Raw genomic sequence first — 57,671 nt, forward strand, 5'->3', positions numbered from 1 at the left:
GCGGTTGACCGGCATGTCCGGTCAACCGCGCTTTTGTGTGTCTCCTCGGCCGTCGCGGCTACCGCGATACGCTAGCTTCCGCGTTTCCGCGAGCCACTCCGGAAGCATGCGCATGTGTGCCGGCCTGTTCAGGATCGGATCGAAGGACGGCTGGAGGCAATCCGGGTGGTCCTCGACTTCGTCGAGACAGAGATGTCCGATCGGTATCAACTGAAGTTGAATTCTCGCGAGGTACACGGAGAAGTGCAGCGGGGAATGATCGACCGCAGCTTTTAATGCAGACAAAGAAGTGCCGGCCGGGTGGACGCCGCGCGGTGTCACGATCAGCCACGCCGCGGCCCCGCCCGCGCGTGAGTAAGGAACCAGTGTGCTGTATCTCGCGCCGTTCCACGAGAAAGCCGGAGCTGGAAACATTTTCGAGAAGGTAGAAAGTCCTGATGTTGCGAGAAGAATGTCCCACGGGTTTTCATCTGCGGCGACATCGTGCAACCGAAGCGCCAGGCCAAGTATGTCGGGTAGGTCTCCCGGAATTCCGAGTGCTTTCGACATTCGAGCGGTGACGGTAATCGTCGACGACTCCGTTACCGGCCACCACGGGGTGGCCGGCTTCAATGTTCCCTTCAGTTCGATCCCGTGCGGGTGAAAAACCCTGGCCATGCGCAGCGATGATGCGAAGTGGAACGGTGCGCCGACCAGCTTTCCGATCGCGCTCTTGCCGGCGGGGATGATCGAATTGAGCGTCACAGCTTCCTTATCTGAGAATTCTCCGCCCCCCGAAGCGCCCAGACTGGACGGACGTTCAGGCGTGTTGACGGGCTTGCGGACGGTTTCTTTCGGCTTCCCAGCGGCAGCGATTGCTAATCATGTGACGCGCCGTAACAAAAGTCTCGCCGGTCGGGATAATTAGCCAAACGCACAAATTGGTCGTTATGGTTCGTTTGTCCGTAACGGTGCGATCGGACCTGCGACCGTCGCGAACTGGCGAGATTGCTACTCGTGATTTGTGTTTGGTGATTGCGCGGAAACAAGAAATGTCGAGGAGACACGCTGATGGGCCACTCTCGAACCTGGCTGACGCGCGCGCTGGCAATGCCGGTGGCTGTCGCGGTGACTTTGTTGCTTCCTCTCGGCAGTGTCGCCTCGGCCCAGGATTTCGAGGACGACGCAGATACTTCGGTGGTTGCCGCAGCCACAACTCCGATCTCCTTCACCGAACTCGGCCGAGGAACGGACATCGTGTTCTCTTCCGATGACGCACCAGTGTTGGTGACCGTGCCGGTGCCGGACGGACTCACCGCAACAGCCGTGACCGGAATCCTGACCGCCCCGACCGACTTCAGTAGGGGCTGGCTCGAAGTGACTTCGGACGGCAGATTGGTGAGCCGCGTCGACTTCGACGCCGGGCAGGCCGGGACCGGGTTACCGATTTCGGTTCCCTTGCAAGGTCTCGAAGTGGTCGACCGTAGCGTCACCGTGTCGATGATCGCTCACCTCGTTCCCGTCGACGACCGCTGCTACGACCGAACGAGATACCAGCCCCTCGCGCTCCGGGATGCCTTTGTCGCCTACGACGGTGCAGAGCGGCAGCCCACAACTGTTGCAACCTTCTTCCCGCCGATTTTGAGGAAGGCAACCATCTACGTCACGGATGGTTCGTCAGGGGCGCAGCAGAGTGCGGCTTTGCAACTGAGTGCAGCGATTGTCAACAAGTACGGAAGTCAGCCTGACGCCGTGGTGGTGGAGCAGCTGCCGAACGGTCAGAGTCTGCCCTCCGCTGAGCCGGGACTGTTCGAGAGAGCTGTAGTGCTCGGTAACAGTGGGGACGCCGGCATCGATCTCGCGACGGCGCCGAATGGTTCACCCGTGCTGCGGATTTCAGGGGATGACAAGACTCTCGTTCCTCAGGTCAGTCTCTTGGCGGCGAACTTCGACGGCTACTGGGCGGCGAGCAGAGCGCTGGCGTCACCGGACAACACGGTTGCCCAGATTTCCCAGGACGCCATCACCGTCGGTGAGCTCAAGCTCGGAACGCTGACGACTTCCGGTCTCAATCACATCGAGGTCGACGTCCCGTTCAGTCAGTCGCAACTGGGGCGCCCGATGAAGGATGTCTCGGTTCGAATGATTGGTTCCTATGTCCCGCTACCGAATTCGCGTAACGGAGAACTGTCGATCTCACTCGGGGATAGACGACTCGCCTCGCAGACGGTTAACGAGACAGGGCGCTTCGACATCGGCGTCGATGTTCCGAACGAACTCCTGCGTCGCGACTTGACGTTCGAGGTCTCGATGGATGTGACCGGCGACTTCCAGTGCGGCACCAGTAGCCCTTCTTCGCTCACTGTCGATCCGGCCAGCACCATCACGTCCACTACCGGATTCCCGCCGACGCCTGGAGGATTCCAGTCATTGCCTCAGTCGATGCTGCCCACACTCGATGTCGGTTTGAGTCACGGTGATTTCGCAGATCTCGTTCGAGCCCAGCGCCTCGTTGTCGCGATGCAGCGGTTGAGCTATCTGCCGCTGCAACCGCGCGTGCTCCCGTTCGGCGACGCGGCGACCAGTTCGCTGCCGGCGTTGTTGATCGCAGCGGACGGGACGCTGCCCACTCCGGTGGCTCTACCCATGGACACGGCAGATCAAGGACTCCTGCGCTTGCAGGGTCTGGAATTCGGTGGACAATACGGTGCCTTGCAGGTGGTTTCGGGTTCGCACAACGAAGTAGTGGCGCTGACGTCTGAGGGTGATGCGGCCAATGCCGACGGTCTGCTCAACTGGTTGGAAGGTGGGAAAGACCGGTTCGCAGAACTGACCGGCGATCTACTGGTCGCACCTCGCGGAGGTGAGCCGTTCGACGTCGGAGTCGACGTCGCCCCGTTGGGCACTGCGACCTCGGCCGAAGGAGAGACCGGACTGAGCGCGGTCACGATCGGCTGGATCGGATTCGGGACCGTGGTTCTGATCGCTGTTGCCGTCGGTGGTGTGCTCGTGGCTCGGCGTCGCGGACAGTGACCGTCACCGATCGCCCGGCCCAGTCCGTCGCGGTCCACGACCTACCGGGCCGGAAGCCATGGCGGATGTTCGTCGTGCTCTTCGCGATCTACACCGCGTTGGGCGTATGGATGAACGCGGGTATCGGGTTCATCTTCACCGATTCGCTCAGTCGTGTCGCCGCGGTGTCGGCGATGCTGCTCAGCCGTGATCCGCACTTCGCGGCGATCGGATTCGTATTCACCCCGTTGACGGCGGCAGTCCAGATTCCGATGGGCCTGATGGGTCATTGGTGGCCGGATCTGCTGCGGTGGAACATCACTGCGGTCGTGATGTCCGCGGCCTTCATGGCTGGCGCTGTGATTCAGATACGCGGGATCAGCCGCGACCGTGGGTGTCCGCGATGGGTCACCGTCGTCCTTACCGTGCTGTTCGCTGTCAATCCGATGATCGTCATGTACGCGGCGAGCGGAATGAGCGAAGCTCCGTTCCTCTTCTTCGTTCTGTGGGCGACACGTCGACTGATTCGGTGGATGCGCAGCGACGACGTACACGACCTCATCGGTGCGGGCCTCGCGTTCGCTCTGGCGTACCTCACTCGATACGACGCATTGGCACCCCTGTTTGTCGCGGTGGTGCTGGTGACCGTGGTGAGTTGGCTTCGTTTTCAACCGACAGCGGAGGAGCGGGGCGAGGGCGCGGGACCTGGCTTGCGGCTCTGGGCAGCAGCGCTCGACGGTGCCGTCGTGCTGATGCCGGGATTCCTGGCCTTCGCGTTGTGGTCGTTTGCCAGTTGGCTCATCACGGGTCAAGCGTTCCAACAGTTCTCGTCGGTGTACGGGAACAGTTCCATCCTGGAACAGGCTGGTGCCGGAACCGACTCACCGGTTGCCCGCCTTGCGTTCTCGATTACCGAAATGGCCGTACTCGGGCCGGCGCTCCCGGTGTTCGTGGTTCTGGCAGTCATCTACGCACTTCAGCGGCGCGACACCGAAGTGGTGGTGCCTCTTGTGCTGTTCGGCGCCATCCTCGGAGCGCAGACGTTGCTCTACCTGATGGGATCGACGTTTCCTCTTCTGCGCTTCTACATTTCGATCATTCCGCTGTGTTTCGTATTGGTCGTCCTGATCGCTCCTCGCGGAGCGCCGGTCATCACGCGTCGACCAGGGGCTGCTGCGTCGCGCTCGGTGTCGACGTACCCCGAGCAGGCGGGACCGTCTCTACCTCTTGTGATCTCCCTGTGCTTGCTGGTCGGTTCGACGCTGGTCACGTTTGTCGCGATGGGTAGTGCGCGGATCGCAGTGCTCGAGCATTCCATTGCCAGCGCGATCATTCCGGGCCGCCAGAACCTGGAGGAGCAGACGAATCTACGCACGTTTGCGGCCGAGCGTCGCATCGCCAGGTACCTGGACGACTTGGCTTTGCCGGAGGGGTCGGTTCTGCTCGACACCGTGCAGAGCTATGCCGTCGTGGCGTCGTCGAACAACCCTCGGCAATTCGTCGTGCCTTCCGATGCGGACTTCGTGCGCGTACTGAACAACCCGGCCGAACATCACGTCGAGTACATCCTGTCGGTTCCGAACACCGGTCGCGGTGTGTCGGACGCGGTCAATCGGCGTTATCCGACGATGTACGACACTGGTGCCGGCGGTGTGGGAGCACTGGTGCTCGAGGTGCCCAACGACGGCGGCATGGACCCTTCGGCCTGGCGTTTGTATCGCGTGACCGGTGAACGTCAAACGGGTCGATGAGGGAATTCGTGTGGGAGGATTGTCCGTATGACGTGGATGGTTGTAGATGTCTTCTGAAGAAGCGCGTCCGCGTGTGCGTGGCACAGTGCGTCGCCGTATCGCTGCCGCTGTAGTCAGCTTTGCAACCGTCGCGGTCGTGACAGGAATGTTCACGACGCCGGTGGTTGCCGATTCGCCCAAGACGGTTCGGGTCGGAGCGTCGTCGAGCGGAATGACACTCGACGGACAGCCGTGGTGGCCTACCGGGCTCAATGCTTATCAACTGGCCACTGATTGGTCGGTGAACTTCGGCTGTGGCGCGATGGTCGATCTCGATGCCTACTTCGGTTCTCTGCCACCGAATTCCGTCACGCGTTTCAACGCCTTCCAAGCGCTCGCGGTGAACAAGGTGTCCGGGGAGATGGATTTTGGACCGATGGACGCGGTGTTCGACGCTGCGGCGCGACACAACCAGTTCACGATTCCGGTGCTCTCACCACAGGACAGCGGGTGTGATGACGGGCTGTTCAAATCCAGGGACTGGTACACCGACGACTGGAAGGTTGCGAACCTGATCCCAGGTCGAGCCACCATGAGCTTTCAGGACTGGATGCACACCGCCGTCGACCGTTGGAAGAACGAGCCTTCCGTCGCGGCGTGGGAATTGGTGGGGGAGCCGGAACCGAGCCTGTGTACCGACGCCGCCTGCAATTGGTGGACAAGAACGTGCCCGTCTGATTCCGCGCAGGTGTTGCGGGAGTTCTTCGACACGGCAGGCGCCGAACTTCGGGCGATCGATCCGAACACCCTGATCACGGCCGGATACGTCGGGGGCGGTCAGTGCGGCACTGCTGGTGACGACTACCAATACGTGAGCGAGTCCGACTTCGTCGACATTCTGCAGTATCACGACTACGGAGCAGACGGGGTTCCGCTTCCGGGCGACCAGTGGAACGGACTGGCGCGTCGCATCGAACAGGCCACGAACGTCTCGAAGCCGTTGTTGGTCGCTGAGACAGGCGAATTGGCGGGCAGTTGTGAATCACTGGCGACCCGAGCCACGAATATCGAGACGAAGCTGACGGGGCAGAAGGCAGCCGGCACGGCCGGAGCTCTCCTGTGGGCCTTCGTACCGGATCCGCGGCCGAACGAGTGCACAATGGACATCGGGCCCGATGATCCACTCTTCGACGTGATCGCTTCACTGGCAAGTTAGGACACTGCTGGTAGTCCACTAGGAGTTCCGCCCAGTGGGAGTATGGTCACGATCTGATAACAACCTGAACCTGGCGTTGTGACGTGATGACCCTATTTCGTTTGCATCCAATGGTATTCAGTGGCATTCACCTGCGGATAACCGAACTTGAAGGCTTGTGGAGTCGCTCGGGACCATCGATGCGACGCCTCCAGGACCTACGTCCGGGTCGGCTGGGGACGGTCCGGTTGAGGCGCTGAGTTCGGAAGTTGTGTCGTACCTGTCTCTTTGGCCAGTTACTACGTCCCGCCGTGGTCAACGTCGAAAAAGGATCTCAACCGTTCGCTGCGGTAACGGGCAGTGCGCGGAGTGCCGTGTGCCCTTCGTGGAAGTGACATCGAGGGGTGCTGTGTAGCTCTCGCGCGCAACGAATTCCGAGTTCGGGTCAACTTGCGACGGCATCGGTCGCCCGGTAGACCTTGTGCGCAGGCTGTACATGCGGTGTGAGCTTCGGTCGTCGGAATGAGGGGACGATCGCTGCATGCGCGTAACGGTAATTGTGTAAAACATCGCGTGAGCGGAGAGGTGAACGATGACTGGGTGCGCTGAACGGGCTTTCAAGACTGCTGTGGTGCCGGCTGCCGGGATGGGGACTCGCTTCCTCCCGGCCACCAAGACGGTTCCGAAAGAGCTGCTCCCCGTGGTCGATACACCCGGGATCGAGCTGGTCGCAAGCGAAGCGGCGCAAGCAGGCGCGGAACGTCTGGTGATCGTCACTGCGCCGGGCAAGGCATCGGTCGTCGGGCATTTCGTCGAGGATCTGGTGCTCGAGGGCAAGCTCGCCGCCAGCGGGAAGCATCATCTACTCGAGCGTGTGCGTCGGGCTCCAGGCCTGATCTCGGTGGAGCCGGTTGTGCAGGAGTCTCCGCTGGGATTGGGACACGCTGTCGGTCTTGTCGAATCGGTGCTGGATGCGGACGAGGACTCGTTCGCGGTGCTGCTTCCGGACGATCTGGTCCACCCCTGCGGTGTTCTCGACGCGATGGCGAAGGTGCGTGCCGAGCGAGGCGGTTCCGTGTTGTGCGCGTTCGACGTCGCGCCGGATCGTGTTGGTGCTTACGGGGTATTCGACGTCCAAGCGCCTGTGGAGGGCGGTGATCCCGATGTGCTTGCCGTCGTCGGCATGGTCGAGAAGCCCGCACCAGCGGATGCTCCATCCACTCTCGCTGCGGCCGGACGCTACCTTCTCGATCGCGCCGTGTTCGACGCGCTCAGACGAATCTCGCCAGGGCAGGGTGGCGAGCTGCAACTGACGGATGCGATAGCGCTGCTGATTGCAGAGGGGCATCCGGTTCATGTCGTCGTCCATCACGGAACGCGTCACGATCTGGGAAACCCGGGCGGATTTTTGCGGGCCTCTCTCGACCATGCGCTCAGTCGCACCGAGTACGGACCGGAATTGAGAGTCTGGCTCAAGGAACGACTGGATCAGCCGGATCCGCAGCTGACCTACTGACTTGCGAGGCTATGCGACGCGGAGCGTCTCGCCAGTTCATCGAGGAGATCTCGGGTGCTGAGTGACGACAGTGAAATCGGCTTGTCGTCCAGACCCGACTCGTCGGGTGTCATGTAGCCCGCCGCGACAAGAATTTCCTGTACGTGGACGTCGAAGACGCGGCAAGCAGTTCTGATCGTGTCCTGCGTGGGAGGGCGTTTCGCGGACAGCCACCGACCGAGCTCGGAGGGGCGTATTCCCAGCGCACGCGCAGCATCGGCTACGTCTGTTTCTTGGCGAAGTTCCAGTTGATGCTTCACCCATTCCGAAAAACCGCTCATACCGGTCATAGTGCCTGAGTGCTGCGCGGTAAGCCAGTGCCGTCTCGGCACTTAAGGCGCTCGACGGCCGATCTGTGATCATTCGGCAACCAATCACCGCGGTTCTCGCGTACCGGTAGTTAAGTTTTGTGACTGGATTGTGTGTTTACCGCGACCATCTAGCTGTGTGTTTTCCGTTGAAACCCGAAATCGGGTGAAATTGTGGGTGAGGCGGACCAGTAGACATAACTCACACCTGTGTAGAACGTGAAGGATTGCGTTGTCACGTGTTCAGACCGTGGAAGGTTTTTTCCCAGTAGGACGGGTTGCGAATCAATTGGTAGGTCCCCTTGATCGCCGCGATGCTCATCAGCACCCAGTACAACGGAGCAGTCAGGCAGGCGAGGAGGAGCATCGCGTTTCGCGTTTCTCGGCACGCCACGAGGTTCATGTAGAGAACAGCGGCGTTACCGAATGCCAGAGAGATCAACGCGGGGAAATAGACGTAGTTGGGGAAGACCTGGTGGATCACTTCAGGTTGTCCGAGAATCCAGTCCAGACTGATGAGCCAGAACACCATGTTCAAAGTGGCGACCAAAGGTGTGCCGGCCATCAGAATCGTGAAGCGGAGAAATCCGATTGGGCCCAATCCTCGCCATAATTTCACGGGTTGGCGCATATGGACGAGCCACGTCTGCAAATAGCCCTTGTACCAACGCGAGCGCTGTCTGATCCAGTTGATCGTGTCACTGTTGGCTTCTTCGAGCGTGGTGGAATTCAACACCGCGGTGCGGTAGCCGCTCTCGGCAATCCGTACCCCGAGGTCCGCATCCTCCGTGACATTGAAGGGATCCCACGCACCGATCTCGTCGAGGACGCTACGTCGTAGGTGATTCGAGGTACCGCCGAGAGGAATCGGTGAATTGCTCCGCATCAATCCAGGGAGGATGAAGTTGAACCACAGCGCGTAATCGGCGGTGAACCACGCGGTCAACAGGTTCTGAGTTCCGTTGTGGAATGCAAGTTTGGCCTGAACACAAGCAGTGTTCTCCGGAAGTTTCGCGAAAGTTGCAACTACTCGCCGTAATTGGAGTGGGTCGGGGGAATCCTCGGCGTCGTAGATCGTGACGATCTCGCCCGTCGAGAAATGCAGACCGTAGTTGCATGCTTTCGGTTTGGTTCGTGGATCGGCCGCGGGCACCTTCAGAATGCTGACGACCTCGTCCACGCCGGCGGCAAGAGCGGCTTCGATAGTGACGGCGTCATCTTCCTCCAATAGGAGAAGGACTTGCATCTTGTCTTCCGGATAATCGATCGCTCGCATGGCTGCGATGAGGTCGCCGACGACTTCAGGCTCGTTGTATGCGGGGACCAGAATGGTGTACGTGGGAAGGTCGTCGTATGAAAGAGCCAGTGCCTCTTCGTCACTGATCGTCATGATCGAGGACGCATCGAGACCCCTCGTGAACAAGATCAGACGGTCGACCATCGCCCATATGTATCCAATGGTGCAGATCAGTGTCAGCGCGATGAGAGTTGGGACGAGGAAGAACACGAGGCTGACGACGACTAGTGCGAAGCCTGCCAACAACGTATTTCGCTGCCACGGATAGAAGGCCACGGAGGCGGACGAGATCGGATGGCGCTCGCGTAGACCGTTCACTGCATCGTGCAGGGCGGCCTCGCGGTACTCCGCTGTATCCGGGTCGCCGCTGACCACAACACTGTTGGACTGGCTTCGGTTTTCGTTCACCACGTCTGAGCCTCCACGAGTAGTCGAGCGAGTGCTTCGAGCATGTCCAGGTCCTTGTACTCGGATTCGGTGTCTTCGGTCGAGGTTTCACCACGCAGTAGAACGGCGAGAGTATTGCTACCGTTGGACGCCATCGACGGCTTCGGTTCGGGGAAGTAGGCGTCGGGATCGTGATTGTCGACGCTGATCAGGCTGACTCGCTGCGCGGCTCCGTCGCCCCGCGTCCAGACGAAATTGAGATTGCTCCATGTGAGAAGGAGAGCGTCGTCGACGATCGTGTACATCTCGGCGACGATCCCGTGCGGCAACTCCACCGTGACCGTCGGGCTGACTCTCGCGTTCTCCAGGTCGTAGGTGGTCTTGCTGGGGTACACGGCGAGCGTGGAGGGCCGCCGGACCTGGACGACGTCAAGCTGTACCGTGCGAGGCCGCATCTGCGCGTCCCAAGCGGGATTCGGAGTGTCGGCCCGAATTGTCTGACGGCTCAGTTCGGAGGTGCTGCCGAAGTACCGACGGGGCCAGTCGTATTCGGATGCTGCAATCTGATGCCAGCCCAGTGGAACGACCAGTCGAGGATCGGCCGTAGCCGGAGGCGGACCGACGTTGACGGTCAAACTTGTCGGTGGCAGCGGTGTGAAGAACATCAGCACTGCGGCGGCAAACACCGCAAGGATGGTCCAGTTGCTCGTGGCTGTCGAAGGCTTTCGGAGTGGTCGATCGAACGGTTTGAGCGACTTTCCCCGGCGTTCGTACAGATAGAAGGCGCCACCGACGACGATTGCGGTTCCGAGCGCCGGAAACAACTGCACGGCGAAAAGCGGAGCAGTGGGATACTTCTGAATCGTGACGTAGAGAACCACCACACCGAGCACCGTTGCGGCGACAAAGGCGATCGCCCCTCGCCTCCACGTTCTACTGACGGCGATCGTGGTCGCGGCAGACGCGACCAGCACCATGAGGACGCTGTAGTCGAAACGGGTCCCGCCCATTTCGGTCGCGATGGCGCGGTAATGTAGCGGCGCCAAGATGACCGGGACCACCCAGATTGCCCAATACCGATTGACCGGACGGAGGCCGAACATCAGAACCGCTGCGCTCCAGACGAATACCCACGCCGCGATCACGTCGATATGCATCAATTCGTAGGTCTCGGCAAAACGCGGCAGCAGGAGCGCTTGGAGTCCCAATGCGACGAAGAGGCCGATGCAGCCGACTATCTTGTCGGTCTCGCGATCGTGAATAGGAAGCTCCGGGCCGCGCCTCAAGTCTGTTCCGACGGAGGCAACCAAACACAAGAGCGGTAGAGCGAAGACGTAGCCGATGGCAGTTCCGCTGGCCGTGCTCTGCCAAAGCTTGGTCCAGGTGGGCCAGAATGCAAAGATCGTGGCGAGCGCGATCATCAACCACCGCACTGCGAGTCGAGGAATGATCCCGGACTCGGAGCGGATCTCACGAATCTTCAACATTTCCAGTTCCATTCGCTTGCTACCCGACATCTGCGTGCGATTCGAGGCTGCGCACCGCTAGGGACTGCCGACCATCGCCGTCGGTCCGGCGCCACATGCAGACATTACTTGATCAAGACATATCGCCCTCGCCACGTCGAGGCGCCGGTCTCTGAGCAGTCCGGCCGGACGCCTCACGTGCTCGCATCTCACATAGTGGGAAGTTTGAAATCTTTTTTTCGCTTCCCAGTGCGGGCCTTGGCCGGCCGGATGGCATGACGAGATTTTCGGTCTGCCGAATTACTCCGTATCGAAGGGTAATTCACTTTCGGATTGCAGAAAGTTCAATCAAGTTCCGCGGATTCGACCTACGGGGACATAGGTCCCCAACGTGCAGGGACGGTTCTCGGTTGCGTGGATGCGGGTCCAGTTACCCATGCGAAAGAACTGTGGTCAGCAGTGAGAGGCAATGTCCGCTTTGTGAGCTATTGCGGTCGTCGGGACCTAAGCCCTGGAGGTTTCCGTGCATTTGCTGAATAGCTGAATTATAGCTACCAACTGGTAACTGCATCGCAAATGGCACCGTGGCTTTACGGCGATCGAACGTGAACGATCGTCCAACATTCTTCGGGTGTCTGCTGGGAAGAAGAATTGCCGGTTAGAGTCTTGACCTGCAACATTATTCGAATTGAACTCCGGCCTTCGAGATGTTCTCATAGTACTCACGCGGCACGTGCAATGCCTCCAGATTATCGAGTTGCAACGTTGCCGACACCTAAGCGGAACATTTGCTCTTCTCCATCTTTTAGTTGTGCCTGAAGCTTTCGGGCGCAAACCGGAAATTCCGAAGAACGGTCGGGGCCTGGCGGCTCGCAAACGGGAAGGTTGGTCAGATGTCGGCATTGGACATGTCCATGGCGCCGTCGCTCGGGTATCGGCGTCCGCGCATCGTGCCGGACTCCCGTGCGGAGTTTTCCTCGCGTGCTGCGTGGCAGCATCGATACATACGTGCTCTGACAGTGACGGATTCGCTGATTGTCGTTGGTGCGGTTTCGGCCGCTCAGTGGCTTCGATTCGGCGCCGCGCCGACCGCCGTCGACGCTCGTGAGCTCGGGCAGTTCAGCTACACCGGTTTGTCCATCGGTGTGGTGGTCGCGTGGCTGGCGACGTTGCAGATATTCAGGACGAGATCTGCGAGTGTGATCGGAAGCGGTCCCGAGGAGTATCGACGAATCCTGGTGTCCGCGATGAGATTGTTCGGCGTCATTGCGATCGTAAGCCTTTTGCTCCGTCTCGATATTGCCCGGCTCTACCTCGCATTCGCGTTTCCTGTCGGCCTTCTCGCGCTGCTGTTGAGCCGTTGGCTCTGGCGTGGGGTGATCGTGCGACGGCGTACTCGCGGTGAGTGCCTCACATCTGTACTGGTGGTGGGCAGCAAGGATGCCGGCGCTGAACTCGCACGAAATTTCGAGCGAGGTAGCGCAGACGGTTTCCGCGTGGTCGGAGTATGTGTGCCGGGGTTCCTTCGGCACGCGGACGAGTCCATCACGGTCGACGGGCGTGACATACCGCTCCTCGGCGGTGAGACATCGGTAGTCGAAGCGTTGGAACTGGTCGGCGCAGACACCGTTGCGGTAACGGCAACGGAGCATCTCGGCTCGGATGGCATACGTGCGCTCGCCTGGGATCTGGAATCGCGGGACGTAGATCTCGTCGTTGCGCCCAGCATCGTCGATGTGTCGGGGCCACGCCTGTCGATGCGGCCGGTGGCCGGTCAGCCTTTGATACGCGTCGAGCGTCCGAAATATCATGGTGCGCAACGCTTTGCGAAATCCTCGTTCGACGTGATCTTCGCGTCACTGATACTGGCGGCAATTGCACCTGTTCTCCTGGCCGCTGCTCTGGCGGTCAAGCTCTCGAGCCCGGGCCCGGTGTTGTATCGAGCGGAACGAATGGGGCTGGACGGGAAACCGTTCCCGATGCTCAAGTTCCGTTCGATGGTCCAGAACGCAGACTCGCAGGTGGCATCGTTGATGGCCCAGAACGACGGCGCGGGTGTGCTCTTCAAGATGCGCGACGACCCGCGCGTTACACCGGTCGGGCGCTTCTTGCGCCGTTACTCGATTGACGAGCTGCCCCAGTTCGTCAATGTTCTTCGGCGCGAGATGAGCGTTGTCGGCCCCAGGCCGCCGCTGCGTCGCGAGGTCGAGGCCTACGACGGAACTGTCAGTCGCCGACTTCTTGTCAAGCCGGGGATCACAGGGCTGTGGCAGGTCAGTGGGCGCTCGGACCTTTCTTGGGAAGAGACTGTACGACTGGATCTTTCGTACGTCGACAACTGGTCGCTCATGGGTGATGTCTTGATCGTCGGCAAAACGTTGAAAGCGGTATTGGCCAGTGACGGCGCCTACTAGTTTCCCGCTTACCGATGCCCGCAACGAAATGACTGGCGCGTCGGCGCTTCGCGCTCCGAGCGAATCGACGAACGATCACAGCCGGAAGATGTCGAGCGCCTCCTGGGTAGGCATCGTTGCCGGTGCTGCCGCGGCTCTTACCGGAGTTTCTCTGCCTGGCCTGCCCTCGACGGTCAATGCATCACTGCCAGTCGCAGCGCTGGCTCTGGTCATTGCATGCCTGGCATCGCCGCGGGGAAGCATGGTTCGGTTTCGCTTGCGGGCGTTGGATGCATTCCTCCTGCTGTACGTGACGGCCATCGCGTTGGTCGAGTATTTCGACGTAACCTATTCGGACGCCGCCTTTTCGCTGTCGACGATCCTGAACCTGGTCGGTGTGCTTGCTGTGTACTTCGCGTGCCGACTGGTCGTGACGAGCGCAAACGACGGTCTCCGTGTGCTCCAGGGCGTGTTCATTGCAGCGATTCCGGTTGCAGTGCTGGGAATCTCCCAGATGCTCGGCGGCCGTCAGGTCAGCGAACTTCTGGTGAGATTCACCATTGCACCGGGATTGCAGGGCAGGCTTGATCTCGGATGGCCATTGCGCGCCACGAGCACCCTTGGCCACTGGACGGCGCTGGGTGGATACCTGGCCATCGCAATCGCCATCGGCTGTTATCTGATTGTAGAGAAATCGGGTTCGCAGCTGATCCCCAAGCCTTTGGTTCTCGGCGTTGGCATCCTCTTCGTCGCTCAAGTGTCGACATTCACGTTTGCGCCGATCTTGGTCGCGATCGTGACGATGCTCTACACGGCAGTGCAGGTCAAGATTCGATTCATCGGCCTTCTCTCTCTGGTCAGTATCGGGGGCGCGGCATATTTGCTGTTCGACGAGCAAGTTGGCGATCGACTGACCTCGCAACTGAGCAGCCCGTCCAAAGATGGTCTCCCTCCCTGGATTCCAGAGACCATCAGATACCGCGTCGGGATCTGGAATAACGAGACCGTCCCGGCCATCCTGGACAGTCCGCTGTTCGGGCACGGGGCGAATGTCTACAACCGCATTTCCACAGGGACGGCACCTTCGACGTTGCGATGGCCGTCTCCTGAATCCGAGTGGATGAGAACGGCTGTTGCCAGTGGTGTTGTGTTGGCTGTGCTGGAGGTGGCACTTCTCGTCTACGCCGTCCGTAAGGTATGGACGGCCTCGGACCTACCGGGCGTCACCAGTTTTCGCACAATCGGAATCGCACTCGTCGGGATTCTCGTCATTTCTTCCTTTCATTCGCATTTCAGTAGCGGGTCGGTGGCGATGATGTTCTGGATGGTCGTCGCCGTTGTTCTGAGTACGCAGGATTCTTTGACTATGTCGGGCAAGAACAACTATGGGCGGGTCAGTTGAATGGATACCATCGATCTGTGGGGAATACGCGTGAAACCCTGTGCGCCCGATGATGTCATCGAATGGATCAGGAACAATCAGGGTGAAAAGAAGGTCTTGCTGAACCATAATCTGCACAGCACGTATCTCCACCTCACGAATGAAAAGTTTCGCAGTCTCTATTCCAGTTCGGATCTGACTCTGATCGACGGGATGCCGATACTGGCGGCCTTGGCAATTCGCAGATTTCGGAGACAACAACCGTCGCTGAGCGTGTCGCAACGCTGTGGTTCGACGGACTGGATTCCGCTGGTCGGTGACATCGACGATGGGATTCGTATCGCGGTCATCGGTGCCAGCCCGAGTTCCAATTCATCTGCTGTGGATGCGATTTCAAGAATGGCGGAGCATGGCGAAGTTCGAGGGTGGAGCGGATACGCGGGCAAGGAAGCGCTGATTTCCGAAGGCTTCGAGTCCCTGCGCACATTTCGACCAGATCTCGTATTGATCGGATTGGGTATGCCGATCCAAGAAGAGTTCTTGCTCGATCACTGGGATGCATTGCCCACCGCCGTTTTTGCAACTGTAGGCGGGGCCATAGATCAACTGTCCGGACAGCAGCGCCTGGCTCCTCGGTGGACAGGCAAGTTGGGTATCGAATGGCTGTGGAGGCTGGCTTCGGACCCGAAGAGGCTTGCGTCGAGGTATCTGGTGGAGCCTTTCAAGCTGATGCGTGTGACTGTCGAGTTTCAGTTCGAGAGACGAGGAATTCTGTGACCGATGGAGTAAACGACCAACTGGTCACCGTCGTAATTCCGTCGCTGGGGCGGAGTGAACTGGTTCGCACGATCGAGAGTGTTCGGAACCAGACGCACCGCGATATCGAAATCATCGTCGTGCTGGATACCGCCATGGACGAGGGTGGCACTGCAACCGGTGCGGACATCGTGCTGACCACCGGGGGCGGTCGAGGTGCAGCAGTGGGAAGAAACATGGGAGTCGCAGCGGCTTCCGGACGCTTCGTCGCGTTTCTCGACGACGACGACTGGTGGGAAGCAACCAAGATCGAGAAGCAGATCGCCAGTATGACTCGACAATCAACCGAGTTCTCCTACACCGCAACCTACTTCCACTCAGGAAACACAGTGCGTACTCTTCCGATCACTCGGTACGGTGCGGGCTCGTCGATGGGCGACTACCTGGTCTTGCGGCCTGGGTTGCGGCACGGGCACGGATACGTGCAGTCGAGTTCGATCATGCTGACTCGTCGACTCGCCCAGCACGTCGCCTGGGACGAATCACTTTCCAAGCATCAGGATTGGGACCTGGTGGTTCGGCTCGAGGAAGAAGTAGGCGAGAAGGTGTCGTATGTGGACGAGCCTCTCGTTCACGTCCAGCAGGCCAGCAAGAGTTCAATTTCGACTGTGCGGAATTGGAGGCGAAGCGTCCCGTTCTACGACAAGCACGCATCGTCGTTGGGGAAGACGGCGAGGGGCGACTTCATCGCCACGCAAATACTGAGATCTGCACTGGCTGCCGGCGACGGACAGGGAATCGTGTACGCAGCATCCGGGCTTTCGAAGGCCCGTGTTCATCCGGCGGCACTGATCGTCTCGCTCTACGGTGCGGTCGAGTTCGGGAAGCGACTTCGTCAGCGGGTGGCGTCGTGAGTCGGAAAATCGTGGTGTGGGATCCCAATCCCTTCAATCCCTACGGGGTGGAAGTCGCCCGAGTGATTGCGGATACGCATGAGTCGGTGCTTCGCTTCGGCCGGCGCGGTCAGGGGATCACTCACGATCTGGTCAGATCCGTCGGTCTGCTCCCTCCGCCTGCAGCAGGCTCTCGCAACATCTGGGTGCTGGTGCAGTACCTGGCGGGGCTTGCGGCATTTGTCGTATACGGAATCGTTCGACGGCCACTCGTTGTGGTCTGTTGGATGAATTCCGAATTGGAACGACGAATCATTCGTGGGCTTCAGTTTTCGGGATGCCGGACGCTCGTAGTAGTGCACAATCCCGTCAAGAGTCGGGACGATGCGGACGATCACCCGATCATCCGTTCCATTCGTTCGGGCGCGAGCGGCTTGTTGGTTCACGACTCTTCGCTCCGTGCGGGAGTCGGAGAGTATGCGAACGTCCTGGTCGCCGCGCACCCCGCCTACCTTGCGTGGTCGGAGTCCACGGAAGGAGCGATGCGCCTTCCTCGAGATAGTTCGTCGGCAGCCCTCTATCTCGGAAGTGCTCGCGCAGACAAGGGATTCGACGTGTTGCCGAAGCTGGCGGAGGATCTGGCGCATCTGAACATCAGGCTGCAGTGTGCAATCGGAAGGCTGACATCTGGGGAGAACGACCTTCTCCGTCGATCCGAGAACATCGATGTTCTGGCCGAACCGTCTACACATATGTCGGATGTGGACGTACGCCGATACATGGAGTCCTCATCCGTGTTGGTGGCGCCATACCGGGATGTCACTGCATCCGGAACCATCTTGATGGCACTCACAGTGGGATTGCCCGTGGCCGCCTTCACATCGGACGTTCTCCTGGAAACTCTTTCCACCGACAGCCTCGCAGATACCGGAGACACGAAGATGCTCGCTGATTGTGCTGTCCGCGCAAGCGAGGCGGACCGCGCTGTTGTTGCAGAAAGCGCTCGCAATCATGACATCCGCGCGACGAGGGAGTGGGCGCTTGCCGTCCGCACGGTGCTCGACGAGACGATTCCTCATGTTCCCTCGACTAGGGTCGCGAATGTCTGAGGTCGAGGTTGTCAACTGGAATCCCAGGAACCAAGTCGTGATCCCAGGTATTTCGCGAAAGCTGCGAATCGGGCGACGAATCAACAACTTCGGCGACCTTCTAGGTCCGGTCGTGGTCGCATGGATGTCGAAGCAGAGTGCCAGACGGGCGCGCAGCAAACGCGACCAGCGGCTGCTGGCGGTCGGGTCCATCATGCACATGGCGAGAACTGGAGACTGCATCTGGGGAACGGGGGTCAACGGCAAGATAACTCCGGACGAGTATCGCTTCGATGCGCTCGACGTCCGGGCAGTTCGTGGACCGCTTTCGCGTGAGTTCCTGGAAATGCGGGGAATTCACACTCCGCCTACGTACGGCGACCCGGGATTGCTCATTCCTTCCGTCTTTCCTGATCTTGTCGAACTCACGAAGAACCCTTCGCGCGACGTCGTAGTCGTTCCGAATCTGAACGACCTGCCGCGGTGGTTCGACACACCGTCGGTTCTCGACCCAACCGAGGATTTGCAGACTTGCCTCCGAACTATTGCGAGCAGTCGACTCGTCGTCGGCAGTTCGCTTCACGCCGTGATCGTTGCCGACGCGCTGGGCGTTCCAGCGCGATTGATTCCCTCAGGTTCGGAAGCGGAATTCAAGTATGCGGACTACTACCTCGGCACCGGCCGCGAATTGTCCACCGCACCAACTGTGAAAGCTGCTATTTCAATGGGTGGCGCGCCGGGCCTGGCGTGGAATGACGGACCGCTTCGCGAAGCGTTTCCCCACGATCTCTTCGGAAAGTAGGCGCACGCGGTGGGATTGGGTACAACCGCTGCACGCGGCTCCGCAATCACGTTGGGGGGACAATGGGTCAAGTTTCTCATTCAGTTCACCTCGATCGCCGTACTTGCGAGGGTCCTGAGCCCGGACGACTTCGGCAAGATGGCGATGGTCATGGCGGTGGTCGGAGCTGCAACGGTGATCGGCGATTTCGGGCTTTCCCTTGCCTCCGTACAAGCGTCGGAGATATCGGAGAGTCAGCGTTCGAATCTCTTCTGGATCAACACGGCAATAGGATTGCTGCTGACGCTCCTGGTCTTCGCCGCAGCGCCATTGTTCGACCGGTTCTACGACGTCGACGGGCTTTCCGACATTGTCAGGGCGGTATCGGTGATCTTCGTGCTGAACGGGCTCACCGTACAGTTGCGAGCGGATCTGACCCGGAATTTGAAGTTCGTGAAACTGACGGTGACCGAAATTGCCGCGCAGGGGATCGCGTTGGCCGTAACGATTCCGCTTGCCCTGTTGCACTACGGAGTTTGGTCACTCGTTGCTCAGCAAATCATCGTTTCGACGGTACTCCTGGGCAGTTCCGCGTTGCTGCTGCGCTGGATTCCGAATCGCCCGACACGCAATGCAGACATGCGGTCCTTGCTGTCGTTCGGGACCAACACCATGCTGACGCAATTGGTCACCTACTCGAGTGCGAACGCGGATTCCGTTGCACTCGGAAAACTGCACGGCAGCACCGAAGTCGGTGTTTACGATCGGGCATATCAGCTCTTCAAGATACCGATTGCGCAATTGGCCACGCCGATGACACGTGTTGCGTTGCCGGTGCTTTCGCGAATTACCGATCCTGCTGTCTATATGGCATATCTGGTCCGAGCTCAGACCGTACTGTGTTACGTCATGCTCGGTGCGTTTGCCTACGCGGCAGCCGTGGCGTACCCGTTGATGGATCTCGTGCTCGGAAGTGGTTGGGATGCTGCGGCACCGATCTTCCGGATCCTCGCTGTAGGTGGTGCATTTCAAGCTTTGTCATACATCTATTACTGGGTGTTCCTTTCCACTGGCCGAGTCGATGTGCACCTTCGGTACAGCCTTGTGGGGCGCGGATTGATGATCGTTGCAGTCTGTGTCGGTGCGATCTTCGGAAGCTTGGGCACGGCGATCGGGAGCAGCGTCGGCTTTGTTGCAGTCTGGCTGATCTACTCGTTTGTCGCCATTCCACGGATCGGAATCGGGACAGGGCCCTTGGTCCGAAGCGCTGTGCGGCCGATGATGCTCTTCGGTGCGATGTTCGGCGTCGCCTCACTTTCTCTCACCCTTTTTCAACAGGTTCCGAGTTTCGTAGCGCTCGCACTTGCGGGAATGGTCTGTGTCGTCTTCGTGGGAGTTGTTGCCCTGACTTCCAAGTCGGTGCGTTCGGACTTGAATGCACTGGTGGACACGTGCAGAAAGGTGGTCGGTTGACAGTGCCGTTCAACGACCTCCGAAAACGGAGTACTCGGCCACACGGGAGTGGATGCCCCGACGACCTCGTCCACATGAACTTCGACCGAAAGGTTTTCAATGACTGAGCTCCGCCCGACTGAATCGATTTCGCGCCGGATGACTGTATTCGGTACCGGTTATCTCGGGGCGACCCATGCGGCGTGCATGGCCGAGTTGGGCCACGAAGTCCTTGGCGTCGACGTCGACCCGAGCAAGCTTGCCATGCTCGAAGCCGGAGAAGTTCCCTTCTACGAACCAGGCCTCGAGGAGGTGCTGCGGCGCAATATCGCGGCAGGTCGTCTCCGATTCACATCGTCGTACGAAGAGGCCGCAGAATTTGCCGACATTCACTTTCTCGGTGTGGGTACTCCTCAGAAGAAGGGGGAATTCGCGGCGGACATGCGGTTCGTCGATTCTGTCGTCGACAGTCTCGCACCGCTACTGACGCGGCCTGCCGTGATTTTCGGAAAATCCACCGTACCGGTCGGCACCGCGGAGAGGCTTGGTGTCCGAGCACGAGAATTGTCACCGGCTGGTCAGGACGTCGAGGTGGCTTGGAACCCGGAATTTCTCCGAGAAGGATTTGCAGTCAAGGACACCCTGCACCCGGACCGATTGGTACTGGGCGTGGACCGCAACCGCCCGGGGCGTGCCGAATCCGTCGCTCGCGAGGTCTACGGGAAGATCCTGGACGAGGGTACGCCCTTTGTCGTCACGGATCTTGCAACGTCGGAGTTGGTGAAAGCGTCAGCCAATGCATTTCTGGCAACCAAGATCTCGTTCATCAATGCGATTTCGGAAGTATGCGAAGCATCGGGTGCCGACGTGACGGTACTGGCGGACGCAATCGGGCACGACGAGAGAATCGGTCGAAAATTCCTCAACGCCGGAATCGGTTTCGGCGGCGGTTGCCTACCCAAGGACATTCGCGCATTCATGGCGCGTGCAGGCGAATTGGGTGCAGATCAAGCTCTCACATTCTTGCGCGAGGTAGACAACATCAACATGCGTCGTCGGACACGGATGGTCGAGTTGGCGCGCGAGGCTTGTGGATCGTTGTTGGGAGCCCGAGTAGCTGTGCTGGGAGCTGCGTTCAAGCCGGACTCCGACGATGTTCGAGACTCACCGGCCTTGAATGTCGCCGGCCAGATTCAACTTCAAGGTGCGGCTGTCAGCGTGTACGACCCGAAGGCGATGGGAAATTCTCGATCGTTATTTCCGACGTTGACCTATTCGGCGAACACGGAGGAAGCCTGCGCGGGTGCAGATGTCGTCCTGATCTTGACGGAATGGGCGGAGTTTCGTAAGTTGCTGCCATCGGATCTCGACGACATTGTTCGAAAGAAGGTTGTCATCGACGGGCGGAATTGTCTCGAACCGGCAATCTGGCGAGATGCCGGGTGGACCTACCGAGGGCTCGGACGACCCTAGGGCTCAGTTCAATCGGCTCGAACCTCAACTCTGTTTGGAAAGTCGGGACCAAGGTCTGTTGGTTGATTGTCCAGTCGTCACCGGAGATTCCGATCGGATATCCAGTAACGCATCGGCATTCGTGTGGTGTCGAACGGCAACTGCCGGCGAGTGCACCGTTTGCAACCCACCGCACCGCGGTGGTCGACGATTCCCTCGCTGATTGTCGATTCGACGCACTGATCGGATGAGATAAGCGTCATGTCTCGGACGTTCCCTTCGGGTGTTGTGGATTCATCGTTGACATTCGTTGTCGGACTTAGGTCCCGAGCGCAGCGCGTGATGAGTGGCCTACGTTGATCATCGGTGCGACGAGATGCGAAGCCGCGGGGTGTATACGGTGGTTGGAGTGGTGAAAAGTGTGATGAGACAGTAAGGTTCAGTTCGGCCCTTCGTGGTGTTCGCTCCCTTGGATTCACGGGATCAGCCGCAGTTCAAGACCTGACAGACCGGGCCGGTGAGGGCGAGGAGTGAGTTGTTCTCACCCTGCATTGTCTTCCGTTCAATGGGATCGTCGTGTCTTTACTCCGCCAGCTTGTTGCCGCGATACGTGGAAGAACGTCAATACGGATGGCTGTCCTGTTCAGACAAGAGCGGGGGTAGTGGCTCGACCGACGGCCGGTGATTACTGCTCGGATGCGCGATACGTATTCGAGCCGAAGGAGATTCGACGATGGATGTACGGGACTACCTGAAGACTTTGCAGGCACGGTGGAAGATAGTCGCTGTCGTTACTGTGGTCGTGATCTTGGGTGCATTAGGTGCCTCGTTGATTGCCACGCCGGTGTACAAGGCGTCTACTCGCCTGTTCGTGTCTACTTCGACCGGAACGACTGTGAACGAGGCATTCCAAGGCAATCAGCTCTCGCAACAGTTGGTCACTTCGTACGCGAGACTCCTCACCGGGGAGACGCTCGCCCAGCGAACAATCGATTCAGTGGGACCAGATCGCCTCGGAGGCCTTTCTGCCGCGGAGCTTTCATCGAAGGTGACGGCCACATCGGCACCGGATACGGTACTTCTCGACCTGAGCGTGCAAGATACGTCGCCAGAGTTGGCCCGCGATATCGCCAATGCGCTCTCGGACGAATTTGTCTTCATGGTCAAGGATCTGAGCACGCCCGTTAACGGCGGCACTGCGCCTGCGCGCGTAGTTGTCGAGCAGCGAGCCCAAACCCCGGTAGAACCGGTATCTCCGAAAACCACGAGGAACGTCGCTCTCGGAGCAGTGATCGGTCTACTGCTGGGGATCGGTCTGGCCGTGTTGCGTGACCGCTTGGACAACACTGTCAAAGAACGCAAGACAGTCGAAGACATCGTTGGTGCTGCGATGGTGGGAACCATTCCGTTCGACAAGGAACGTGAAGTTCATCAAGCGATCAACTTCCACGAGGGCAACTCCGCCAGTGCCGAGGCATACCGTGAACTACGAACCAATCTGCAGTTCTTGGCCGTGGATCGCCCCCCGAGCGTCATCGTCGTCACGAGTTCTCTTCCCTCGGAGGGCAAGACTACGACCGCCGTCAACATTGCACTCGTGCTGGCCGAGGCGGGCAAGAAGGTATGTCTCGTTGAAGGCGACCTTCGCAAGCCGCGTGTTTCGAAGTACCTCGGACTAATCGGAAGTGTCGGCCTGAGTTCGGTCCTGGCCGGGCAAGCAGACCTGGACGATGTGCTTCAAGTGACGAGCAATGCGGACCTGACGGTTCTTGCCTCGGGCCCGATTCCTCCGAACCCGAGCGAATTGCTGGGGACCGACACGGCTCATGCGGTCTTTGCCGATCTGCGCCGAAGGTTCGACTACGTCATCATCGACGCCTCGCCGCTGCTTCCGGTTACGGATGCTGCAGTTCTGTCTGCTCTGGCTGACGGCGCTCTCGTTATTGCTCGTCATGGTTCGACGAAGAGGGAACAGTTGAGCAGGGCGGTGGGCAACCTCCACAGCGTAGGTGCAACGATTCTCGGCACTGTCATCACGATGACTCCGCTGAACGGTCGCGGCGTTTACGAGTACAAGTACTACTACGACTCCGATCCTGTTGTGGCTGATGTAGCTGCGGAAAGTTCAGTCGGTGCCAGGGCACTCAGCGAAGTGCGGGCGCCGTCGACAGTCAACTGAACGGGTCAAGTACTGACCTTTGTTACACCAGCGTCCGCGCTGACGGGCCCCCGAGCAATGCTCGGGGGCCCGTTTTCGTTACAGCGCATCCGCTGGTCTCGGCGGAATTGCGCCGAGCCGAGTTACATCCAACCGATTCGATGTTTCGGAACCTGCCCATGGATGCGGTGAGTGCCCGGCCTGTCAACGTCTGATTCGGTCTGGGTGAGCTGGATCGATTGGGATTCAGCAGTTTACGAACTCAGTCGACGTGCTCTCCTTCCCATAAGTGCCGATGATCATCGGGCCAGTGACATTCGGCAGCAGTCTCCGCGCACTACAGCTTCGGGCCGGCGCTCGGCTCAATTTACGAATAATCCGGTACTGCAATCATTTTCGACTTGCAGATCAACCTATGGTGGGTCTGGCCCAATTCGCTGAATAGTTCGTCTTCAACTATCGCATGACGCTCTCAACGGCGAAGCATCGGACGATTGTCCAGAATTGCCAATCGGCCGGAATGGTGTTGGTTCTATTTGCAGAGCGATTACCAACTGCGTGCTGGTTTCCGTCCAAACGTGGAGTCCAATTGATCAAGGCGATGAAAACTATAGGTACGCAATGGTAATGGTGAGGAATGTTCGCACCCTCCTGCTTAGAGGGTGAATAACTGACCTCAATGCTGGCGTTCGGAAGAAGTTCGGAAAGCGCTATTGCCACACTGTCCGGAATGTGGCAAACTCCTCACTGGTACTGACCAGCTAGCCGAAAAATTGCCAAGACGTGAGTCCTGACAATATCGAGGCTGGCGACGTCAGCGGGCGAGGAGAAATCGCCGATCGTCCTGTGTTTGGGTCGTTAGTGGACTCTGCTTCAATCATGGGGTGTGAGCTGCGGCAATGCCGCATAAATCGACAGTTGGGCCGAGGCCTGACAACAGTCGCCGGGTTAACTGCAAGGCGCACGTAATGCGACCATTCGCACTGAACGCAGCAATGCGGAGCAGTTGCTTCGCTGTCGAAGTTTCGGGATTCGGCAAGGCGGTCCGATGGACCTCGGCCGGCGAACAGCTTCAGGCCGAATTTTGTGCATGGGGAAAGGTTTCTGAACACATGACGGTTCTCGAGATGGCCGCGCCCACGAAAGAACGGCCACAACAACACCGACGAGTAGCGCCCGAGAGGGCTGGTGGAGTTTCCGCACGCAGGAAATGGCAATCTGCGTATCTTCGTCGTCTGGCGATCACCGACACGATCATTGTTGCGGCAGTTGTGTTTCTGGCTCAATGGTGGCGATTCGGTAGCGACGCGGACGTCGTCGACGGCGAAGCGTTCGGCCATTTCAGCTACACCGCACTGTCTTTCGCCCTGATTATCGGCTGGTTCGCCGTATTGAGAGTATTTCGCACCAGATCTCCTCGCGTGATCGGAAGCGGCCCTGAAGAGTACCGATTGATCGCTGTCGGAACGCTCCGCCTGTTCGGACTGATTGCGATCGCCAGCCTTCTCCTTCACCTGGAGATCGCGCGCCTGTACCTCGCCGTGGCGTTTCCGATGGGATTGACCGCCTTGATCGCGAGTCGTTGGATCTGGCGACGGGTGATTGCTCGTGAGCGAGCCCGAGGTGAATTTCGAACTGCCGTACTTGTGGTCGGTGTGCGAGGGGCAGTTGTCGATCTTGCACGCAACCTCGAGCGAGACGATGCCCATGGATACCGAGTCGTCGGAGTCTGCGTACCTGGCTACGGAGGAGACGTGGGCGAAGTTGTCACAGTGAACGGTCGGGACATTCCGGTGCTCGGAGATGAGCACAGTGTCACGGACGCAATCGAACAGGTCGGTGCCGACACGGTGGCAGTGACGGCGTCGGAGCGATTCGGACCGGAAAGGCTGCGCACGTTGGCCTGGGATCTCGAGCGCGATCATGTGGACCTTGTTGTTGCACCAGGGATTCTGGATGTGTCCGGACCGAGACTGTCGATGCGCCCGGTCGCTGGATTTCCGCTGATCCATGTCGAGCGTCCGCGCTATCACGGCGCGCAGAAGTTCACGAAGACGACCTTCGACATCGTCTTCTCGACCGTGGTACTCGCCGTGATCAGTCCGGTGCTTCTGGCGGCTGCGATCGCAGTCAAGCTCACGAGCAAGGGGCCGGTTCTGTACAAGTCCGAGCGGATGGGGTTGGACGGGCAGCCGTTCCCCATGCTCAAGTTCCGCTCGATGGTCCAGAATGCGGATTCTCAAGTCACGGCGCTGATGAAGGAGAACGAAGGCGCCGGAGTGCTTTTCAAGATGCGAGATGATCCGCGTGTGACGACGGTCGGTCGCTTCATGCGTCGGTACTCGATCGACGAGTTGCCCCAGTTCGTCAATGTTCTTCGGCGCGAGATGAGCGTCGTCGGACCGCGGCCACCGCTTCGGCGCGAGGTCGAGATGTACGACGGTGCGGTCAGTCGCCGGCTACTGGTCAAGCCCGGTGTCACCGGTCTGTGGCAAGTCAGCGGACGTTCTGATCTGTCGTGGGAAGACACTGTCCGCCTTGATCTTTCCTACGTCGACAACTGGTCGATGATGGGTGACGTCATGATCGTCGCGAAGACGCTCAAGGCGGTGGTGGGAAGTGATGGCGCCTACTGACAAGAATGCGGCACCGGCGCCTTGCGAAAATGAGGCACCGAACAATCCGCTGATCTTGCGAACGGCATTGGTGATCGCGGTCATCGGCGCGAGCGGAGCCTTTCAGGCCTACACGCAGAAGACAGCGCTCGGATCGTTGCTCGTACACGGTTCGGCTGTTCTCTCGGCGACACTCGCGTTGGTCTACTTCCTCGACCGGCGATACTCACGCAACGCGTCCTGGCCTGTCTTCACGCTTCTGATCGCGGCCGGCGTTCCGGCAACCAGCTGGTACTGGTCGACGTTGCCCCGGAACTCCGTCGTCGCCGGCATCGTCATCGTGTGCCTGGCGATCACGGGAATCATGGTCGCCCGCGAGTTGACCTTCCCGGTGCGAGTGCGGACTGTGGCCGTCACCTTGCTGGTACTACTCGTGCTGTCGCTGATGGTCGTGGTCCTCGATCCTTCGACCGGCATCGATGTGGACACCCGCACTGTTGCCTATCGCGGAATCTTCACGCACAAGAATACTTTGGGCCGAATGGCTGCGATCGAAGTTGTCCTTGTTGCTGTCATGCTCATGCTTCCCGACGTCAAGCGTATTCCGTGGGTGGCGGCGTTGGCTGTTGCCGGCATCGTGTTGTTCGAAGCCCGGAGCCAGACCAGTCTCGTCGCTGCAGGGATTGCGCTGGCGACAGTGCTTGCTCTGAAGTGCCTTCGACGGACACCTAACGTTCGCCTCGCCTCGACGGTGATCATCGGGCTGTACATCGGGGTGTCCGGCGCGATGAAGGTGCTCGGACCCGATGTCGCAGCGCTACTCTCGCGAGATGTCACGTTGACCGGCCGGCTGCATCTCTGGACGGTATCCGAGTACTACGCCGAACAGCGGCCCCTGCTCGGATGGGGCTTCGGCTCGGTCTGGGCACCTGACAGCGTTGTCGGACAGATGATCCGGTCCAAGCTGTCCTTTCCGGCGACCAGCGCGCACAACGGAATGCTCGACATTCGTCTCCAGATCGGTTGGATCGGATTCCTGCTGCTGTTGGCCGGCTATTACCTGCTTCTGAACACGGCGCTCGGGCGAGCTCGCAGCAGAACGGAGTACATCGCCGTCGTCGCGATCATGGTTCTCGTCTTCTCGATGGACTTGACGGAGTCGACGCTCTTCTTCGGCGCCATGTGGCTGATCGCATGGGTCTTCCTGGCGCCGTACGGACCCTCGACGCACCGCTCTCACAGTGCAGGCAACGCCGAATTGTCGATCCGTAGGGGTCGTGCGTACGGGTTCGCTCCGGAGCGAAGAGGAGGTCAGTGAGATGTACAAGTCGTTCGATGTGGCGCGTTCGAAGCCTGAAGTGAACCCGACGTCCGCCGGTGGATCCACGCCGCCGAAAGCCTTGATGTTCCATGCGATCTATCGGAATCCGGGTGGTGAGGAGCAGAGCTTCGCGAACGAATCCAAGCTCCTCGAGTCGATCGGATACGAGACGGTTCAGTGCACCACCGAGAATTCCAAGATCTCCCGGGGACCGTGGGCGGCAGTCACCGCAGTGTTCAGTCCTCGAGTACTCGTCGATGCGTTGCGCATCATTCGTTCGGAGCGACCGGACATCGTCTACGTGAACAATCTCTGGCCGGCGTTCTCGGCTTCGTTGCTCGTGGCCGCACGAACCGCCGCAATTCCTACGTTGCAGGCGGTTCGGAACTATCGCCTGGCCACACCGTCAGCCAAGTTGCGCGCAGATGGCACGTGCACCGAATGCGGTTCCACCAATTACTTCACGAGTTGTGTCCGCAACGGATGCTACGGAAACAGCCGACTGCAGAGCCTTGTCTGCTACCTGAGCGCTGCGGCGGTCAAGCTGAGCGTCTTGGGGTGGAAGCAGCACAGGTTCGTCGCAACGAGCGCAATGACAGCACGTCTGGTCGAGGGACGACTGATCGATTCTGGTCGCGTCGTGGTTCGTCCGAACTTCGGATTCGAAGAAAATGAACCCGAGTTCCGGAGCGCTGATACGGTCGTGTGCGTCAGCCGACTGACACCGGAGAAGGGCGTCCTGGACTTGGTGCGCAACTGGCCGCAGGGCGCTGGAAGTCCCTCGCTCACAGTTCTCGGTGACGGACCGCAGTACGGCGAGATCTCCAGCATAAGCGCAGCTCTCGACAACGTCACGCTGGCCGGATTCACTTCACACGAAGATGTGATCGAGATACTCCGCGACAGTGCGGCGTCCGTGGTGCCGTCTCAGTGGGCAGAACCGTTCGGACGCGTTGCGATCGAGTCGATGTCGGTTGCCACCCCGGTCATCTACGCAACCAGCGGTGCACTCGCGGACATCGTCGGACCGGGCGGAACGCCTCTCCATACCTTGGAAGAGTCGTCGATACGCGAGGCCCTCGACCGAATCTTCGGAGCGGACGACCGATCGGCGATACGCAGATCCGCTTATCGTCACTACTCGAATCGCTTCACATCGCGCAAGGCGGCGACGTCGATGCGTGAGCTCATCAACGAGGTGAGATCGTGAACGATCGCACTCGGTATGTGACATTCATGGCCGATCAAGGGCTTTCGAGCGTCCTCACTTTTGTCGTTCTCACCTCGGTGGCACGACTCGGTGGTCCGATCGAAGTCGGCCAGGTTGCCGTGATTCAATCGGCGGGTCTGTTGGCACTGGCACTGGGGAGAGCGATCGGCGTCGACGTCTGGCTGTCGCGAGGGGCGGGGTCCGACGAGCGTGGACCGGCGTTGGCACCCACGATCGTGCTGGCGGCGGTATCGGTGACATCGGTATGGGCACTGTTCGTGATCGCCGGCTCGGACTCGATGAATCTCACGGTATACGCCTTGGCTGCAGCTGGTTTCGTGGTGTTGGACGTGATACGCACGATGCTGATGCACGACGGTGCGAGTTGGATCTCTGCGTCGATACAGATCGTGACACTCTCGTTCGTCCTTATTGCAGCTTTCCTGGTCGAGAATCTGACACTTGCACTCGTGACCTATACGGTCGGTGTCTTCGTGGCGCTCGCTCTCGGTCACGCATCCATGCGTCTGGTACCGCCGGTGCCGTCGATCAGGTACTCGCGCACTCACCGATACAGATCCGTGCCGTTTGCGATCGAGATATTGATGGGATCAGCTGCGCAGCAGGCGATGTTCTTGATACTCACCGTGGTGGCGTCGATCTCGATGATCGGTGAGATCAGAACTGCCCAGACACTGCTCGGTCCACTGTCCTTGATGTTCGCGGGCATCTCGCCAATTCTGATGCGTAAGTTCGGCAGTGGTGTCGAAGCGATGAGCCCGAGCGAGTGCATGGCACTCGGCCGGCGAGTGGGCTTGCAGATCTTCTGGGTTTCGATCATCTGCGTTTCGCTGATCTGTCTCACGCTCGAGATTCGATTCTCGGGAGTGCGATTGATGGATCATCTGGTCGGGCCGCACTTTCCGAACTTGATACCGGTCATTCTGCTGTGCGGGTTGGCGGTGGCGTTCAACGGGATTCTGCTGGGAGTCGGCACGTCGATCCGCGTCGTGGACAAGACGGGAAACCTCAACAGATTTCGCGCCTTGCTGTTGCCTCTGCAGTTTCTGATCGTTCTCGGGGCGGGACTGACCGACAGCGCCGTACACGTCGCAGGAGCATTGGCCGCGTCGGCGTGCGTCAGCGCGAGCGTCGCACTCCTGGTCTCGATGAACCGTGGCGCCCGACCGAAAGTTGACCTCTCATGAAGAATCCCAGCGGCGTCATAGTGGCGATTCTGACCTTCCGTCGCGAATCGGAACTGGCTGTATGCATCGACAGCGTCCGGGCATCGATCCAGGCTTCCGGTGTCTCCGCCCAGGTCGTAGTAGGCGACAATGATCCGGAATCCACCACGCCGACGTATGTTGCCGACGGGATCGAACGACTGCATCTCGGATTTGGTGGGGTATCTCCGGCGCGACGTGCGCTGGTCGATCTCGCCCGTGCACGAGATCGTCGTTACATCGTCTTCGTCGACGACGACGAGTACGTCGATGTCGACTGGCTGTCGAATCTCCTCACCTGCGCCGCAGATTTCGACGCAGGTGCTGTGGCCGGTCCTGTGATTCCGGTGGGTCTGCCTGCCTCAGAACTTCCATTGCACACTCGCGTTCGCCATTCGACCGGCACCCCGGTTGCGTCTGCAGGCGCTGGAAATCTGTTGTTGGACCTGAAGACTTTGAACGGCTTGAACTTCAGTGACGACTGGGATCTACCTGGCGGCGAGGACACCGAGTTCACGCTCAGGATGAGCGCCGGCGGTGTCCGGTTGTTGTGGTGCGACGAGGCGCTTGCGTACGAACCCGTCGACGAGGATCGGCGTCGGGACTCCTGGCTCTTCGCCCGGTATGTCAACAACGGACGAATCCTCGCGGTCTGTCAGGGACAGCTCGACCTGCCACTGTTGACGGCTCAGAGTGCCAAACGCGCTCTGCTCGTACTCGCGTCGGCGACGTTGATCCCCGTTGCCCTGATCAGTCCACGGATCAAACGCGTGGTTCTCGACCACGGTGCACGCAACATCGGTTGGTTCTCAGAGCGATTCAGCCGCCGCGATTCTCGGAAGTCGCGCGCACAGAGGCTGGTGGTAGCGCGATGACACGGTTGTTGATGACGGCATACGCCTGCGATCCGAATCAAGGGAGTGAATCCGGTGCGGGTTGGGCGCTTCTCTCGGCGGCTTCCGAACTGTGTGAGTCGATCACGGTGGTGACTCGCTCCGGTGAGGCTCCTGCTTTGGAAGCGGAGTGTGAAAAGCTCGGTGGCGAAGTTCGTGTCGTGCGAATAGCGACTTTGACGGCGGAAGAAGCCGGATCGTACGGTCGATACCTCCGATGGCTCTGGCACACTTCACTGTTCGTTCGGCGTGAAGCGGCAAACTTCGACGTCCTGCACCATGCAACTTTCGCCTCCGACTGGCTGCCACCACCGGTGCTGTTCGGTGGAGCCGGCGGCGCACGACTCGTATGGGGGCCTGCCGGGGGCAACACCTACCCGCCGATGCCGCTCGCCAAGCGCATCGGTATGCGGTATCTGGCAACCACGGCAGTTCGAACCTGCTCGACGAAAGCCGTTCGGTCACTGACACATGTCTTCATGGCCGGACGAGTCGACACTTTCATCGCGATGAACTCCGACAGCGGGCGTGGCGCACCGCGGGCACGCAACGTCGTCATCCAACCCAATTGTGTTCTGGACTACGACGGAATCGAGAAGCAAGCGGTACCCAGGCCGAAACGAAGGCTCTTGTTCGTAGGAAGACTGTTGCAGTACAAAGGAATCGACCTGATTCTGGACGCGCTCGAGCATTTGGGCGCCGAGTGGTCCATGACCTTTGTCGGGGAGGGACCCGCCCGCGGGCGGATTGAGAAGTCGCTTCCGTATCGGCGCGGTCAGGTCACGCTTCGCGGGTGGCTCGACAGATCGGAAGTGGTGGGCGAGATGGGGGCCTCCTCCGTTCTGCTCTTCCCGAGCATGCACGATTCGGGCGGCTGGGTGGCGGCCGAAGCGGCTGCGGTGGGCCTCCCGGTGGTCTGTTTGGATCTCGGCGGTGTGCCGACACTGGCCGGTAGTAACGCCGTGGCGATCCCGGTTGCTCCGGCCTCGACTCTCGCCTCTCGTATCGCTCGATCGGTTGTCGAGACAGAACTTTCTTTCTTTGAACCGCAGCGTGATTGGACTCGATCTCGGTTGACATCGGTCTTGTCGCGCAGTTACGGCCAGTGCAATGAACGTCAACAAACGAACTCGAAGAAGTGGTGAGACAGATGAGCAGTCCGTTCGAGGTCATCGAGGTGGGTGGCATTCCGTTTGCCGCGACCAATCTCGAGGGAGCTACCGATTGGGTAGTCAACGACAGACGAGAGGGAGCGGGAACCGGAGTCTCCGTGAGGTTGTCGAATTCCTACTGCGTGTCGGCGGCGCACAGCGATCGCGACTACTCCGCGGTTTTGAAGGGTCCCGGTGTGAACTTCGCAGACGGAACCCCGGTCAACTGGGTGATGCGCCTGATCGGCGGCACCGCTTCCGATCACGTCGGTGTTCGACCAGTCCGGGGTCCGTCGTTCTTCGAGGCCACCCTGGACAAGGGGCGCCGCTACGGCCTTCGTCACCACTTTGTCGGCACGACAGAAGAGACGTTGAGCCTCTTGACGGATCGAGTCGAGGAGTTATACCCGGGCATCGAGGTGGCTGGCACTTATGCCCCGCCGTTTGCCGCGTTCAGCAAGGAGTTCGTCGATGACATCATCACGAAGGTCGGTCCGTCGGCCCCGGACATCGTGTGGGTCGGCCTGGGAGCTCCGAAGCAGGATTTTGTCACGAAGGCGATAGCGGATCGAACCGACTACGTGGCCGTCGGTGTCGGCGCGGCCTTCGACTTCTTGGCCGGAACTGTCTCGGAGGCACCATCTTTCGTTCAGAACTCGGGTTTCGAGTGGCTGTATCGACTTGCATCGGAACCCAAACGTCTGTGGCGGCGCTACCTGTTCGGTAACTCGACATTTGTTCGGTTGGCATCGCGTGACATTCGAAAGTTCCTCGGCCGTTCGGGGGGACGCACATGAGCGAGATCAAGACTGCCGGGCGATTCGGAGGAATACGGACCACAACCGTGGTTTCGCAACTATCAGGCGGGCTGTCCCGCAACGGAAGGAACGCAGGATGAAACGCGCACTGATTACCGGAATCACGGGACAGGACGGCTCTTACCTCGCCGAGTTGCTGCTCTCCAAAGGCTACGAAGTTCACGGACTGATCCGTCGATCGTCGACGTTCAATACTTCGAGGATCAACCACATCTATGTGGACCCCCACCATGCGGATGCACGGCTTTTCCTTCACTACGGTGACCTCAGTGACGGAGCGCGCCTGGTGACGCTGCTCGCGCAGATCAAACCGGACGAGGTATACAACCTCGCTGCGCAGTCTCACGTCAGAGTCAGCTTCGACGAACCCGAACACACGGGGAACACGACAGGCGTCGGGTCGATCCGACTACTGGAGGCGGTTCGGATGGCCGGACTCGACTGCCGGTTCTACCAGGCGTCGAGCTCTGAGATGTTCGGTGCCACACCACCGCCGCAGAACGAGGAGACACCGTTCTATCCACGCTCGCCCTACGGTGCGGCGAAGGTGTACTCGTACTGGATCACCAAGAACTACCGTGAGGCGTACGGAATCTTCGCGGTGAACGGAATTCTGTTCAATCACGAGTCCCCCAGGCGCGGTGAGACGTTCGTGACGCGCAAGATCACGCGGGCGGTCGCACGTATCAAGGCCGGGATCGAGGATCATCTGTACATGGGTAATCTCGATGCGATACGCGATTGGGGGTACGCGCCGGAGTATGTCGAGGGAATGTGGCGCATGCTGCAGGTCGACGAGCCTGAGGATTTTGTGCTGGCCACCGGTGGCAACTACTCGGTGCGCGACTTCCTCACAGTCGCTTTCGAACACGCAGGTCTGAACTGGGAGAACCACGTTCGATTCGACGAACGGTATCTTCGGCCGACCGAGGTGGACGCACTGATCGGGGATCCGAGCCATGCCGAGCGCAAACTCGGTTGGAAGGCCGGCGTGCACACACCCGAACTGGCCCGGATCATGGTCGATGCAGACATCGAAGCGCTCGAACATGAAGGGCGCCCGTGGATCGACACTCCGGCACTTCCCGACTGGTTGGCGACGCGATGAGTGATTCATTCGCAGCGCGACCACTCGATCGGGGCGCACCGTTCTACGTGGCTGGACACCGAGGTTTGGTCGGCTCTTCGGTGTGGCGAAAACTGGAATCTGCCGGCTTCTCACGGTTGCTCGGACAGACCTCCGCCGAACTCGATCTGCGTGAGCGGGAAGCTGTTTTCGATTTTTTCGCCCGCGAAAAGCCGACCAACGTGATCCTTGCAGCAGCAAAAGTTGGTGGGATTGCGGCGAACAGCACGTTCCTCGTCGACTTCCTGTCGGAGAATCTTCGTATCCAGGTGAACGTGCTCGACGCTGCCCTTGCACACGGCGTCGAGCGTCTCCTGTTCCTCGGATCATCGTGCATCTACCCGAAATTGGCGCCGCAGCCGATCAAGGAGGAATACCTGCTCACCGGGCATCTCGAGCCGACCAACGACGCCTATGCAATAGCAAAGATTGCGGGAATACTCCATGTTCAAGCTGCCAGGCGGCAGCATGGTCGATCCTGGATCTCGGCGATGCCCACCAACCTGTACGGCCCGGGAGACAATTTCTCGCCGCGTGGATCGCATGTACTTCCCGCCCTCGTTCGGCGCTACGACGAGGCGCAGTCATCCGCAGTGCCGTTGGTTGTCAACTGGGGGAGTGGCAATCCTCGACGTGAATTTCTGCATGTCGACGATCTGGCGTCGGCGTGTCTGCATCTGCTCGACAACTACGACGGTGCATCGCACGTCAACGTGGGAACCGGCGAGGACCACACAATTCGTGAGATCGCTTCGATGGTCGCCGACGAGGTCGGATACACCGGCGAGACGCGGTGGGACACCTCGAAGCCTGACGGAACAATGCAGAAACTTCTGGACGTGAGCATGATTCGTGAACTCGGATGGCGGCCGACAATCGGATTGCGCGAAGGAATCGCGTCGACGGTCTCGTGGTACCGAGACAACATCGGTGCCGTGCGCACCTGAATTACCCATCCCATCAACACTTCACACACTGTCGAGAAAGCAGATCGAGCAACATGAGCACTCGCATAGCAGTTTTCGGCACGGGATACCTGGGCGCGACACACGCGGCGTGTATGGCCGAACTCGGTCACGAGGTCCTCGGAGTGGATGTCGACGCGGCAAAGCTTGAGAAACTGGCAGCAGGGGAAGTTCCTTTCTACGAGCCAGGTTTGGGCGAGGTCCTACGACGAAACATCGATCGAGGAAGGCTGAAGTTCACGTCGTCTTACGAGGAAGCCGCTGAATTTGCGGACGTGTTCTTCCTCGGGGTCGGTACGCCGCAGAAGAAGGGTGAGTTCGCCGCTGACATGGTCTACGTGGATGCCGTGATCGAAACTCTGGCACCGCTGCTCACCAAACCCGCGGTCATCTTCGGGAAGTCCACGGTGCCGGTGGGAACCGCGGAACGGCTCGGTAAGCGCGCGCGGGAACTGGCACCGGTTGGTGACGGCGTCGAAGTCGCATGGAATCCCGAGTTTCTGCGCGAGGGGTTTGCCGTCCAGGACACATTGCATCCAGATCGTCTGGTGCTCGGGGTCGACCGCGGTCGACACGGTCGCGCGGAATCTGCTGCGCGCGAGGTTTATGCAGACCTCCTCGATGAGGGAATTCCCTTTCTCGTCACGGACCTCGCTACGTCCGAGTTGGTCAAAGCGTCAGCGAATGCATTCCTGGCCACGAAAATCTCGTTCATCAACGCGATTTCCGAAGTGTGCGAGGCTGCTGGCGCCGACGTCACAGTGCTCGCCGACGCGATCGGGTACGACGTTCGGATCGGACGTCGATTCCTCAACGCGGGAATTGGTTTCGGCGGCGGTTGCCTACCCAAGGACATCCGTGCCTTCATGGCTCGCGCCGGTGAACTCGGTGCCGACCAAGCACTGACGTTCCTACGCGAAGTCGACAACATCAACATGCGCAGACGGACACGCATGGTCGAACTGGCGCGGGAGGCATGCGGATCGCTTCTCGGTGCGAGAGTCGCAGTTCTGGGTGCCGCGTTCAAACCGGACTCGGACGACGTTCGTGATTCGCCGGCGCTCAACGTCGCGGGTCAGATTCAGCTTCAAGGCGCAGCAGTGAACGTGTACGACCCGAAGGCCATGGACAATTCGCGTGCGCTGTTCCCGACGTTGACCTATTCGGCAAATGCGTTGGAGGCGTGCGAAGGCGCCGATGTCGTCCTGGTGTTGACCGAGTGGCCCGAATTTTTGAAGTTGCATCCGTCCGATCTCGATGCAGTCGTTCGCAAGAAGGTGATCGTCGACGGGCGCAATTGCCTTTCCCCCGACGAGTGGCGAGGCGCAGGTTGGAACTACCGCGGACTGGGACGCCCGTGAGCACAGGACGTTTCGTCCGTCGCAGCTGATCGATATCGAAATTGAGAAAGCCCGGTTCGCCCTCGCGGTCTGACCGGCAAAGACCGCTCAGACCCGCAGTGGACATGCGTGAGCCGAAGGAGACATCAAGATGGAAATTGTCGACTACCTGAAGATATTGCAAGCCAGATGGCGAATAGTCGCTGCTGTAACCGTGCTCGGAATCCTGGGAGCCCTTTGCGCTTCTCTTCTTTCGACGCCCGTTTACCAGGCCTCGACGAGGCTGTTCGTTTCGACGTCGGCGGGTACCTCGGTCAACGAGGCACTGCAGGGCAGTCAACTTTCACAGCAGCGAGTTCTGTCCTATACAAAACTCCTGACCGGCCGGACACTTGCGCAGCGGACGATCGACGAACTGGGACCGAGGGTGGTCGGCGGGATGTCGGCTGAAGAGTTGGCCTCCAAGGTCACTGCGACGTCGGCGCCCGACACTGTGTTGATCGACCTCGGAGTCAAGGATCCTTCACCGGAGCTCGCGCGAGAGATCGCAAATACTCTGTCGTCCGAATTCGTCGCACTGGCAAAGGAACTGGAGACGCCCGAGAACGGCGGAACGCCGCCTGCACGTGTGGTCGTCGAGCAACAGGCCCAAGAGCCGTCTGTTCCCGTTTCGCCCAAGACTTCGCGCAATCTCGCTCTCGGAGCAGTGGCGGGACTGGTGTCGGGAATCGCGCTTGCGTTGATTCGCGATCGACTCGACAACACGGTGAAGGATCGTCGAACGGTGGAAGAGATTGCGGGTGCGGCGATGGTGGGCACGATCCCGTTCGACAAAGTCGTCGAAGTCAACCATGCGATCACTTTCAGTGACGGAAATTCCGTGAGTGCCGAAGCCTTCCGTGAATTGCGCACCAACCTTCAGTTCCTCGAGGTGGATCATCCACCGCGTGTCATTGTCGTCACGAGTTCGCTTCCCTCCGAGGGTAAGACGACGACCGCCGTGAACATCGCTCTTGTCTTGGCGGAGGCCGGTAAGTCAGTGTGCCTGATGGAAGGCGACCTCCGGAAGCCGCGAGTGTCGAAGTATCTGGGGTTGATCGGAAGCGTCGGCGTCAGTTCGGTGCTCTCCGGTCAAGCGACGCTGGACGATGTGCTTCAGCCGACCGAATTCGACGGGCTGACAGTGCTCGCCTCCGGACCGATCCCGCCGAACCCGAGCGAACTACTCGGCACGGACACGGCCAAACATGTTCTCGATGAACTGCGGGCGCGATACGACTACGTCATCATCGACGCCTCGCCGTTGCTACCCGTCACGGATGCCGCGGTCCTGGCCGCGATGTCGGACGGTGCCCTGGTGATCGCCCGACACGGCTCCACGAAGCGCGATCAACTGGCGCGCGCGGTCGGAAACCTACAGAGTGTGGGTGCACACGTCCTGGGCACTGTCATCACGATGACGCCGTCTCGCGGACGCAATGCGTACGAGTACAGCTACTACTACGAGTCGGACAAGTCGCTACCGCAGTTGACCGCGGTGCCCGCGCTCAGCGCTCACCGAAGCGAAGTCGGCTGAGCAGCGGGCCGAGGAGATCAGCGATCTCAAGTCCGATCTCGTGAAACACGTTCTCTTCCTTACCCATCGGATCCATGACGTCCTCGGGTTCGGCGGCACGAAATCGGGGCCTGGCGGCGGCGAGGTCCTCGACAGTTCGTGCATCTGCGAGCGAGCCCAATCGTGCGGCTTCTCGAAGTGTGAACGTGCGCTTGAGCCGCGCCGGAGCCATCGCCAGGACTTTGTCTCGCTGACTTTCGGTCATCGTGAGGATGAGGTCGGCGTCCGAGGCCAGCGCTGTTGTCATGCGTCGGGCTTGAAACTCCGTGGGGTCGCCGCCGAGCCCCGCGAGAACCCTCGCAGCAGTCGGCTCGATCGGGTGTCCGACCATCGCCCGGGTTCCGGCACTCGACGCGGTGAATCCGGAAACTCCGGCTTCGGCGGCATAAGCACGTGCAAGGCGTTCGCCAGTGGGTGATCGGCAGATGTTTCCCGTACAAACGAAGAGAACGTGCATGGCAGAAGCATAGGTTGCACGCGCGACGCACTCGTCGTACGCCCGATGTTGGTTTCGCGCCCACCTGGCGTACGCGTTTCGGAAAGTTCGGACGCATACCAACAACACATGAAGATGACCGTGTTCGGAACGGGATACCTGGGGGCGACCCACGCAGTGTGTATGGCCGAACTTGGTCACGACGTGCTGGGAGTCGACATCGACCAGTCCAAGGTCGACAAGTTGTCTCGTGGGGAGGTCCCGTTCTTCGAGCCGGGTCTGACCGACATGCTCGAGAAGAATCTGGCGTCGGGTCGGCTGCAGTTCACGACTTCCTACGCCGATGCCGCGGATTTTGCCGACATCCATTTTGTCGGTGTGGGGACGCCCCAGAAGAAGGGGGAGTACGCCGCAGATCTCAGTCATGTTCATTCGGTGATCGACATGTTGGCGCCGTTGTTGCGAAAGCCTTCGCTGATAGTCGGGAAGTCGACGGTGCCGGTAGGCACGGCAGCGGCTCTCGGCGAGCGACTCCGAGCGACTGCGCCGGCGGGTGGCTCGGTAGAGGTGGCCTGGAATCCGGAGTTCCTGCGTGAAGGACACGCGATCGCGGATACCTTGAGCCCTGACCGGTTGGTTCTGGGGATCGATCGTGACCGGCCGGGAAACGCCGAAGGCGTTCTTCGCGAGGTGTATGCCGAGATACTGGGCGCGGGGGTGCCGTTCCTCGTGACCGATCTGGCGACGTCCGAGTTGGTCAAGGGATCTGCGAACGCGTTTCTCGCGACCAAGGTGTCCTTCATCAATGCGATTGCGGAGGTGTGCGAGGCGACCGGCGCCGACGTCACGATGTTGGCCGACGCTCTCGGGTACGACGCTCGGATCGGTAGACGGTTCCTCAATGCGGGCTTGGGGTTCGGCGGTGGGTGCCTGCCGAAGGACATTCGGGCGTTCATGGCACGCGCCGGGGAATTGGGTGTCGACCAGGCTCTGTACTTCCTCCGCGAGGTAGACAGCATCAACATGCGACGACGCACAAAAGCTGTGGAGCTGGTGACGGCAGCCTGCGAAGGCAGTTTGCTGGGAGCTAACGTCTCGGTTCTGGGGGCCGCGTTCAAGCCCGAATCCGACGATGTGCGCGATTCGCCTGCGCTCAACGTTGCAGGAATGATGCAGTTGCACGGGGCAGCGGTCACCGTTTTCGATCCGAAGGCCATGGACAATTCTCGCCGACTGTTTCCCACCCTTCACTATGCAACCTCCACGTCAGAAGCTTGCAGAAATGCTGATGTGGTCTTGATCGCCACGGAATGGGACGAGTTCGCCTCACTCGTGCCCGGCGATTTGGAACCACTCGTTCGGCGGCGGGTGATCGTTGACGCCAGAAATTGCCTCGATCCGGACCTGTGGCGCGGCGCCGGTTGGAACTACCGCGGATTGGGGCGGTAGGTCGACCGTCCAGGTTGCGAAAAAATAGCTGTGAGAAGGCCTTAGGTGAGATGCGCGAACCTCGCAGACCATGCCCAGTGGGTAGACTTCCGGCCGGGGAATGACGGGGTCTGCTGACGGAACCCGTCGCCGGTCGACGAAGGTGGATCATGAACTTGGTTTTGGGTGTGACGGTGGGAGCCAGCGCTGTGCGTTTGGCGCGCCCGGGGACGCCCGACCACAGTGGTCCGGTGTTCCGATCCAGAGCGGTCGATCGCGGTCGTGAGATTCCGGAGGAAGTCGCAGCGGAGGCAACCGGCGTGGCCTTGACCGAGAATGCCGATCTCGGCAGCAATACGGTCGTCGCCTACCGGGATCAAGCGCAGGCCGGAGCACTCCAAACAGCGTTCGAACAGAAAGGCATCGACAACTTCGAGCTGGTTCCCGAAGTAGTCGCGACGCTTCGAATGCTCGAGGAGTCCGGTGCGCTGACCGACCAGAGCACACTCGTCGTCGTCGACATCGGTAGTTCTGGATCGACGATCAGCATTGTGGACAGGCAGATGCGGTCTACCGTCGTCACCGCCCGGTCGACGCGGGTCAGCGGAGATCACTTCGACGAGCTCGTCTACTCGGATCAGACCGTGCGTCGCCGTATAGCTACGCCGGCCGACCCGGGTGGCGATGCAGAACTGCAGGCGCGATGCCGACTCGCGAAGGAACAGCTGTCCTCACGAAGTGCGGTGTGCCTGCCCGGGCCCGGCGGGCTTCTCCTGCTGTCGCGGGAAGTTTTCGATTCGTTGGTCGTCACGTCGGTGGAGGCCTTCGCACGCGAGATACGAGAGGTCATCGCAACGTCCGGCCGTAACCCCGACGCGATTCTCCTGATCGGTGGCGGTGCACGCATTCCGATCGTGCGGGCGACCCTCGCCGCGTGGCTGGAGTGCCCCCTCATCGCGCCCGAGCAGCCGGAACTCGTGACTGCGCAAGGCGCTGCGCTGATCGCGGAGTCGTCGATGACGCCATCGGCGCGCGCGGTATCTGCCCCGGTTCAGGTTCCGGCTGTAGCGCCGATCTTTGCGCCGTATCCGATCCACACCCCGGCGGAGGTACCCGTTCCGGTTCAGGCGTTCAGCCACGGAGGGGTCGCAACGCTCGCGCAATCGGAGCGGCCGAATGCCTTGTCCGAAGCCGCTTCCGGCACGAAGTCCGTTCCGCAGGAACAGGTGCCGAGCCCTTACGCGGCGGAACTGCCTCAGCCGCGACCGAACCGACACGAGCAACGATTCGATCCGGCCGCAGATCTCGCGGTCGCCGACAGTGACCAGGCCACGGACGGATTCGGCACAGAACATGACGCCGACACCGAGGCTGTGATGGTTGACGCCCAGGCGTACTCGGCGATGTACGAAGGCGAGGCACCCGGGGCAGGAACCGCACACCCGTCCTGGCTCGCCGGGACACAACCCGTCGAATCGACATCCAAAGAGCCGAGAAACCCGCTACGGTTCGCTGGCCTCGGCGCCGGTGTGATCGCGGCGATCGTGATCGTGGGGTTGGGATTGGGCTACGGAGGAAAGGTCTTCGATTCCGAGGATGCCGGACCCGTGGCAACCGAGGTGACTACGCCGCCGCCGACGACCACGACTACCCCGCCGCCTACGACCACAACGACCCCGCCCCCGACGACGACGGAGGAAGCCCCTCCGGTCGTCGAGGCTCCGCCAGTCGTGCAGGACACTTACGTGCCGCCCGCGCCCGCTCCCGCGCCGCCACCGCCCGCGATCTACATCCCGGGGCTTCCGCCGATTCTGTTACCGGTTCTCCCACCGATTCCCGGACTCTGAGGCTCGTTTTCAGCGTTTGGAGTGTCGGCCACCTGACGTGGGGCCGGCCTTGACCGCACTACCGGGTGGCCGAGCCAGAATCACAGCGATAGCAGTAGTGAGCGGAACAGATAGAGCCAGAGCAATCCCGCCGACCGCGGACCGTACGATTTCGATCGCTACAGCGTCACCGACCAGGACGTCCTGAAGAGGGCGCCCGCTGACGCTGAAAAGCAGAAGCAGCGGCAACGCCCCGCCGGCGTACGCGAGAACCAAGGTGTAGACCGTGCTGGCGATGTGATCGCGTCCGACCCGCATCGCCCCGCTGAACACCTTTCGGCGGGGTGCGTGCTTGTCGAGTTCGGCCAACTCGAATGCCGAAGATGCCTGGGTGATGGTGACGTCGTTGAGAACACCGAGCGATCCGATGATGAAGCCCGCCAGCAGCAGGCCCGTGATGTCGATGTGCTCGATGTATGTCTGCACATTGGTGTTCTGCTCTTCGGACAATCCCGTGAGGTGCGTCAGTTCGATACAGAGGTAGGAGAGAACGGCAGCGAGCACCATCGCGGCAAGGGTGCCGAGCAAAGCCGAACTGGTCTTGAGTGAGACACCGTGCGCCAGATAGAGAACCGCGTACAAGATCACCGCGCCGGCGACCAGTGCAACCGGTATCGCAGGCTTACCGTCGAGCAATGCGGGCAGAAGAAACCCGACGACGACGCCGAAGGCGATCACCAGACCGACAAGAGCCCGCAATCCGCGCCACCGCGCAACGGCGATGATGACGACGGCAAACGCGATGACGATCAACGCCAGCGGGAGTCCACGCGAATAGTCTTCGAAGGAGTACTGCGTGTTTCCGTTCGGGTCGGTCTGACGCACCAGGCGAATGTGGTCACCGACCCGTAGATCCGGTTGTCCGGCACCCGGGATGATCTCGAGGAGTGTCTTCGTTCCGGCATTCGGCCCGGACTCGATATCGACGATACTGCGCTGGCACTGATAGGCGGAGGTGGGTGGCGGTTGCGGTGCACCGACGAATACCCTTCCGGCGGAGGAACTTCCGCAGTCGCCGAGATCCTGCATCGTGACGGTGCCCGCCTCGGTCTCCACCGAACTGCCGTCGGCGTTCTGAAAGGGGAGCGGGACGGGAATGGTGTTCTTGTCCGGCCACAGCGCGATAGCTGCCGCGACGACAACCATGCCGATGACGACGAGCAAGCCTATGACGACGCGTGATGCGGTGGGGCCGATCTGGATGGGGCCACCGTGGCCGTGGCCGTGACTCATCGGAAACTGAGTGTCGGACTGGGGATTTGCACCGGTGCAATGTTATCGGCTCCGAAGCGAATGGTCAGCTTCTGCGGATAGTGTCGATCGACGACAGCGTCGGCACAGGTGATTTCCGGGAAAGAGGCGAAACTGGGATTGGTCGAGCTGGGTGGCGGGGAACAGGGGGGGTTGTCCCCGCCACCAACCTGGTATCCACAGGGGGGGGAGGGATACCAGGTGCTCGCGGCACCGAAGTGCTGATAACCAATGTACCCAATTTCAATCGGGTTTGGCGCGTTGTCCAACTACCAATTTCACGACGAATCACGTACCGGTTGGACCGTTTTCGCATCAGGGCAGGTCACTAAATAGTTAAAGTGTCAATCAAACCGCCTGGTATGCGAATGTTGTGACGAAGGTCTCACAAATACCCCGCACTTTTACGTTTACGGGGTATTTGTACAACGAATTGTTTACCTGATTTTGCCCGATTCGACGGGCCGAAATCACTGCTTGTAACTGGTGAGGAAGTTGCCGAATCGCTCGATGGCCACGGCGAGATCCCGGGCCCACGGAAGGGTGACGATCCGAAGGTGATCGTGGTTCGGCCAATTGAATCCGGTGCCTTGAACCATCAGGATCTTCTCCTGGAGAAGCAGGTCCTGAACCAACTTCTCGTCGTCGTGGATCTCGTAGACGTTCGGATCCAGACGAGGGAACGCGTAGAGCGCGCCGCGGGGTTTCACACACGAAACACCCGGAATCATGTTCAATCGCTCCCACGCGACGTCGCGCTGCTCGAGCAGGCGGCCGCCGGGCAGGATCAGGTCTTCGATGCTCTGGTGTCCGCCGAGGGCGACCTGAATGGCGTGCTGTCCGGGGACGTTGGGGCACAGGCGGGTCGACGCCAAGAGGTCGAGTCCCTCGAGGAAGCCGGCGGCGTGATCCTTCGGGCCCGTGATCGCGACCCAGCCGGAGCGGTAGCCGGCGACGCGGTAGGCCTTCGAGAGGCCGTTGAACGTCAGGCACAGCAGGTCCGGGGCAAGCGTTGCCAGCGAGATGTGCTTTGCGTCGTCGTAGAGGATCTTGTCGTAGATCTCGTCGGCGAGCAGCAGAAGCTGATGCTTGCGTGCCAGATCGACCAACTGCTGCAGAACCTCCATGGAGTACACCGCACCCGTGGGGTTGTTCGGGTTGATGACGAGGAGAGCCTTGGTCTTGTCGGTGATCTTGGATTCGATATCGGCGATATCGGGATTCCAGTCGTTGGCCTCGTCGCAGAGATAGTGGACGGGCGTGCCTCCGGACAAGCTCGTCATCGCAGTCCACAGCGGGTAGTCGGGCGCTGGGATCAGAACCTCGTCGCCGTTGTTGAGGAGGGCCTGCATGGTCATCGTGATCAGCTCGGAAACACCGTTACCGAGGTAGATGTTGTCGACGTCGAGCTCGGGGAAGCCGGGAACCAGCTCGTAACGCGTCACGATTGCGCGCCGCGCCGACAGAATGCCCTTCGACTCCGAATAGCCCTGCGCATAGGGCAGGGCGGCGATCATGTCGCGCATGATCACATCGGGAGCATCGAATCCGAACGGTGCCGGGTTGCCGATGTTGAGCTTGAGGATCCGGTGTCCTTCCGCCTCCAACCGGGCGGCATGCGCGTGCACCGGCCCACGGATTTCGTACAGGACGTTCTGGAGCTTCGACGACTGCTCCAGCTCGCGCTGCGGCTGACGATGGCGGACGGGTTCTGGTGTGCTCACGAGTTACATGATTCCACCACTGTGCAAGTGCATTGTCGGGGACCGTGTCGCGCGACCAGTTGGCTATTGTCGAGCGATGACCCCCAGCGAGCAGATTGCAGCCCCGTACGGATCGTGGACTTCTCCGATCGGAGCAGCGGATCTGGCTGCAGGTGGCCACCCTGTCGAGGGTGGACGATACGTCGGTGACGAGATCTGGTGGGCTGAACTTCGTCCGACCGAGGGTGGTCGGACATCGATCCGTCGATCCGGTCTCGACAACCAACCCGTCGACATCCTCCCCGCGCCGTGGAACGCGCGGACCAGGGTTCACGAGTACGGCGGTGGCGCCTGGACCGTCACCGAGTCCGGAAAACTGGTCTTCAGTGAATTCTCCGATCAACGGGTGTACATCCTCGAAGGAGTCACTCCGCGGGCTCTGACGCCTGAACCCGCGTCGCCGGCCGCGTTGCGATACGCAGACCTGCAGATCGTGAACGGTGAGGTGTGGGCGGTTCGGGAAGCGCACGCGGAGGGCGGGGCGATCACTCGCGATATCTGCGCGATTCCGCTGGACGGTTCCGGCAAGGTTCGCTCGATCGTCGGCGGCTCGGACTTCCTCTCGTCACCGAGGCTTTCGCCGAGTGGAACCAAAATAGCCTGGATCGCGTGGAACCATCCGCAAATGCCCTGGGACGGTACCGAACTGCGGGTAGCTCCACTCGTCGACGGCGTCGCTCAGAACTACTCCGTGCTGATCGGCGGACTTGAAGAGTCCGTCCTGCAACCGGAGTGGATCACCGACGACGAACTCTACGCAATCAGTGATCGCAGCGGCTGGTGGAACATCTATCGAGTCGGCGGCAAGATCACCCCGATCTGCCCGGTGGATGCGGATTTCGGTGGCCCACAGTGGCGCTTCGGTGCGCGCTGGTTCGTCGAACTCGACAACGGGCACCTTCTCACCGCACGCACGGTGGGAACCGACACGCTGGCGGTACTCGATCCGGCGTCGGGGGAACTGCGCGACATCGCGATCCCGGGTGTCACCAGCATCGGCCTCATGCAGGTTCGCGGCGATCGGTTGCTGCTGACCTCGGGAGGCGCGAAACTGGCGGGCGCGCTACGCGAGTTCGACCTCGGTACCGGCGAACTCGCCGAAATCCGTTCGTCGGTCGAAGAATTGCCCGAGTCTGCATACCTTCCGGAAGCGCGAGCTGTCGTGGCTCACGGACACGGGCGAGAAGTTCACGCCGTTGCGTATCCGCCGCGCAGTCCGCGATACAAAGGACTCGACGGCGAACTGCCGCCATACGTTGCGTTTGTTCACGGTGGGCCGACGGCGCACGTCGCCCCGGCCCTCAACCTCGTCTACGCCTTCTTCACCAGCCGCGGAATCGGCGTCGTCGATGTGAATTACGGCGGGTCGACCGGCTACGGACGTGAGTACCGCAACCGGCTGCGCGGACAGTGGGGTGTCGTCGACGTGCAGGACGTCGTCACCGCCGTCACCGGGTTGGCTGAGCAAGGGCTTGCCGATCCGGCCCGCCTTGCCATCGAAGGCGGATCTGCCGGTGGATGGACCGTTCTGGCCGCACTGACGACGTCCGACGTGTTCGCTTGTGGTGCTTCCTATTTCGGCGTGGCCGAACTGGACCTGTTCGTGCAGGAAACTCACGATTTCGAATCGCGCTATGTCGACGGTTTGATCGGCCCGCTGCCGGAATCTGCCGACCTGTACGCGGAACGTGCTCCGCTCAACAACGTCGACGGGTTGAACTGCCCGGTGTTGCTGCTCCAGGGTCTCGACGATCCGATCGTGCCACCTTCGCAGGCGGAGCGATTCCGGGATGCTCTGGTGACCAAGGGTATTCCGCATGCCTACCTGGCCTACGAGGGTGAATCTCACGGATTCCGCAAGCAGTCGACCATCATCAGCTCACGCAACGCCGAGCTGTCCTTCTACGGGCAGGTGCTCGGATTCACCCCACCCGGCATTGCGACGCTCGAGCTGTGGAAGCCTGCGATCAGTAGCTGACGGCCCCGCGGCTGCGCGCAAAGGCCGCGAGGATCCGACCTGCCAGCAGTGACGGGGTCGACAGGTCGGCCCACGTCCACCTCGCGACTTCCCACCCCGCGTCACGGAGTCGGTCTTCGCGGAGCTTCTCGTTCCAGAGCACGTCCTCGGCGCTGCGCCCGGCGGGCACCAGTCGGCCGTATTTGATGCGGCCGTCGAACTCTCCGATGGTGCGCTGCTCACGCCACAGGAAGTCGACGCGGCCGGCCAACCCTCGAGCGTCGTGGATTTCGACCTGGGGTTCGGGGAGTGGTAAGTGCTCCTGCAGGAACAATGCGAGGCTCCGTGATTCACCGACGCTTTCGATGCGCGAGTCCATCGCGGTGAGCGCGTGGAGCGCATGTCGATGGCGCGGATGGTTCGGGCTGAGTGCAAGCGAGGCCGCAACTGCATCTTTGGTCAACGCTGAACGGTGCAATGCTGAATTGCCCACCACGAGAGCCGGTTCGAAAGGGAGCGTCCTCGCGAGATCCGCAACAGTTCGTGCCGGCGTCGTGACGCGTAGGCCGTCGACGTGGGTGACCTCGTCGTCGGTGAACGATACCGAGTGCACGTGTCGTCGAGCGGATTTACGGCCACCGCCTCGTCGGTCCCGAGAGAGGTGCACAACTTCGAGCGGAGTGTTCCAGAGTTCGAAGCCGTGCACCACCGCTGCCGAGATGTGGCTGACCGCTGCATGTGCCGAAGCGGTACCGGCCACAGCCTCGACGCGCAATCGATGTAGCCCGTATGCGTCGAGGTGGGACAGGTGGTCGCTGGGTACGTAGGCACCGCGATGGATTCTGGACCAATTTCCACTCGCGCAGGCCTGCCGGATCTCGGAATCGGTACGACCTGTCGACAGTTGCTCTGGCCGACGGATGATGCGTATTTGTTCCCCCATGCCGATCGATCTTGCTGCGCCCGGCGCTGGAAAGGAAGCCGTGAACCCGGGGCTGTGGATAGCCGTGAGTGAACACCACTTGTCCACAGTTCGAACCGGTTTCGCGTCGCTGGAGAGGGTGTTGGGTGTGGGGAAACGGTGGCAGGTTCTCGGTGTCGCACTCTAGGCAACCCTTGCGTCCGGAGCGTTTGCGTGCCAGGCTGTTGAACTATGACTACAGGAAAGGCGGACACCGCCACCGTCGCGTGAGCGCCGCACCGTTTCGCTCGTCGACGTCACGTCGAGCGACATCGACCGAGAACATCGATATCTTCGATGAAGACAATCAGGCCTTGGAAGCAGTCCGCGACGTATGGCTCGAACGCGGTCTGTGTACACGCCCGGCCGATCGATCCACTGCAGAATCTGCTGTCGCGCAACTATACCGACGATCCGGGCTCCCGAAACCGGAGTTCGTCTGGGTTCAGTCGCCCTCTGCTGGATCGGATCTGATCGCCGCCGAAGGTCTGTCGAACAAGATGTCCTTCGACGGCACTGGACTCGACTGCGCTTGCGGGCACATCGCGAGCATGTTTTCGGCGTCGCGCCGACGTATGAACGCGCGTATCGAACGTCGGAGCATTGACTGGCAGATAGAACGCTGGGAGATGGAACGTCGCGCGTTCGGGGGCGTTGGTGCCAGCGTGTCCGAGGGGTCGGATCAGCGGGGGTCGACTCAGCGGGGTTCGACTCAGCGCCGCGTCAATCCAGCGCGGATCATCAGATCCGCAATCTGGGAATCGTTGCACACCACACTGTTCGACGGCGTGGCAGCTGCGATACGAACGATGTCGACCCCGGTGGCGGGTGGAGTGACCTGGTACGGGCAGCAGGACGCCCATCGAATCGCGTACTACGACACATGCCATCGATACGGTCTTGCGACCTTCCGCTCGGAAGACCGTGAACTTCTCGATGTGCAGACCGCACCGGCTGACTCGACCGGGTGGTGGTGGGCGTTCGACGACGTGTGCATCATGGCGGAACGACCCAGGGTCTTGCACTCGGAGCGGATACCGGGCAGTGCGCGGGGAGAACGCCGACTCCACCACTCTGATTCCCCGGCACTCGAATTCGCAGACGGAACAAAGGCGTTCGTTCTGCACGGAGCGATCGTTCCCGACTGGGTAGTGCTCGACCCGACCGCCGAACGCATCGCACACGAGCGCAATGTAGAGATCCGTCGATGTGCAATCGAGCGGATCGGGTGGGATTCCTACATCGAGCTGGCCGGCCTGACACTGGTCGACCAAGCCGACGATCCCGGTAATGCCGGTTGCCTGCTGCAGCTCTACGCGTCACCGGAGGGCTGGGGCCGAAGTGGACGCATTCTCCTCGCGGTCAACGGTTCTTTCGAACGCGACGGGCATCGGCGTCGATACGGCCTTCACGTACCCGGATGGTTTACCTCCGCGTTGGATGCCGCCGGTTGGACTTACGGCATCACCGGCGCCGATTACTCCCGTCTCGTTCGTCGAACCTGAATCTCGAACCCCCAATCCTCAAACCCTTGGTGATACTTATGAACTCGAACATGACCTTGTCCGCTCTCACCACCCTCACCGGCCTCGATGTCTTCGACTACCTGGACCAGGAAGTGTCCATTCCTGTGATCGACGGACTTCAGGCGCAGGGCGATCTCATCGTGATCCCGTTTGCGCTGCTCGCAAATATCGTGGCGCCTCTGCCATGGACACGCTCTGTGAGAGTGCCGCTCTCGGGAGTGGAGTTGCTGCGAAGCGCGGCGGGCGGTAACCCCCACAGTCTGGTTGCAGACGAAGGGGAGTGCACGTGGTCGACGCCGGTGAAAGATGCTCGGGGCCTTGCGCTCGGCATGCTCGACACCCGAGTGACCGCGTACCTGATCCATCCGGAGCACGGCGCGACCGGAATCGCTCCGGGGCGATACGTCATCGGACGGCAGCAGGAAAGGGGCGTCGGGCGTGCGCGCGGTGCGGTGATGCTTGTCGCAGATTGACAGGGCGACCTCGATTTGGCGGCGGGGGAGTGAGCACCACTTGTCCACGGCGAGCACCGCTTTCCGCGTAGAGCAAGGGATGTTGAGTCGAGGGAAAGGGTGCTCGGTCGGGAGTGGCTCCCCATACAAACACGAATGCCCTCACCGTGACGGTGAGGGCATTCGCGTGTGGAGCGGTTACTTCTTGCGGCCGGGAGCCTTTGCGCCGGCCTTGAATCCGAGCCCACCTGCCTTGGGGGCGGGCGGCGCGGCAGCAGGAGCCGGAGCTTCCGCGGGTGCGGACGCTTCAGCAGGTGCTTCGGCGGCGGGTTCTGCCTTCACAGGTTCGGCGGCGGGTTCTGCCTTCACGGGTTCAGCCTCGGGAGCCGGTGCCGCAGCTGGCGCCGGGGCTGCAGCAGGAGCTGCCTTCCGAGCGCCGGGAGCCTTTGCACCCGACTTGAATCCGAGTCCGCCGGCCTTGGCGACCGGTGGAGCCTTCGGGGCTTCCGCCTCGGCGGCCGGAGCCTCTGCGGGTGCCTCGGCGGGTGCAGCCGGAGCAGCGGCAGGTGCTTCAGCAGCAGGCGCAGCCTTTGCGCCAGGAGCCTTGGCCCCGCCCTTCATCTGCAGTCCCTTGCCTCCGGGAGCCTTGGCGCCGGACGCCAGGCCCAGACCCTTCGGCTTGGCGACGGGCGCAGCAGCTTCGGGTGCAGCAGCCTCAGCTGCCGGTGCTTCCGCTGCCGGTGCGGCAGCGGCCTTTGCTCCGGGTGCCTTGGCGGCGCCCTTCATCTGCAGTCCCTTGCCGCCGGGAGCCTTGGCTCCGCCCGCAAGACCGAGCCCCTTGGGCTTTGCCGCAGGTGTGGCCGGTGCAGCAGCTTCGGCGGCGGGAGCTTCCGCGCTTGCGGCGGGAGCCGCCTTCTTGGCGCCGGGAGCCTTTGCCCCGCCGGCCATTCCGAGGCCCTTGCCTGGTGCCTTGGCGCCGGGAGCTTTTGCGCCTGGTGCTTTGGCGAGGCCCTTCATGGCCAGACCCTTGCCTGCCGGTGCAGCCTTGGCTTCCGGAGTCGCGGCGGCTTCCTCGACTTCGGCGACCCGATCCTGCTCGACAGTCTCAGCCTTTGCCTCAGCAGCGACCGGGGCCTTCTCACGCGGGATCACCTTGATGTTCTCGCCGAGCTGGGCGGGATCGAGGCGGGTGACGGAGTTCAGCATCAGCTGCGCGACGTCGACGACCTCGACGCCTTCGCCCTGGCCTTGCTCCTGGCGGGCAGTGACGCCGTCGGTGAGCATGACGCGGCAGAACGGGCAACCCGTGGCGATCTTCTTGGGGTTGGTGGAGAGCGCTTCGTCGACGCGGTCGACGTTGATGCGCTTACCGATGTTCTCTTCCATCCACATGCGAGCACCACCGGCACCACAGCACATGGAACGTTCGCCGTGACGCGGCATTTCGACCAGCTTGGAGCCTGAGGCTTCCATGAGTTCACGGGGAGCGTCGTAAACCTTGTTGTGGCGTCCGAGGAAGCACGGGTCGTGGTAGGTGACGTCTTCGCTCACGGACGCAACCGGGATCAGCTTCTTCTGGCGCACCAGACGGTTGAGCAGCTGGGTGTGGTGCACGACCTCGTAGTCGCCGCCCACCTCCGGGTACTCGTTGCCGAGGGCGTTGAAGCAGTGCGCACAGGTGACGACGATCTTGCGCTTCTTCTGCTCGATACCGTCGAAGACCGAGTTGAGCATCTCGATGTTCTGCATTGCGAGCTGCTGGAACAAGAACTCGTTGCCGGCACGACGTGCGGAGTCGCCGGTGCAGGTTTCGTCGGCGCCGAGGACCATGAACTTCACTCCCGCGGTGGCGAGGAGTTCGGCGACAGCCTTGGTGGTCTTCTTGGCACGGTCTTCGTAGGCGCCGGCGCAGCCGACCCAGAAGAGGTACTCGTAGTCCTCGAAGCTGTCGGCGTCCTTGCCGAAGACGGGGATCTCGAAGTCCATCTCGTTGATCCAGTTGAGGCGATCCTTGGAGTTCTGGCCCCAGGGGTTGCCCTTGTTCTCGAGGTTCTTGAACAGGCCGGCGAGCTCGGAGGGGAACTCCGATTCGATCAGGACCTGGTAGCGACGCATGTCGATGATGTGGTCGACGTGTTCGATGTCGACGGGGCACTGTTCGACGCAGGCGCCGCAGTTGGTGCAGCTCCACAAGGTTTCGGCGTCGATGACCGGGGCCATCTCACCTTCGACGGTTTCACCGACGAGCTTGCGGTCGGCCTCGAGGCGTGCGGCCTCGGGGATGGCTGCGAGTGCGGCTTCCTTGACGTTGCCTTCGCTGTCGACGAGTCCGATCTCGTCGCCGCCCATGTCCTTGCGTCCACCAGCGAGCAGGTACGGGGCCTTGGCGTAGCCGTGGTCACGCAGCGACATGATGAGCAGCTTGGGGGAGAGCGGCTTTCCGGTGTTCCAAGCAGGGCACTGGGACTGGCAACGCCCGCACTCGGTGCAGGTGGTGAAGTCCAGCCAGCCCTTCCAGGAGAAGTCTTCGATGTTTCCGGCGCCGAGAGTGTCTGTGTCGGGGTCGACGTTCTCCATCGTCAGGACTTTGCCCTTGGACATCATGGGCTTTGCCGCGCCGAGCGCGACGGTGCCGTCGTCTTCACGCTTGAAGTAGATGTTGAAGAACGCGGAGAAGCGGTGCCAGGCGACGCCCCAGGTGATGTTGCGGCCCACGATCGCGAGCCAGATCATGCCGGTCATCAGCTTGACGAACGCGAACACCGAGATCATGACGGGGCTGGCGGGAAGCAGTTTGGCGACCTGCATGGTGAAGAAGTCGGTCCACGGGTTGGCGTGACCGTAGGTCGCGATCTTGCCGGCCTTGACCATGATCATGCCCAGGCCCTCGAGCAGGACGATGCCCTCGATGACGTAGGCGGCCTTGAAGTTGGAGCCGCCGAACCGGGACAGGCGCGCAGGCAGGCGCGGGTGGTTGAGCTGACGGATCACGATCAGCGTGGTGATACCGATGACGGTGCCGAGGCCCAGGATCTCGTCCCACAGGTGCCACGCCCACGTGTTACCGAAGATGGGCCAGTGGAACTCGGGGTTGAACGTCTGGCCGTAAGCCTCGAACCAGAGCAGGAATCCGCCGAGGAAGCCGACCATGACGAGCCAGTGGGCCCAGCCGACGCTGCGGAACTTGTTCATGCGCGTGTGCGCGATGAACTCGATGATCATCTGCTTGAAGCGAGGGAAGAACGGGCGCCATCGATCGGGTGCCGACTGGCCGATGCGCACGGTGTTGAACATCCTCAGCGCGCCTGAGAGGAAGATGTACCAACACACCAAGCTCAGCAGAGCACCAATCGTGCCCAACGTAATCGTCAGGGCATTCATGTCGCGGCCTTTCGTTTCAGGGCGACGCGTCGGCCACCTCGGGACAGCCCACTGATACTAACCTGCGTTATGTTACCCGCCAGTAACTAGCATTACCAGCCTGTAGATACCGACTGGTAACCGCTCGTGGCCTGGAGAGATCAATCTTCTGCGTCGGACGGGCTTGGTCAAACGCAGACATGTCTGGTCGTCACGTTAGGCGGTGGCCGTCGGGCTCCTTTCTGTCAGGCAGCCCTAACTCGGTTTCCGGGCAGGTGAGGACAACCGACCGGCTGTTATCGTTACGCCCGTCACGCACAGGGGAAACGGGTGGTGTGAGTCATCGACTTGCGCCCGCTCGCTCCCGGGGAGGATCAAAAATGTTCATTCGTAAAGCTGCGGCCATCGCAGCGATGACCATTGCCGCTACGGGCATCGCTGCAGGTACTTCTTACGCAGCTCCGGAGACGTCACCCGACGTTTCGTACACCGCCGAGGTCGTCGACCAGGCTGTTGTCACCACCATCGATGCCGGGGCATTCCGGGTATCGGGTGACGGCACACACGTCGACTTGCAGAACAGCCAGGGCGCAACTCTCGTGAGCCTGCCGCTCGCGTTCAACCTCGGGGACGTTCAGTTCCCGTTCGACGAGACCATCAGTGAGGACGGCAAGACCCTCACCCTCAAGCCGAACCTGGACCCGGCCAGCTCCAAGCCGAAGCCGGTCGCTGCCGAGTTCACCCCGGTTGCTTCGCCTGACGAGGATCAGAAGGCAATCGAGAAGTTCCAGTCACAGCTCGGGCTTGCCACGCAGATCGGTAGCCTCACCGGCACGATCGTCGGAGCAGTCATCGGTTGCATCGTGGGTCTGCCCGGCCTGGTTATCGGCTGCCTCCCCGGCATGGTCACCGGTGCCGGTATCGGTGGAGTCGCCGGTACCATCCTCGCCGGCGGCGGAACCGCAATCGTCGCGGGCATGGACCTGATCAAGGTCCTGAACGCTCCGGCCGGAACAACTCTCTTCCAGTAAGCAGCTCTACCGGTTAGACGTCACGAACGCCGAAACGGGCGCCACACCTTCGAAAGGTGTGGCGCCCGTTTTGCTGTCTCGGGGAATGCGTGCGATCAGTAGTCGCGAACCTTCAGGCCTGGATTGGCGGCGAGGATGTCGTTGATCGGCGTCGCGTACTGCGTCGGTGCTTCTTGTCCGAACAACGTCTCGGCCTGAGCGATCTCGCAAAGGGGAGAGGTGGCGACGTTGGACGCACTCGTGATGCCCACTGCCAACGTTCCGGAGACGATGGGGCCACCGCTGTCACCCTGCAGGACGCAGATGTTGGTGGTGAAGCCGTTGTCGAGGGTGTGATCCAAGACCTTGGCGACGCGGTTGACGCCGGTGACGACGCCGCAGCTGAAGCCGGTGGTCGATCCCGCCTTGCAGACCGGGGCGCCCACAATGGGATCGGCGGTACCGGTGATATTGACCGAACGGTTGAACGGGACCCGCACGCTGTTGTTCTCGAAGCGGTACTTCGCGTTGTCGTCGATGTTGATGATCGAGTAGTCACGCCCGTCGAAGCTGCTCTTGGCGAAGTATCCGACGCGGGGCCCGGTCTGGTTGTTCACCATCGGGAAGACCTGGCTGGAGTTCGAGGTGCCGGCAGCGGCACGGTTGGGATCGCAGTGACCGGCGCTGATGTTGACCGTGCGTCCTGAACCGTCGGTGCCGTTGAAGCCGAATGAACAACGCAGTCCGGTGTTACCGGAGGTCGCGCCGAAGGCGTCTCCGCCCAGTGCAGCGTCGCCGGTTGCGGATCCGGTTGCGGGAATGAGGTCCGCGACGATCGGGGGAACCAGTAGCGGAGCAGCGGTGTGGACGACGGTCCGCTTCAGGAACTCAGGCAATTCGATGCCGGCAGCAGGATCGGCGGTGAGGGCGACTCCGTTGCCGACCACGTCGACGGCGATGCCACGCACGAGGTCTGCGACCTCGGCAGGCTGCGAATCGAGCCAGGTGTTGAGTGCCGAGAGTTGACCTTGCAGAGCCTGCTCGCTCTGCGCGACGTCCTTGACCTCGAAGCCGGCCTTCTCGGCGGCCTCGCGGGCAGCATCCTTGTCGCGACCGTCAGCGAGAGCGACGATGCCCTTGCCGAGGTCGTCGAGCCACACGCCGGCAAAAGAGTCGGGAAACTGGACGCGCGCGATGGCGGCGAACTCTGCGAGCTTCTGCGCGAGTTCGGAACGCGAGACGAACTGGTCGGGCGTCAGCGCCAAGTCGTGCTGTAGGGCTTCGGCGAGTTCGACGGGCAGATGGGCTGCCTGATCGGATACCCCGGATTCATTCGGTTCTGCGTTCGCGACCGCGGTAATCGGTCCGAGGAGCAGCAGCGCGGCCGAACCGAACACTGCGGCGCGACGTGCGATGGAGCTTCGCATGTGGGCCTTTCCACTTCGTTGACCGCGTACCACCCCCCTGGGAGCACACGGATACGGCTCACGGACTTGTGGTGAGCCGATCACAGTCGACCATGACTATATGGGTTCGAACGCGCTATTCCCACCCGTTACATGAGCAAACAGCGCTGACCCCGACCGACAACAGCACTGTGCCCGCCGATCAGAACAGATCGGCGGGCACAGTGCTGTGAATCAGGCGTTGGTCAACCCGCAGTGCGAACGCGGATTCCGGAACCGATACCGCCACCGGATGCACGATCTGCAGCGTCGAGGATGTCTCCGACCGGGATACCCAGATTCGAGGTTCCACCGGAGGTCGCGAGTACCAGGTTCGCTTCGTTGCAACTGGGTGCGCCGCTGCTGTTGGAACCGCTGGTGATGCCCAGCGCCAGGGTTCCGGAGACGATGGCGCCGCCACTGTCCCCGGCGAGGGTGCACGCGGTACCAGCGAACCCGCGGACGGTTCGTGAATCGCCGTCAGCCATGACCAGTTGTGTTTCGACGCGATCGGCTGCCACGACGCCACAGGTGAAGGACGACGTCTGACCCGACTTGCAGATGGGAGCGCCGATCACGGGACGTGCTGTTCCGGTGATCGCGAGGGTGGTCCCGTTGGCACCGCGGACGGCAGCGCGGTCGAGGCCCGCGTCGATGCCCGACTGGTCGAACTTGATGACCGAGTAATCGAGATCACCGGCGTTGTTGCCGACGGAAGACTGTGAGAAGGCGCCGATCAACTGACTGTCGTCGACGTTCGCGTGATTCGGCAGGTAGACCGGCGACTTCGAGCCCTCGGCCGGATTGCAGTGTCCGGCACTGATATTGAGTGCATTGTTCTGATCGTCGACGGCGTTGAACCCGAACGAGCAGACCGAGATGTTCTCGGTCGGCGTCTCGCGAATGGGACCTGTCGACGTGATGTAGGTGTCGCCGCCGAGCGCTCCGGGATCAACCGATCCGCCACCGTCCGGGCTGAGAACGATCTTGGTGTTCTCGAGCAGGGTCGGAAGATTGAGTGCCTGCCCGACGGGGCTGTTCGCAACGTCGATGACGACCTGGTTGTTCAAGACGTCGATAGTCGCCGAATTGACTGCGCGTGATATTTCCTTGGGAAGCCCGGCGATCCATCCGTTGACGTCGGCCAGCGTCTTCTCGAGGGTGTCAGCGGAGACGGGGGCGACGTGGGTGCGGTATCCGTCGTCGGCCGCGATTCGAGCAGCTTCGGTGGTGGTGACGGCTACGACGGGTTGACCGTCGAGTCCCATCCATGATCCGGCGTAGTCGCCGGGGCGCTCGGACTTGAATTCCTGGGCGTACGCGCCGAGTTCCTGAGCTTTGGCAGCGCGGTCGAGATACTCCTGTGGGGAGATCTTCAGATCGCGTGTGATCGCCTCGACCAGCTCAGCCGGAAGCTGGTCGGCTTCGAGCTGTTCGACATGCGTGTCGGAGGCGGGCTCTGCCGATGCCGTCGTGGTGAATGGAGCTGCGAGCAGTAGTGCCGAGGCGCCGACCACAGCGGTGCGGATCGCCAACGAGTTACGCATGAAATCCCTTCAAGTCCCCGGCACCGAGCCGGTAGGTACCGCACCCACCATAGGGGAAAAGTTTCGACGAGGAATATGCGCCTCCTGTCTGGCTGTTCAATCTTTCTGTCTAACTTGGCATTCCGGGTCTCGGGGCCAATGGCATGACGGGCATGTCGGGATTCGGCACCACCGGATCGGTTGTGTCGGTCGGGTTGGAGGGCTGCGTCGGCGTTGTCTGTGTATCAGTGGGGTCGGTTACGGCGGGAGTGTCCGGGGTAGCCGGATCGATCGGATTCAGCGGTCCGACGACCGGCGGCAGGTTCTCGATCCGAAGGGGGTCGAGCTGGATGGTGATCGGCGATCCCTGTTGCGCGGGGACGTTCGCCGTAGTGGATTTCTCGGTACCGGTGCCCGGACTCGCCGGGATGGGCTGGGATTCGGATGAGGTCGATTCCGCTTCGGATGACCACGACTGCGCCGTCGGCTGCGCGCCGAGAGCGGGTACTTCCGACGGGAGCGAGGTCGCTGAGTGCGAAACCGTGCCGGACGGACTCGCCGCAGTGGCGGGCGTGGTGCCGGTGGGCAGGGGAGATTGTGCGTCGAGAATCCCGGGCGCTGAAATGGTCGGAGTGTGTCCGATGATGACCGCGGCCGCACACCCCGACACCGTCAGAAAGACTGCGGCGGCGGCTGCGGCGATGATCGGTCGGCGCTCCGATCGCCACTGACGATTCAGCCAACCGTCGACGCTCGGTGCTTTCGTGCCCGGTACTTCCACGCCGGATTCCGGCTCCGGTTCGATCAGGACGAACGGCGGAAACTCCTCGATGGTGTCCTCTGGCTCGGCAAGATCGGTTGGCTCGGGTTCGGAACAGGTAGAGGTGATCGAGTAAGGCGCGGCCAACGCTGCGGCTCCGCGGGCTGCACTGTCGTCGGCATCCGGATCCGCGAGCCAGGCCGCAGAGGCTTTCTCTTCCGGAATCAGTTCGACGCCGTCGAGATCCATGCTGTCGAGTGCGCCGCGCAGTGCGTCGACGGAATCGCTCGACCAACCTGCCGGGATCACCGCAGAGATGTTCAGGTTCTGATCAGTGAGTGTTCGGA

General features: G+C 61.0%; 42 protein-coding genes (1 of these 42 only partly in view). 30 read left to right on the forward strand and 12 right to left on the reverse strand.

The genetic code is table 11. The features are described from left to right. Positions 1-21: 21 nt before the first annotated feature. Complete coding sequence (locus AC3WQS_RS25875) at positions 22-744, reverse strand: hypothetical protein (protein ID WP_029254693.1); 723 nt, start codon at positions 742-744, stop codon at positions 22-24. A 306-nt stretch (positions 745-1,050) separates the two neighbouring features. Here AC3WQS_RS25875 and AC3WQS_RS25880 point away from each other — a divergent pair, with 306 nt between their 5' ends. The 4 genes from AC3WQS_RS25880 (at position 1,051) to AC3WQS_RS25895 (ending at position 7,432) form a co-directional block, all read left to right on the forward strand. Next, a complete protein-coding gene (locus tag AC3WQS_RS25880) occupies positions 1,051-3,012 on the forward strand; it encodes a hypothetical protein (protein ID WP_492713172.1) in 1,962 nt (653 codons plus the stop codon). Continuing rightward, entirely contained in the window at positions 3,009-4,742 is a 1,734-nt protein-coding gene (locus AC3WQS_RS25885) for an ABC transporter (protein ID WP_492713173.1), read from the forward strand. Before AC3WQS_RS25880 ends, AC3WQS_RS25885 begins: the two co-directional genes overlap by 4 nt. A 46-nt stretch (positions 4,743-4,788) precedes the next feature. Continuing rightward, positions 4,789-5,937, forward strand: coding sequence for a beta-mannosidase (locus tag AC3WQS_RS25890; RefSeq protein WP_051636456.1), 1,149 nt, complete (start codon positions 4,789-4,791; stop codon positions 5,935-5,937). A gap of 571 nt (positions 5,938-6,508) precedes the next feature. Then, entirely contained in the window at positions 6,509-7,432 is a 924-nt protein-coding gene (locus AC3WQS_RS25895) for a UTP--glucose-1-phosphate uridylyltransferase (protein ID WP_019747444.1), read from the forward strand. Here AC3WQS_RS25895 and AC3WQS_RS25900 read toward each other — a convergent pair. The 3 genes from AC3WQS_RS25900 to AC3WQS_RS25910 all read right to left on the reverse strand — a co-directional run bounded on the left by AC3WQS_RS25900 (position 7,426) and on the right by AC3WQS_RS25910 (position 10,950). Continuing rightward, on the reverse strand, positions 7,426-7,752 hold the full coding sequence (locus tag AC3WQS_RS25900; protein ID WP_223258030.1) for a helix-turn-helix domain-containing protein: 327 nt from the start codon (positions 7,750-7,752) through the stop codon (positions 7,426-7,428). The two genes, AC3WQS_RS25895 and AC3WQS_RS25900, sit on opposite strands and share 7 nt — an antisense overlap. Before the next feature lie 262 nt (positions 7,753-8,014). Further along, entirely contained in the window at positions 8,015-9,487 is a 1,473-nt protein-coding gene (locus AC3WQS_RS25905) for a glycosyltransferase (protein ID WP_019747442.1), read from the reverse strand. Further along, the gene (locus AC3WQS_RS25910; RefSeq protein WP_264614013.1) at positions 9,481-10,950 is read right to left on the reverse strand and encodes a hypothetical protein; all 1,470 of its coding nucleotides are present in this window, start codon (positions 10,948-10,950) and stop codon (positions 9,481-9,483) included. The genes AC3WQS_RS25905 and AC3WQS_RS25910 overlap by 7 nt, the downstream gene beginning before the upstream one ends. A gap of 872 nt (positions 10,951-11,822) precedes the next feature. Between AC3WQS_RS25910 and AC3WQS_RS25915 the strand changes: the two genes are divergently transcribed. From AC3WQS_RS25915 to AC3WQS_RS26010, 20 genes are all read left to right on the forward strand, one after another. Next, entirely contained in the window at positions 11,823-13,343 is a 1,521-nt protein-coding gene (locus AC3WQS_RS25915) for a sugar transferase (RefSeq protein WP_205907564.1), read from the forward strand. 88 nt (positions 13,344-13,431) lie between these two features. Beyond that, on the forward strand, positions 13,432-14,724 hold the full coding sequence (locus AC3WQS_RS25920; protein WP_134771744.1) for an O-antigen ligase family protein: 1,293 nt from the start codon (positions 13,432-13,434) through the stop codon (positions 14,722-14,724). After that, positions 14,725-15,480, forward strand: coding sequence for a WecB/TagA/CpsF family glycosyltransferase (locus tag AC3WQS_RS25925; protein WP_020906566.1), 756 nt, complete (start codon positions 14,725-14,727; stop codon positions 15,478-15,480). It begins immediately after the preceding gene. Next, positions 15,477-16,373 (forward strand): glycosyltransferase family 2 protein, encoded by an 897-nt coding sequence (locus AC3WQS_RS25930; RefSeq protein WP_020906567.1) that lies wholly within the window; start codon positions 15,477-15,479, stop codon positions 16,371-16,373. Before AC3WQS_RS25925 ends, AC3WQS_RS25930 begins: the two co-directional genes overlap by 4 nt. Next, complete coding sequence (locus tag AC3WQS_RS25935) at positions 16,370-17,461, forward strand: glycosyltransferase (protein WP_492713174.1); 1,092 nt, start codon at positions 16,370-16,372, stop codon at positions 17,459-17,461. Before AC3WQS_RS25930 ends, AC3WQS_RS25935 begins: the two co-directional genes overlap by 4 nt. Before the next feature lie 37 nt (positions 17,462-17,498). Further along, positions 17,499-18,242 carry a polysaccharide pyruvyl transferase family protein gene (locus AC3WQS_RS25940; protein WP_047890205.1) on the forward strand — a complete coding sequence of 248 codons (744 nt, stop codon included), beginning with the start codon at positions 17,499-17,501 and terminating at the stop codon, positions 18,240-18,242. 9 nt (positions 18,243-18,251) lie between these two features. Further along, positions 18,252-19,694, forward strand: a complete 1,443-nt coding sequence (locus AC3WQS_RS25945; RefSeq protein WP_492713175.1) for a lipopolysaccharide biosynthesis protein — start codon at positions 18,252-18,254, stop codon at positions 19,692-19,694. Positions 19,695-19,793: 99 nt separating this feature from the next. Continuing rightward, on the forward strand, positions 19,794-21,146 hold the full coding sequence (locus AC3WQS_RS25950) for a UDP-glucose dehydrogenase family protein (RefSeq protein WP_020906571.1): 1,353 nt from the start codon (positions 19,794-19,796) through the stop codon (positions 21,144-21,146). Between the two features lie 712 nt (positions 21,147-21,858). Then, positions 21,859-23,304: a tyrosine-protein kinase domain-containing protein gene (locus AC3WQS_RS25955; RefSeq protein WP_020906572.1), complete on the forward strand. Its 1,446-nt coding sequence runs from the start codon at positions 21,859-21,861 to the stop codon at positions 23,302-23,304. A 1,091-nt stretch (positions 23,305-24,395) separates the two neighbouring features. After that, positions 24,396-25,919, forward strand: a complete 1,524-nt coding sequence (locus AC3WQS_RS25960; protein ID WP_269577931.1) for a sugar transferase — start codon at positions 24,396-24,398, stop codon at positions 25,917-25,919. Beyond that, on the forward strand, positions 25,906-27,216 hold the full coding sequence (locus AC3WQS_RS25965) for an O-antigen ligase family protein (RefSeq protein ID WP_269577930.1): 1,311 nt from the start codon (positions 25,906-25,908) through the stop codon (positions 27,214-27,216). The genes AC3WQS_RS25960 and AC3WQS_RS25965 overlap by 14 nt, the downstream gene beginning before the upstream one ends. 1 nt (position 27,217) lies before the next feature. Continuing rightward, positions 27,218-28,429, forward strand: a complete 1,212-nt coding sequence (locus tag AC3WQS_RS25970; protein WP_492713176.1) for a glycosyltransferase family 4 protein — start codon at positions 27,218-27,220, stop codon at positions 28,427-28,429. Then, positions 28,426-29,637 carry an MATE family efflux transporter gene (locus AC3WQS_RS25975; protein ID WP_084325748.1) on the forward strand — a complete coding sequence of 404 codons (1,212 nt, stop codon included), beginning with the start codon at positions 28,426-28,428 and terminating at the stop codon, positions 29,635-29,637. The genes AC3WQS_RS25970 and AC3WQS_RS25975 overlap by 4 nt, the downstream gene beginning before the upstream one ends. Beyond that, positions 29,634-30,530 (forward strand): glycosyltransferase family 2 protein, encoded by an 897-nt coding sequence (locus tag AC3WQS_RS25980; protein WP_070797264.1) that lies wholly within the window; start codon positions 29,634-29,636, stop codon positions 30,528-30,530. Before AC3WQS_RS25975 ends, AC3WQS_RS25980 begins: the two co-directional genes overlap by 4 nt. Then, complete coding sequence (locus tag AC3WQS_RS25985; protein WP_197940786.1) at positions 30,527-31,693, forward strand: glycosyltransferase family 4 protein; 1,167 nt, start codon at positions 30,527-30,529, stop codon at positions 31,691-31,693. Before AC3WQS_RS25980 ends, AC3WQS_RS25985 begins: the two co-directional genes overlap by 4 nt. A gap of 5 nt (positions 31,694-31,698) precedes the next feature. Continuing rightward, positions 31,699-32,496, forward strand: coding sequence for a WecB/TagA/CpsF family glycosyltransferase (locus AC3WQS_RS25990; RefSeq protein WP_019747422.1), 798 nt, complete (start codon positions 31,699-31,701; stop codon positions 32,494-32,496). A gap of 97 nt (positions 32,497-32,593) precedes the next feature. Continuing rightward, complete coding sequence (gene gmd, locus AC3WQS_RS25995) at positions 32,594-33,625, forward strand: GDP-mannose 4,6-dehydratase (protein WP_452621911.1); 1,032 nt, start codon at positions 32,594-32,596, stop codon at positions 33,623-33,625. Continuing rightward, complete coding sequence (locus AC3WQS_RS26000) at positions 33,622-34,590, forward strand: GDP-L-fucose synthase family protein (RefSeq protein WP_029254711.1); 969 nt, start codon at positions 33,622-33,624, stop codon at positions 34,588-34,590. The genes gmd and AC3WQS_RS26000 overlap by 4 nt, the downstream gene beginning before the upstream one ends. Before the next feature lie 53 nt (positions 34,591-34,643). Continuing rightward, positions 34,644-35,969, forward strand: a complete 1,326-nt coding sequence (locus AC3WQS_RS26005) for a UDP-glucose dehydrogenase family protein (protein ID WP_462376112.1) — start codon at positions 34,644-34,646, stop codon at positions 35,967-35,969. A gap of 130 nt (positions 35,970-36,099) precedes the next feature. Then, positions 36,100-37,524, forward strand: a complete 1,425-nt coding sequence (locus AC3WQS_RS26010; protein WP_021333832.1) for a tyrosine-protein kinase domain-containing protein — start codon at positions 36,100-36,102, stop codon at positions 37,522-37,524. Here AC3WQS_RS26010 and AC3WQS_RS26015 read toward each other — a convergent pair. Then, positions 37,496-38,020, reverse strand: a complete 525-nt coding sequence (locus tag AC3WQS_RS26015; protein WP_069146129.1) for an arsenate reductase/protein-tyrosine-phosphatase family protein — start codon at positions 38,018-38,020, stop codon at positions 37,496-37,498. The genes AC3WQS_RS26010 and AC3WQS_RS26015 overlap by 29 nt on opposite strands. 108 nt (positions 38,021-38,128) lie before the next feature. Here AC3WQS_RS26015 and AC3WQS_RS26020 point away from each other — a divergent pair, with 108 nt between their 5' ends. Next, positions 38,129-39,448: a UDP-glucose dehydrogenase family protein gene (locus AC3WQS_RS26020; protein ID WP_029254713.1), complete on the forward strand. Its 1,320-nt coding sequence runs from the start codon at positions 38,129-38,131 to the stop codon at positions 39,446-39,448. Positions 39,449-39,597: 149 nt separating this feature from the next. Then, complete coding sequence (locus tag AC3WQS_RS26025) at positions 39,598-41,274, forward strand: DUF7159 family protein (protein WP_232816783.1); 1,677 nt, start codon at positions 39,598-39,600, stop codon at positions 41,272-41,274. Positions 41,275-41,283: 9 nt separating this feature from the next. On the opposite strand, the gene AC3WQS_RS26030 is transcribed toward AC3WQS_RS26025, so the two are convergent. Together AC3WQS_RS26030 and AC3WQS_RS26035 are read right to left on the reverse strand one after the other, a co-directional pair. Continuing rightward, complete coding sequence (locus AC3WQS_RS26030) at positions 41,284-42,546, reverse strand: YibE/F family protein (RefSeq protein ID WP_019747414.1); 1,263 nt, start codon at positions 42,544-42,546, stop codon at positions 41,284-41,286. A 488-nt stretch (positions 42,547-43,034) separates the two neighbouring features. Next, the gene (locus tag AC3WQS_RS26035; protein WP_019747413.1) at positions 43,035-44,288 is read right to left on the reverse strand and encodes a pyridoxal phosphate-dependent aminotransferase; all 1,254 of its coding nucleotides are present in this window, start codon (positions 44,286-44,288) and stop codon (positions 43,035-43,037) included. 76 nt (positions 44,289-44,364) lie between these two features. Between AC3WQS_RS26035 and AC3WQS_RS26040 the strand changes: the two genes are divergently transcribed. Then, positions 44,365-46,305 (forward strand): S9 family peptidase, encoded by a 1,941-nt coding sequence (locus AC3WQS_RS26040; RefSeq protein ID WP_020968763.1) that lies wholly within the window; start codon positions 44,365-44,367, stop codon positions 46,303-46,305. Here AC3WQS_RS26040 and AC3WQS_RS26045 read toward each other — a convergent pair. Beyond that, positions 46,295-47,227 (reverse strand): hypothetical protein, encoded by a 933-nt coding sequence (locus tag AC3WQS_RS26045; protein WP_020968764.1) that lies wholly within the window; start codon positions 47,225-47,227, stop codon positions 46,295-46,297. The two genes, AC3WQS_RS26040 and AC3WQS_RS26045, sit on opposite strands and share 11 nt — an antisense overlap. 245 nt (positions 47,228-47,472) lie before the next feature. On the opposite strand from AC3WQS_RS26045, the gene AC3WQS_RS26050 reads away from it, so the two are divergent. Further along, on the forward strand, positions 47,473-48,750 hold the full coding sequence (locus tag AC3WQS_RS26050; RefSeq protein WP_492713177.1) for a DUF6745 domain-containing protein: 1,278 nt from the start codon (positions 47,473-47,475) through the stop codon (positions 48,748-48,750). Between the two features lie 38 nt (positions 48,751-48,788). Next, positions 48,789-49,244, forward strand: a complete 456-nt coding sequence (locus AC3WQS_RS26055) for a DUF8820 family protein (RefSeq protein WP_020968766.1) — start codon at positions 48,789-48,791, stop codon at positions 49,242-49,244. Positions 49,245-49,421: 177 nt separating this feature from the next. Here AC3WQS_RS26055 and AC3WQS_RS26060 read toward each other — a convergent pair whose 3' ends face one another. Beyond that, on the reverse strand, positions 49,422-52,604 hold the full coding sequence (locus AC3WQS_RS26060; RefSeq protein WP_020968767.1) for a (Fe-S)-binding protein: 3,183 nt from the start codon (positions 52,602-52,604) through the stop codon (positions 49,422-49,424). A gap of 359 nt (positions 52,605-52,963) precedes the next feature. On the opposite strand from AC3WQS_RS26060, the gene AC3WQS_RS26065 reads away from it, so the two are divergent. Continuing rightward, complete coding sequence (locus tag AC3WQS_RS26065) at positions 52,964-53,614, forward strand: DUF8020 domain-containing protein (protein WP_021343217.1); 651 nt, start codon at positions 52,964-52,966, stop codon at positions 53,612-53,614. Positions 53,615-53,709: 95 nt separating this feature from the next. Here the strand turns inward: AC3WQS_RS26065 and AC3WQS_RS26070 are convergent, their stop codons facing one another. From AC3WQS_RS26070 to AC3WQS_RS26080, 3 genes are all read right to left on the reverse strand, one after another. Then, on the reverse strand, positions 53,710-55,020 hold the full coding sequence (locus AC3WQS_RS26070; protein ID WP_029254718.1) for a S1 family peptidase: 1,311 nt from the start codon (positions 55,018-55,020) through the stop codon (positions 53,710-53,712). A 224-nt stretch (positions 55,021-55,244) separates the two neighbouring features. Next, the gene (locus tag AC3WQS_RS26075) at positions 55,245-56,585 is read right to left on the reverse strand and encodes a S1 family peptidase (RefSeq protein WP_020906592.1); all 1,341 of its coding nucleotides are present in this window, start codon (positions 56,583-56,585) and stop codon (positions 55,245-55,247) included. A 109-nt stretch (positions 56,586-56,694) separates the two neighbouring features. Next, a protein-coding gene (locus tag AC3WQS_RS26080) for a hypothetical protein (RefSeq protein WP_492713178.1) crosses the window boundary here: on the reverse strand, positions 56,695-57,671 show its 3' portion. 271 nt of this gene lie beyond the right edge of the window; only the last 977 of its 1,248 coding nucleotides appear in the window; its start codon lies beyond the right edge, outside the window; the stop codon is at positions 56,695-56,697.

The organism is Rhodococcus sp. FW305-130 (assembly GCF_058788335.1).

Bases quoted from the DNA above. Each gene is read 5' to 3' on its own strand.
- AC3WQS_RS25970 (WP_492713176.1), top strand. From the start codon at position 27,218: ATGTACAAGTCGTTCGATGTGGCGCGTTCGAAGCCTGAAGTGAACCCG.
- AC3WQS_RS25910 (WP_264614013.1), bottom strand. From the start codon at position 10,950: ATGTTGAAGATTCGTGAGATCCGCTCCGAGTCCGGGATCATTCCTCGA.
- AC3WQS_RS25980 (WP_070797264.1), top strand. From the start codon at position 29,634: ATGAAGAATCCCAGCGGCGTCATAGTGGCGATTCTGACCTTCCGTCGC.
- AC3WQS_RS25955 (WP_020906572.1), top strand. From the start codon at position 21,859: ATGGATGTACGGGACTACCTGAAGACTTTGCAGGCACGGTGGAAGATA.
- AC3WQS_RS25920 (WP_134771744.1), top strand. From the start codon at position 13,432: ATGTCGAGCGCCTCCTGGGTAGGCATCGTTGCCGGTGCTGCCGCGGCT.
- AC3WQS_RS26070 (WP_029254718.1), bottom strand. From the start codon at position 55,020: ATGCGAAGCTCCATCGCACGTCGCGCCGCAGTGTTCGGTTCGGCCGCG.
- AC3WQS_RS25880 (WP_492713172.1), top strand. From the start codon at position 1,051: ATGGGCCACTCTCGAACCTGGCTGACGCGCGCGCTGGCAATGCCGGTG.
- AC3WQS_RS26020 (WP_029254713.1), top strand. From the start codon at position 38,129: ATGAAGATGACCGTGTTCGGAACGGGATACCTGGGGGCGACCCACGCA.
- AC3WQS_RS25925 (WP_020906566.1), top strand. From the start codon at position 14,725: ATGGATACCATCGATCTGTGGGGAATACGCGTGAAACCCTGTGCGCCC.
- AC3WQS_RS26065 (WP_021343217.1), top strand. From the start codon at position 52,964: ATGTTCATTCGTAAAGCTGCGGCCATCGCAGCGATGACCATTGCCGCT.
- AC3WQS_RS25965 (WP_269577930.1), top strand. From the start codon at position 25,906: ATGGCGCCTACTGACAAGAATGCGGCACCGGCGCCTTGCGAAAATGAG.
- AC3WQS_RS26075 (WP_020906592.1), bottom strand. From the start codon at position 56,585: ATGCGTAACTCGTTGGCGATCCGCACCGCTGTGGTCGGCGCCTCGGCA.
- gmd (WP_452621911.1), top strand. From the start codon at position 32,594: ATGAAACGCGCACTGATTACCGGAATCACGGGACAGGACGGCTCTTAC.
- AC3WQS_RS26055 (WP_020968766.1), top strand. From the start codon at position 48,789: ATGAACTCGAACATGACCTTGTCCGCTCTCACCACCCTCACCGGCCTC.
- AC3WQS_RS26040 (WP_020968763.1), top strand. From the start codon at position 44,365: ATGACCCCCAGCGAGCAGATTGCAGCCCCGTACGGATCGTGGACTTCT.
- AC3WQS_RS26005 (WP_462376112.1), top strand. From the start codon at position 34,644: ATGAGCACTCGCATAGCAGTTTTCGGCACGGGATACCTGGGCGCGACA.
- AC3WQS_RS25915 (WP_205907564.1), top strand. From the start codon at position 11,823: ATGTCGGCATTGGACATGTCCATGGCGCCGTCGCTCGGGTATCGGCGT.
- AC3WQS_RS25890 (WP_051636456.1), top strand. From the start codon at position 4,789: ATGTCTTCTGAAGAAGCGCGTCCGCGTGTGCGTGGCACAGTGCGTCGC.
- AC3WQS_RS25985 (WP_197940786.1), top strand. From the start codon at position 30,527: ATGACACGGTTGTTGATGACGGCATACGCCTGCGATCCGAATCAAGGG.
- AC3WQS_RS25950 (WP_020906571.1), top strand. From the start codon at position 19,794: ATGACTGAGCTCCGCCCGACTGAATCGATTTCGCGCCGGATGACTGTA.
- AC3WQS_RS26000 (WP_029254711.1), top strand. From the start codon at position 33,622: ATGAGTGATTCATTCGCAGCGCGACCACTCGATCGGGGCGCACCGTTC.
- AC3WQS_RS25895 (WP_019747444.1), top strand. From the start codon at position 6,509: ATGACTGGGTGCGCTGAACGGGCTTTCAAGACTGCTGTGGTGCCGGCT.
- AC3WQS_RS26015 (WP_069146129.1), bottom strand. From the start codon at position 38,020: ATGCACGTTCTCTTCGTTTGTACGGGAAACATCTGCCGATCACCCACT.
- AC3WQS_RS25960 (WP_269577931.1), top strand. From the start codon at position 24,396: ATGACGGTTCTCGAGATGGCCGCGCCCACGAAAGAACGGCCACAACAA.
- AC3WQS_RS26025 (WP_232816783.1), top strand. From the start codon at position 39,598: ATGAACTTGGTTTTGGGTGTGACGGTGGGAGCCAGCGCTGTGCGTTTG.
- AC3WQS_RS25900 (WP_223258030.1), bottom strand. From the start codon at position 7,752: ATGAGCGGTTTTTCGGAATGGGTGAAGCATCAACTGGAACTTCGCCAA.
- AC3WQS_RS25990 (WP_019747422.1), top strand. From the start codon at position 31,699: ATGAGCAGTCCGTTCGAGGTCATCGAGGTGGGTGGCATTCCGTTTGCC.
- AC3WQS_RS26030 (WP_019747414.1), bottom strand. From the start codon at position 42,546: ATGAGTCACGGCCACGGCCACGGTGGCCCCATCCAGATCGGCCCCACC.
- AC3WQS_RS26060 (WP_020968767.1), bottom strand. From the start codon at position 52,604: ATGAATGCCCTGACGATTACGTTGGGCACGATTGGTGCTCTGCTGAGC.
- AC3WQS_RS26010 (WP_021333832.1), top strand. From the start codon at position 36,100: ATGGAAATTGTCGACTACCTGAAGATATTGCAAGCCAGATGGCGAATA.
- AC3WQS_RS26045 (WP_020968764.1), bottom strand. From the start codon at position 47,227: ATGGGGGAACAAATACGCATCATCCGTCGGCCAGAGCAACTGTCGACA.